The sequence below is a fragment of the Crossiella sp. SN42 genome, from assembly GCF_023897065.1.
Classification (GTDB): domain Bacteria; phylum Actinomycetota; class Actinomycetes; order Mycobacteriales; family Pseudonocardiaceae; genus Crossiella.
The window spans coordinates 110,178-165,571 of sequence record NZ_JAMHIV010000023.1 but is presented as its reverse complement, the minus strand read 5'-3'; the positions used below and the strand labels follow the sequence as shown (position 1 = coordinate 165,571).

The 55,394-nt window shown below is 71.3% G+C and carries 53 protein-coding genes, 1 tRNA gene and 1 pseudogene (2 of these 55 cut by a window edge); 29 read left to right on the top strand and 26 right to left on the bottom strand.

Annotated features, from left to right (window positions below):
- Positions 1-869, top strand: partial view of a hypothetical protein gene (locus M8C13_RS27100; RefSeq protein WP_252483520.1) — the 3' portion only. 244 nt of this gene lie to the left of the window's left edge; only the last 869 of its 1,113 coding nucleotides appear in the window; its start codon lies beyond the left edge, outside the window; its stop codon occupies positions 867-869.
- Here M8C13_RS27100 and M8C13_RS27095 read toward each other — a convergent pair.
- Positions 866-1,456 carry a superoxide dismutase gene (locus M8C13_RS27095; RefSeq protein ID WP_252483519.1) on the bottom strand — a complete coding sequence of 197 codons (591 nt, stop codon included), beginning with the start codon at positions 1,454-1,456 and terminating at the stop codon, positions 866-868. The genes M8C13_RS27100 and M8C13_RS27095 overlap by 4 nt on opposite strands.
- Positions 1,457-1,534: 78 nt before the next feature.
- Here M8C13_RS27095 and M8C13_RS27090 point away from each other — a divergent pair, with 78 nt between their 5' ends.
- On the top strand, positions 1,535-2,470 hold the full coding sequence (locus M8C13_RS27090; RefSeq protein ID WP_252483518.1) for a DMT family transporter: 936 nt from the start codon (positions 1,535-1,537) through the stop codon (positions 2,468-2,470).
- Here the strand turns inward: M8C13_RS27090 and lysA are convergent.
- Positions 2,421-3,761 carry a diaminopimelate decarboxylase gene (gene lysA / locus M8C13_RS27085; RefSeq protein WP_252483517.1) on the bottom strand — a complete coding sequence of 447 codons (1,341 nt, stop codon included), beginning with the start codon at positions 3,759-3,761 and terminating at the stop codon, positions 2,421-2,423. The genes M8C13_RS27090 and lysA overlap by 50 nt on opposite strands.
- 231 nt (positions 3,762-3,992) lie before the next feature.
- Here lysA and M8C13_RS27080 point away from each other — a divergent pair, with 231 nt between their 5' ends.
- The 3 genes from M8C13_RS27080 to M8C13_RS45140 all read left to right on the top strand — a co-directional run bounded on the left by M8C13_RS27080 (position 3,993) and on the right by M8C13_RS45140 (position 7,169).
- Entirely contained in the window at positions 3,993-4,466 is a 474-nt protein-coding gene (locus M8C13_RS27080; protein WP_252483516.1) for a GbsR/MarR family transcriptional regulator, read from the top strand.
- A 48-nt stretch (positions 4,467-4,514) separates the two neighbouring features.
- Positions 4,515-4,590 (top strand) — tRNA-Lys (locus tag M8C13_RS27075).
- 251 nt (positions 4,591-4,841) lie between these two features.
- A complete protein-coding gene (locus tag M8C13_RS45140) occupies positions 4,842-7,169 on the top strand; it encodes an NB-ARC domain-containing protein (protein ID WP_305884005.1) in 2,328 nt (775 codons plus the stop codon).
- 45 nt (positions 7,170-7,214) lie between these two features.
- Here M8C13_RS45140 and M8C13_RS27065 read toward each other — a convergent pair whose 3' ends face one another.
- The 7 genes from M8C13_RS27065 to M8C13_RS27035 form a co-directional block, all read right to left on the bottom strand.
- A complete protein-coding gene (locus M8C13_RS27065) occupies positions 7,215-7,661 on the bottom strand; it encodes a hypothetical protein (protein WP_252483515.1) in 447 nt (148 codons plus the stop codon).
- A 78-nt stretch (positions 7,662-7,739) separates the two neighbouring features.
- A complete protein-coding gene (locus tag M8C13_RS27060; RefSeq protein WP_252483514.1) occupies positions 7,740-8,588 on the bottom strand; it encodes a DUF4097 family beta strand repeat-containing protein in 849 nt (282 codons plus the stop codon).
- Between the two features lie 73 nt (positions 8,589-8,661).
- Positions 8,662-9,174, bottom strand: a complete 513-nt coding sequence (locus M8C13_RS27055) for a toxin-antitoxin system HicB family antitoxin (RefSeq protein WP_252483513.1) — start codon at positions 9,172-9,174, stop codon at positions 8,662-8,664.
- Between the two features lie 48 nt (positions 9,175-9,222).
- Positions 9,223-9,810, bottom strand: coding sequence for a DinB family protein (locus M8C13_RS27050; RefSeq protein ID WP_252483512.1), 588 nt, complete (start codon positions 9,808-9,810; stop codon positions 9,223-9,225).
- 66 nt (positions 9,811-9,876) lie between these two features.
- On the bottom strand, positions 9,877-10,800 hold the full coding sequence (locus M8C13_RS27045; RefSeq protein WP_252483511.1) for a phosphotransferase: 924 nt from the start codon (positions 10,798-10,800) through the stop codon (positions 9,877-9,879).
- Positions 10,801-11,517, bottom strand: a complete 717-nt coding sequence (locus tag M8C13_RS27040) for a GAP family protein (RefSeq protein WP_252483510.1) — start codon at positions 11,515-11,517, stop codon at positions 10,801-10,803.
- 24 nt (positions 11,518-11,541) lie between these two features.
- A complete protein-coding gene (locus tag M8C13_RS27035) occupies positions 11,542-12,147 on the bottom strand; it encodes a TetR/AcrR family transcriptional regulator (RefSeq protein ID WP_252483509.1) in 606 nt (201 codons plus the stop codon).
- A gap of 40 nt (positions 12,148-12,187) precedes the next feature.
- On the opposite strand from M8C13_RS27035, the gene M8C13_RS27030 reads away from it, so the two are divergent.
- The gene (locus M8C13_RS27030; protein WP_252483508.1) at positions 12,188-13,726 is read left to right on the top strand and encodes a HEAT repeat domain-containing protein; all 1,539 of its coding nucleotides are present in this window, start codon (positions 12,188-12,190) and stop codon (positions 13,724-13,726) included.
- On the opposite strand, the gene M8C13_RS27025 is transcribed toward M8C13_RS27030, so the two are convergent.
- The 5 genes from M8C13_RS27025 to M8C13_RS27005 are packed head-to-tail and all read right to left on the bottom strand — an operon-like array spanning position 13,711 to position 20,392.
- Entirely contained in the window at positions 13,711-14,754 is a 1,044-nt protein-coding gene (locus M8C13_RS27025) for a GTP-binding protein (RefSeq protein WP_252483507.1), read from the bottom strand. The two genes, M8C13_RS27030 and M8C13_RS27025, sit on opposite strands and share 16 nt — an antisense overlap.
- Positions 14,739-15,746 (bottom strand): prenyltransferase/squalene oxidase repeat-containing protein, encoded by a 1,008-nt coding sequence (locus tag M8C13_RS27020; protein ID WP_252483506.1) that lies wholly within the window; start codon positions 15,744-15,746, stop codon positions 14,739-14,741. Before M8C13_RS27020 ends, M8C13_RS27025 begins: the two co-directional genes overlap by 16 nt.
- On the bottom strand, positions 15,743-16,453 hold the full coding sequence (locus M8C13_RS27015; protein WP_252483505.1) for a class I SAM-dependent methyltransferase: 711 nt from the start codon (positions 16,451-16,453) through the stop codon (positions 15,743-15,745). Before M8C13_RS27015 ends, M8C13_RS27020 begins: the two co-directional genes overlap by 4 nt.
- Positions 16,440-17,705, bottom strand: a complete 1,266-nt coding sequence (locus tag M8C13_RS27010) for a glycosyltransferase (protein WP_252483504.1) — start codon at positions 17,703-17,705, stop codon at positions 16,440-16,442. The genes M8C13_RS27015 and M8C13_RS27010 overlap by 14 nt, the downstream gene beginning before the upstream one ends.
- Complete coding sequence (locus M8C13_RS27005) at positions 17,702-20,392, bottom strand: tetratricopeptide repeat protein (RefSeq protein ID WP_252483503.1); 2,691 nt, start codon at positions 20,390-20,392, stop codon at positions 17,702-17,704. The genes M8C13_RS27010 and M8C13_RS27005 overlap by 4 nt, the downstream gene beginning before the upstream one ends.
- 85 nt (positions 20,393-20,477) lie before the next feature.
- Here M8C13_RS27005 and M8C13_RS27000 point away from each other — a divergent pair, with 85 nt between their 5' ends.
- Positions 20,478-21,368, top strand: coding sequence for a hypothetical protein (locus tag M8C13_RS27000; RefSeq protein WP_252483502.1), 891 nt, complete (start codon positions 20,478-20,480; stop codon positions 21,366-21,368).
- 46 nt (positions 21,369-21,414) lie between these two features.
- Positions 21,415-23,355: a hypothetical protein gene (locus M8C13_RS26995; protein WP_252483501.1), complete on the top strand. Its 1,941-nt coding sequence runs from the start codon at positions 21,415-21,417 to the stop codon at positions 23,353-23,355.
- Here M8C13_RS26995 and M8C13_RS26990 read toward each other — a convergent pair.
- Positions 23,327-24,919: a hypothetical protein gene (locus M8C13_RS26990; RefSeq protein ID WP_252483500.1), complete on the bottom strand. Its 1,593-nt coding sequence runs from the start codon at positions 24,917-24,919 to the stop codon at positions 23,327-23,329. The two genes, M8C13_RS26995 and M8C13_RS26990, sit on opposite strands and share 29 nt — an antisense overlap.
- 80 nt (positions 24,920-24,999) lie before the next feature.
- Here M8C13_RS26990 and M8C13_RS26985 point away from each other — a divergent pair, with 80 nt between their 5' ends.
- The 3 genes from M8C13_RS26985 to M8C13_RS26975 all read left to right on the top strand — a co-directional run bounded on the left by M8C13_RS26985 (position 25,000) and on the right by M8C13_RS26975 (position 28,931).
- The gene (locus M8C13_RS26985) at positions 25,000-25,713 is read left to right on the top strand and encodes a dioxygenase (protein WP_252483499.1); all 714 of its coding nucleotides are present in this window, start codon (positions 25,000-25,002) and stop codon (positions 25,711-25,713) included.
- Positions 25,710-26,771: a hypothetical protein gene (locus tag M8C13_RS26980; protein WP_252483498.1), complete on the top strand. Its 1,062-nt coding sequence runs from the start codon at positions 25,710-25,712 to the stop codon at positions 26,769-26,771. The genes M8C13_RS26985 and M8C13_RS26980 overlap by 4 nt, the downstream gene beginning before the upstream one ends.
- A gap of 63 nt (positions 26,772-26,834) precedes the next feature.
- Positions 26,835-28,931 carry a tetratricopeptide repeat protein gene (locus M8C13_RS26975; protein ID WP_305884004.1) on the top strand — a complete coding sequence of 699 codons (2,097 nt, stop codon included), beginning with the start codon at positions 26,835-26,837 and terminating at the stop codon, positions 28,929-28,931.
- Here the strand turns inward: M8C13_RS26975 and M8C13_RS26970 are convergent.
- Both M8C13_RS26970 and M8C13_RS26965 read right to left on the bottom strand, forming a co-directional pair.
- Complete coding sequence (locus M8C13_RS26970; RefSeq protein ID WP_252483497.1) at positions 28,913-30,550, bottom strand: hypothetical protein; 1,638 nt, start codon at positions 30,548-30,550, stop codon at positions 28,913-28,915. The two genes, M8C13_RS26975 and M8C13_RS26970, sit on opposite strands and share 19 nt — an antisense overlap.
- An 11-nt stretch (positions 30,551-30,561) precedes the next feature.
- On the bottom strand, positions 30,562-30,909 hold the full coding sequence (locus M8C13_RS26965) for a hypothetical protein (protein ID WP_252483496.1): 348 nt from the start codon (positions 30,907-30,909) through the stop codon (positions 30,562-30,564).
- 124 nt (positions 30,910-31,033) lie between these two features.
- On the opposite strand from M8C13_RS26965, the gene M8C13_RS26960 reads away from it, so the two are divergent.
- Together M8C13_RS26960 and M8C13_RS26955 are read left to right on the top strand one after the other, a co-directional pair.
- Positions 31,034-32,569, top strand: a complete 1,536-nt coding sequence (locus tag M8C13_RS26960) for a sensor histidine kinase (protein ID WP_252483495.1) — start codon at positions 31,034-31,036, stop codon at positions 32,567-32,569.
- Positions 32,566-33,225, top strand: a complete 660-nt coding sequence (locus M8C13_RS26955; RefSeq protein WP_252483494.1) for a response regulator transcription factor — start codon at positions 32,566-32,568, stop codon at positions 33,223-33,225. Before M8C13_RS26960 ends, M8C13_RS26955 begins: the two co-directional genes overlap by 4 nt.
- Here M8C13_RS26955 and M8C13_RS26950 read toward each other — a convergent pair.
- The 3 genes from M8C13_RS26950 to M8C13_RS26940 form a co-directional block, all read right to left on the bottom strand.
- Positions 33,192-33,788, bottom strand: coding sequence for a phosphatase PAP2 family protein (locus M8C13_RS26950; protein ID WP_252483493.1), 597 nt, complete (start codon positions 33,786-33,788; stop codon positions 33,192-33,194). The two genes, M8C13_RS26955 and M8C13_RS26950, sit on opposite strands and share 34 nt — an antisense overlap.
- A 54-nt stretch (positions 33,789-33,842) precedes the next feature.
- Positions 33,843-34,229, bottom strand: a complete 387-nt coding sequence (locus M8C13_RS26945; protein WP_252483492.1) for a hypothetical protein — start codon at positions 34,227-34,229, stop codon at positions 33,843-33,845.
- A gap of 339 nt (positions 34,230-34,568) precedes the next feature.
- Positions 34,569-34,793, bottom strand: a complete 225-nt coding sequence (locus M8C13_RS26940; protein ID WP_252483491.1) for a hypothetical protein — start codon at positions 34,791-34,793, stop codon at positions 34,569-34,571.
- Here M8C13_RS26940 and M8C13_RS26935 point away from each other — a divergent pair.
- The 3 genes from M8C13_RS26935 to M8C13_RS26925 all read left to right on the top strand — a co-directional run bounded on the left by M8C13_RS26935 (position 34,783) and on the right by M8C13_RS26925 (position 36,997).
- Entirely contained in the window at positions 34,783-35,247 is a 465-nt protein-coding gene (locus tag M8C13_RS26935) for a hypothetical protein (RefSeq protein ID WP_252483490.1), read from the top strand. The genes M8C13_RS26940 and M8C13_RS26935 overlap by 11 nt on opposite strands.
- A gap of 2 nt (positions 35,248-35,249) precedes the next feature.
- Positions 35,250-35,852, top strand: a complete 603-nt coding sequence (locus tag M8C13_RS26930) for a class F sortase (RefSeq protein ID WP_252483489.1) — start codon at positions 35,250-35,252, stop codon at positions 35,850-35,852.
- A 158-nt stretch (positions 35,853-36,010) separates the two neighbouring features.
- Positions 36,011-36,997 (top strand): RNA polymerase sigma factor, encoded by a 987-nt coding sequence (locus M8C13_RS26925; RefSeq protein WP_252483488.1) that lies wholly within the window; start codon positions 36,011-36,013, stop codon positions 36,995-36,997.
- 155 nt (positions 36,998-37,152) lie between these two features.
- On the opposite strand, the gene M8C13_RS26920 is transcribed toward M8C13_RS26925, so the two are convergent.
- Positions 37,153-37,608 carry a hypothetical protein gene (locus M8C13_RS26920; protein ID WP_252483487.1) on the bottom strand — a complete coding sequence of 152 codons (456 nt, stop codon included), beginning with the start codon at positions 37,606-37,608 and terminating at the stop codon, positions 37,153-37,155.
- A gap of 92 nt (positions 37,609-37,700) precedes the next feature.
- Here M8C13_RS26920 and M8C13_RS26915 point away from each other — a divergent pair, with 92 nt between their 5' ends.
- On the top strand, positions 37,701-40,406 hold the full coding sequence (locus M8C13_RS26915) for an NACHT domain-containing NTPase (protein WP_252483486.1): 2,706 nt from the start codon (positions 37,701-37,703) through the stop codon (positions 40,404-40,406).
- A gap of 13 nt (positions 40,407-40,419) precedes the next feature.
- Here the strand turns inward: M8C13_RS26915 and M8C13_RS26910 are convergent, their stop codons facing one another.
- Complete coding sequence (locus tag M8C13_RS26910; RefSeq protein ID WP_252483485.1) at positions 40,420-42,156, bottom strand: S8 family serine peptidase; 1,737 nt, start codon at positions 42,154-42,156, stop codon at positions 40,420-40,422.
- 149 nt (positions 42,157-42,305) lie between these two features.
- On the opposite strand from M8C13_RS26910, the gene M8C13_RS26905 reads away from it, so the two are divergent.
- The 3 genes from M8C13_RS26905 to M8C13_RS26895 all read left to right on the top strand — a co-directional run bounded on the left by M8C13_RS26905 (position 42,306) and on the right by M8C13_RS26895 (position 44,454).
- Positions 42,306-43,268 (top strand): LysR family transcriptional regulator, encoded by a 963-nt coding sequence (locus tag M8C13_RS26905; protein ID WP_252483484.1) that lies wholly within the window; start codon positions 42,306-42,308, stop codon positions 43,266-43,268.
- A 36-nt stretch (positions 43,269-43,304) separates the two neighbouring features.
- Positions 43,305-43,982 carry a CPBP family intramembrane glutamic endopeptidase gene (locus M8C13_RS26900; RefSeq protein WP_252483483.1) on the top strand — a complete coding sequence of 226 codons (678 nt, stop codon included), beginning with the start codon at positions 43,305-43,307 and terminating at the stop codon, positions 43,980-43,982.
- A gap of 130 nt (positions 43,983-44,112) precedes the next feature.
- Positions 44,113-44,454, top strand: a complete 342-nt coding sequence (locus tag M8C13_RS26895; protein WP_252483542.1) for an Lsr2 family protein — start codon at positions 44,113-44,115, stop codon at positions 44,452-44,454.
- Positions 44,455-44,619: 165 nt separating this feature from the next.
- On the opposite strand, the pseudogene M8C13_RS26890 reads toward M8C13_RS26895, so the two are convergent.
- From M8C13_RS26890 to M8C13_RS26880, 3 genes and pseudogenes are all read right to left on the bottom strand, one after another.
- Positions 44,620-45,255: pseudogene (locus tag M8C13_RS26890) on the bottom strand (MBL fold metallo-hydrolase); the annotation flags it as partial.
- 88 nt (positions 45,256-45,343) lie between these two features.
- On the bottom strand, positions 45,344-45,835 hold the full coding sequence (locus M8C13_RS26885; RefSeq protein ID WP_252483482.1) for a sigma-70 family RNA polymerase sigma factor: 492 nt from the start codon (positions 45,833-45,835) through the stop codon (positions 45,344-45,346).
- 44 nt (positions 45,836-45,879) lie between these two features.
- Entirely contained in the window at positions 45,880-46,653 is a 774-nt protein-coding gene (locus tag M8C13_RS26880) for a ScbR family autoregulator-binding transcription factor (RefSeq protein ID WP_252483481.1), read from the bottom strand.
- Here M8C13_RS26880 and M8C13_RS26875 point away from each other — a divergent pair.
- The 4 genes from M8C13_RS26875 (at position 46,604) to M8C13_RS26860 (ending at position 49,724) form a co-directional block, all read left to right on the top strand.
- Positions 46,604-47,569: a ScbA/BarX family gamma-butyrolactone biosynthesis protein gene (locus M8C13_RS26875; RefSeq protein WP_308202868.1), complete on the top strand. Its 966-nt coding sequence runs from the start codon at positions 46,604-46,606 to the stop codon at positions 47,567-47,569. The genes M8C13_RS26880 and M8C13_RS26875 overlap by 50 nt on opposite strands.
- Positions 47,570-47,598: 29 nt before the next feature.
- On the top strand, positions 47,599-47,988 hold the full coding sequence (locus M8C13_RS26870; RefSeq protein ID WP_252483479.1) for a nuclear transport factor 2 family protein: 390 nt from the start codon (positions 47,599-47,601) through the stop codon (positions 47,986-47,988).
- A 64-nt stretch (positions 47,989-48,052) separates the two neighbouring features.
- Positions 48,053-48,511 (top strand): SRPBCC family protein, encoded by a 459-nt coding sequence (locus M8C13_RS26865; RefSeq protein ID WP_252483478.1) that lies wholly within the window; start codon positions 48,053-48,055, stop codon positions 48,509-48,511.
- A 61-nt stretch (positions 48,512-48,572) separates the two neighbouring features.
- Entirely contained in the window at positions 48,573-49,724 is a 1,152-nt protein-coding gene (locus M8C13_RS26860) for an MFS transporter (protein WP_252483477.1), read from the top strand.
- On the opposite strand, the gene M8C13_RS26855 is transcribed toward M8C13_RS26860, so the two are convergent.
- Positions 49,620-50,297 carry a TetR/AcrR family transcriptional regulator gene (locus M8C13_RS26855; protein ID WP_252483476.1) on the bottom strand — a complete coding sequence of 226 codons (678 nt, stop codon included), beginning with the start codon at positions 50,295-50,297 and terminating at the stop codon, positions 49,620-49,622. The two genes, M8C13_RS26860 and M8C13_RS26855, sit on opposite strands and share 105 nt — an antisense overlap.
- Before the next feature lie 139 nt (positions 50,298-50,436).
- On the opposite strand from M8C13_RS26855, the gene M8C13_RS26850 reads away from it, so the two are divergent.
- The 5 genes in view from M8C13_RS26850 to M8C13_RS26830 are tightly spaced (at most 23 nt apart) and all read left to right on the top strand, a layout consistent with a single transcriptional unit that may run on beyond the window.
- Complete coding sequence (locus M8C13_RS26850; RefSeq protein ID WP_252483475.1) at positions 50,437-51,972, top strand: long-chain fatty acid--CoA ligase; 1,536 nt, start codon at positions 50,437-50,439, stop codon at positions 51,970-51,972.
- Between the two features lie 23 nt (positions 51,973-51,995).
- Positions 51,996-52,742, top strand: a complete 747-nt coding sequence (locus tag M8C13_RS26845) for a 3-oxoacyl-ACP reductase FabG (protein WP_256509755.1) — start codon at positions 51,996-51,998, stop codon at positions 52,740-52,742.
- 16 nt (positions 52,743-52,758) lie between these two features.
- A complete protein-coding gene (locus M8C13_RS26840; protein ID WP_252483473.1) occupies positions 52,759-53,928 on the top strand; it encodes an acyl-CoA dehydrogenase family protein in 1,170 nt (389 codons plus the stop codon).
- A gap of 13 nt (positions 53,929-53,941) precedes the next feature.
- Positions 53,942-54,790 carry a MaoC/PaaZ C-terminal domain-containing protein gene (locus M8C13_RS26835; RefSeq protein WP_252483472.1) on the top strand — a complete coding sequence of 283 codons (849 nt, stop codon included), beginning with the start codon at positions 53,942-53,944 and terminating at the stop codon, positions 54,788-54,790.
- A gap of 18 nt (positions 54,791-54,808) precedes the next feature.
- Positions 54,809-55,394 carry the 5' portion of a DUF371 domain-containing protein gene (locus M8C13_RS26830; RefSeq protein ID WP_252483471.1) on the top strand. It continues 494 nt past the right edge of the window, so only the first 586 of its 1,080 coding nucleotides appear in the window; the start codon lies at positions 54,809-54,811; its stop codon lies beyond the right edge, outside the window.

The window sequence follows — 55,394 nt, the reverse complement described above, 5'->3', positions numbered from 1 at the left end:
CGGAGCTGCTCGGCGGGCCGGTGCAGAGCCGGTGGGCGCAGCGCGGTGGCTGCCTGGTCGAGGGCGGGCGCCAGACCGTGTACCTGAGCCTGAGCTGGCAGCAGCCCTGCAAGACGCTGGCCAACCCGCAGCAGGTGGACGTGGGCGGCAGGCCGGCCACCTCGGTCGCGGCCGGCGGCGGCGGTGAGGTGCTGTGCGTGCCGTTCAACCAGTTCGGCGAGCAGGAGCTGGAGAAGCGGAAGTACGGCGACAGCGAGGACGCGGTGCCCAAGGGCACCCTGCACATGACCGCGACCCCGGGCAGCAACCCGCCGAAGTCGTCGAAGCAGGTGCTGCACGAGCTGGCCCAGAAGCTGCTCGCCGAGCTGACCAAGCCCGGCCCGGCCGCGCCCGCGCCGGGGGAGAAGGGCGCGCTGCCGTACACCCCGTTCCCGCCGCCACCGGCCGCCGGCGTGGTCGACCTGCCGCACCCGCAGCGGGCTGCCGCGCTGTGCACCGCGGCCACCGACGAGATGTTCCAGAGCATCCTGGGCGTGCCGGTGCGGGAGCGGCAGCTGACCTATGGCGGCGACTGCACGATCTCCGGCGGCGAGCCGTTCAAGGGCGGCGCGCACACGGTGTGGATCCAGGTGCTCTCCACCAAGCTGGAGGGCTCGCTGTACAACGGCGCGGAGATCTCGGTGGCCGGCCGCCCGGCCAAGGTGGGCAGCGTGCTCAGCGGCACCGGGGTGCTGTTGCGGGACAACATGGACAACCTGCTCGCGGTGCGGCTGATGGCACTGGGCGACAACCGCACCGACGAGGCCCGTCGCGGCCTGGAGAAGGCCCTGGCCGAACAGATCGTGCCGAAGCTCTTGGGCGCGGACTAGAAGTCCACGTTCACGCAGCCCAGCCGCGCGCCCGCGGTCCCGGCGTGCCCGTGGTGGGTCTTGGTCCGTTCGAAGTGGATCACTACCGACTTGGCCCTGCGCTCGCCGAAGTGCCAGGGCACCACGGTCTTGCTGACGCCGACGCCGTGCCGGTTGGTGGTGAAGTCCAGCCAGATCTCGTTGGACGCGTTGGCGTACTTGGGATCGACCGAGGGCTGCACCGGGTCGAGGACGTCCTGGTAGTGCGGCCCGGAGTCGGCGGGCGCTGGCCCGCACGGCTTGGTGTGCGCGTGCGCGCCGTAGGTGCGCTGGGGCACCAGCCCGCGCACCGAGAGCAGCACCAGGGTGCCGCCGTGCCGGACGTGCGTCGCGGCGACCACCACACCGGAGCCCTCGGGCACCAGCTTCGGGTCGTGCGTGACGGCCTTGGCCTCCGGGCTGTACGGCGCGAAGCGGCCGACGGTGAGCACGGGAATGGAATCCGGGGAGATGGAGTTGACCGGATCGGCGCCTGCGGGCGCTGTGCTGCCGGTGATCAGCAGCAACGCGGCCGCGACACCGGCCGCGGCGAGGGGATGACGTCGCATGGTGACCACCTTGGCACGCTGCGTGCGTTCCGGCAGCGGCGGCGACTGAAGTTATGACCGGCTGATATGGGGGCAGGCATGCGGGATCGGACCTGGCTGGTGGCGCTGGCCGCCGCGCTGTGGGGCACGGACGCGCTGCTGCGCGTCCCGCTCGCCCAGGCCCTGCCCTCGGCCACCGTGGTCTTCTGGGAACACCTGATCGTGGTGGCCCTGCTGCTGCCCTGGGTGCCGCGCGCGCTGCGCGCCTTCGCCGGGCTCAACTGGCCGCGCCGGTTTGCGGTGCTGGTCATCGGGGTCGGCTCCTCGGCGGTGGCGACCGCGCTGTTCACCGCCGCCTTCCGCTACGGCGACCCGGTGACCCCGCTGGTGCTGCAGAAGTTCCAGCCGGTGTTCGTGCTGCTGGCCGCCTTCGTGCTGCTCGGCGAGCGGCCGCGCGCGCACTACGTCTACTTCGCCGCGCCCGCCCTGCTCGGCGCCTGGCTGCTGAGCTTCGCCAACCCGCTGGAGGTTCGGGTCAGCGCCGCGGTCCCGGCGCTGCTGGCGCTGGGCGCGGCCGCGCTGTGGGCGGGCGGCACCGTGCTTGGCAGGCTGGTCAGCACCGAGCTGCGCCCGTGGGACGTCACGGTGCTGCGTTTTGTCATCGGCCTGCCCGCGACCGCGGTGGTGGTGGCGGGCCAGGGCGCCCCGTTCCTGGTGGACTGGGCGAACGCGCCCGCCCTGCTGCTGCTCGCGATCGTGCCCGGCCTGCTCGCGCTGACCCTGTACTACCAGGGCCTGCGCAACACCCCGGCGGCCCGCGCCACCCTGGCCGAGCTCGCCTTCCCGGCCACCGCCGCGCTGATCGGCGTCGGCCTGCTGGGCGCGCGCCTGTCCGGCACCCAGTGGCTGGGCTTCGCGCTGCTGGTGGTCGCGGTGACCGCCCTCGGCTGGCGCGAGCGCACCGGCAAGGGCGGCACCGTCCGGCTCAGCCCAGATCGCGAGCCAGCACGTCCTCATCCGTCTCCCGCCGGATGATCGGCCGGTAGCGCCCCTCGGCCACCGCGATCACCGGCGGGCGGCCGACCAGGTTGTAGTTGGACGCCAGCGAGTGGTGGTAGGCGCCGGAGCAGGGCACGGCCAGCAGGTCGCCCGCGCGGATGTCCGCGGGCAACGACACATCGCGCGCGATCACGTCCCCGGCCTCGCAGTGCCGCCCGACCACGGTCACCGTGCGCGCGGCCGCGTGGCTGGTGCGGCCGAACATCCGCACCGCGTAACGGGATCCGTAGAGCGCGGGCCGCAGGTTGTCGCTCATCCCGCCGTCCACCGCGACGAAGGTCCGCACGCCCGGCACGTCCTTGACCACGACCACCCGGTACAGCGTGACCCCGGCCCGCGCGACCAGCGACCGCCCCGGCTCCACCACCAGCCGCGGCACCGGCAGCCCGCGCGCCGAGCACTCGTAGTTCACCGCGCACCGCACCCGCGCCGCGAACCCCTGGAGGTCGAACTCGTCCTCGCCGGGCAGGTAGGCCACCGCGTGCCCACCGCCGATGTTCAACTGCGGCAACACGATCTTGTGCTCATCCCGCACCGCCGCCAGCAACCCCACCATCCGCCGCGCCGCCAGCTCGAACCCGGCCACCCGCCCGAGCTGCGACCCGATGTGGCAGTGCAGCCCCACCAGGTGCAGGTTCGGCTGTCCGAGCACCCGCCGCACCGCCTCCGCCGCGGCCCCACTGGCCAGCGAGAACCCGAACTTCTGATCTTCGACGCCGGTCGCGATCGCCTTGTGCGTCTGCCCGTCCACCCCCGGCGTCACCCGCACCAGCACCTGCTGCGGATACCGCGCCAACGCGCCAAGCTGCTCGATCTCGTCGAACGAGTCCACCACCACCCGCCCAACGCCATACCCGATGGCGGCCTTCAGGTCCTCCGGCGTCTTGGCATTCCCGTGCAGGATGACCCGCTCCGCCGGGAAGTCCACCGCCCGCGCGACCGCGAGCTCCCCAGCCGAGCACACGTCGAGCGAAAGCCCCTCCTCCCGCACCCACCGCGCCACCGCCTTGGTCAGCAACGCCTTGCTCGCATAGGCGATCTCGACGTCCGGCAGCGCGGCCCGGTACTCCCGGCACCGCCGCCGGACCGCCGCCTCGTCCAGCACGTAGGAGGGAGTGCCGAAGTCAGCCGCGACCCGCCGCAGCGAAACCCCGCCGACCAGCAGATCGTTCTCCGGCCCCAGCTCGGTCCCGGCCGGCCAGATCCCCGGCTCCAGGTGGCCGCGCAGCGAGCGTTGCAGCGAAGGAATGAGGTACTCCAGGGTCACGACGGCCTCCGCAGGCACTTGTCACGGGCACGTTGCCCGCCCATGACGAGAAAACGCCGCACCGGTGCGCCCGTCACCGCTCCCTACGCGCTCCTGACGCTCGCAGCGGCCACGTTTCCGCGACCCTGACACCGCAGGTGGCGCCCACCACACGGACCTACCTTCACATCTTCCTGAAACAGCTAAACTAAACCGGCTGGTCACGGGGGTGACGGAGAGGAGGGCCTACACATGACCGGACCCGCCCGCGACGAGGCAGCGGTAGCCCGCTTCGTCGAACGCTTCGCCCTGGTCCTCACCGACGCCGGCTGGAGCCGCATGCCGGCCAGGATCTTCGCCAGCCTCCTCGCCAGCGACGACGGCACCCGCACCGCCGCTGACCTGGCCGCTCACCTGCAAATCAGCCCCGCCGCCGTCAGCGGAGGCGTCCGCTACCTCACCCAGATCGGCCTGATCACCAAGGAACGCTCCCCAGGCGCCCGCCGCGACCACTACCGCGTCCGCGACGACCTGTGGTTCGAGTCCCTGCTTCGCCGCGAAGAGCAGATCGCCCGCTGGATCCAGAGCATCAAGGAAGGCATCCAGGCCGTCGGCCCCACCACCCCCACCGCCCACCGCCTGGAACAAACCCGAGACTTCTTCGAGTTCCTCCAAGCCGAACTCCCCCGCCTGCTCGCCAACTGGCAGCCCCCACCCCGCCCGTGATCGCCAACCACAGCACACCACCCGGCCCGGTGTCGGTAGAGTGTCCCCGGGCCGCTAGCTCAACTGGCAGAGCAGCGGACTTTTAATCCGCGGGTTGTGGGTTCGAGTCCCACGCGGCCCACCAAACCCCCAGGTCACCGGCCTGGGGGTTTTGCGTGTCAAGATCAGGTCCGTCCCTGGGGCGATCGTCACCAGGTGGTGCCGTTGGGGCTGACGGTCTGGGATGGCATCGAGCTACCGAAGACCGATGTCGACGACCCCACCGGCATGCGGAACGACGCTGACCCTGTTCGGCGGTCCGCCCGGTGTTCTTGGTGATACCACCAATCGGGTGGTGATTGATGGGTCGGCGGTGTCGAGTGCCCTGGTGGCGACATGATCGCGAAATATGCGTTGATCGGCGGAGGTGGCATGTCGAGATCCGGACTGCTTCGGAAATTTCTGATCTCGCTTGTCGCAGCGACTCTCGCGGCAGTCAGTGGAATTTTGATCAACAAGTGGACCGACCTGGGTGGTTGGCCTCTGGGGATAGGAATCGCTGTCGTCACGGTGCTTTCCGCGATCTGGATGTCCCGGTCGGACAATGTGGAACCGTCATCCACGCCGGGAGTGAGCTCGGCGGTCAAGCCAAGGATTCGTGTCCAAGGCGACCGCAACCAGGTGACCGTGGTGACGCAGTTGTTCGGCGGTCGGGCCACCCGCACAGCTGCACCAGATCTGTTGCCGACATCAACCAAGCACTACACCAACCACGAGAGCGTTCGGCGGGAGGCGGACGCGGCCCTGACGGAACAGTTGGAGCGCGTCCCGCTGCCAGTTTTCCTGATCGACGGACCTCCGGGGATTGGCAAGTCTCAGTTCGCGTTGTACTGGGCGAACCAGATCAAGTCGAAGTTTCCGGACGGGGTCTTCTATGTCGATCTGACCGGGGCTGCGGAGCGTGCCGGCCTGGTGGAGAAAGCGTTGCGTCGCTTCCTGCGAGCGCTGGGCGTACCGGAAGCGGAACTGCCGGAAAGCCTGGAAGACCTGGTGGTGTGGTTCCGCGCGCTGACCGCGGACCGTCGAGTTTTGGTGGTGGCCGACGGCGCAGTCGATGCGGAGCAGGTCCATCTGCTGTTCCCAGGGCAGGGCAAGGCAGTGGCGATCGTCACCGCGAACAGGTCGCTCAGCGATCTCAGCGTCGAGCACGCCGTGACACCGCTGCATCTGCGGCGATTGGTGAAGTCGGCGGCATGGCAACTGCTCACCCGCCTGGTCGGCGACAGCCGGTTGACCGCCGAGCCCGGTGCTGTCGACGAACTCATCGCGTTCTGCGACGGTGTCCCCATCGCCTTGTGCGTAATGGCTTCAATGCTGAACAAGTTCCCCCATCGGCCGGTTTCCTGGCTACTCGCAGAGCTGCGCGACGAGCACCGGAGGTTGCCCACCCTTTCCCCTCGACGTGGTTTGTCGGTCGAGGAGGTCCTCAACGCCGCCTGCCATCTGCTGACCGAGTTGGAGCAGACCTGCTACACCGCCTTCAGCGCTGAGATCGGTACCGGAGAATTCGGGTTCGACACACTGACCGCGATGCTCGGTCAGCCTGAGTACGAGGTGCGCAAAGCCGTCGACGAGCTTGTCGCGGCCTGGCTCATCGAGGAGATCGGCCCGAACCGCTACCTGATGCGTGACCTGGTCCGCCTGCATGCCCGTCAGAGCCTCGCGCCAAGTGACGGGGATGAGATGTCCGCCAGGGGACTGGCCCGCTACGTGCAACGCACAGTGGTGGCCGGAGTGAGGTTCGCGCCCGGGCGCGGGTGGCTGCCGATTCTGTTCCCGCACATCGAACCGGACCTGCACGACCCGGTGGCCAGACAGCCCGCGCGGTGGTTCATCGATGAGCGCGTGAACCTGCGCTCCGCCGTCAAGTACGCGGATCAGCACGGGCACAGCGAGGAAGTGCTGATCCTCTGCGTCATGTCCTGGCCGTTCTACGAACAAAACAAACACCTCGACGACCTGTTCGTCACCCACCACATCGGGCTCCGCCATGCGACTGGCCCGGACCTGATCGCCGTACGCAGCCTGCTGTTGACCCAACTCGCCTACGCCCATCTGCATCGCGGCGAGCACAACACCGCACATGAACGGGCCGTGGAGGCTCACCGGCTTGCCCGGGAGGTGGGCCACCTTCGATTGGCGGCGACCGCGACCGAGACCCTGGGGTTAGTCCTGCTGGCGATGGAGGCACCCGAGGCACGGGCAACTCTGCGCGCCAACCTCCGCCTGGCCAAAGACATCGGGCGTGCCCGACGGATCGCGCTGGCGTGTCTGCACCTGGCCAAGATCGAGGAGCCGGAGGCAGCCCTCACCCTGCTGACCCACGCCTTGGCCTACTTCGTCGAACACCTCGAACAAGACCGCCACAATGAGGGCAAGACGTTGACCTGGCTGGGCATCACACGTACTGCCCTTAGCCAGTTCGACGAGGCCGAGAACGCTCTGGGCGCCGCTGAGTCGATCATGACGAAGCTGCGGCGGCCGTTCGACCGCGCATTCGTGGTGGAGGCGCGAGGCGACCTTGCCGTCGCCCGGGGAGATCGTGACGAGGCCGAGCGACGTTATCGAGAAGCCCTGGCGATCCACGTCGCCTGGTCCTTCACCGCGCCGGCGCGGCGGACCAGGGCCAAACTCGAGAGGCTCGCAGGTGGCAAGACCAGTTGACCTGAGGAACGCTCGGTAGCGAGGAGTTCGGGAGGGGCGGCCTCTTCACCCGGCCGGCCGACGGCCGCGCCGAGGTCGGGACCTGGGGTCAAGTCCCAGGATCCTGCGTTCTGGATCCCACTGCTCGACCGTTCCCACTGAGCTCACGACGTCCTGGATCACTCGGTCAAGCAGAGCTCCGAAGAGCGCCGGACTGGTGATGCCGCGTCCGTCGACCGAGTGGGCCTCCCCGGACTGGAAGTTGGTCACATCGACGTCGGCCCAGCCACCCCGGAACAACACGAACACCGCGGCAGGCCAGTCTCCGAAGTCGAGTGTCACGCTCACGGAGTCCGGATCAGAGACGGTGGCCCGGTCGGCGGTCAGTCGCCGCGTGGACGGGCTGCAGTCCCGCCACGTCAACGGGCCGACGGTGAGCCCAGCGACTTCCCACGTCGCCCGGCGGCTCTCGATTTGCTGGGCTGCCGCGTCCAGGTCCACGATCCGCTCCACGTCTCGACGGTAGCGGTCGCGGCTCCGCGTGTACTGCCGCGGACGGGGGCACGGAGGGCGTTGTTCGTGCCTAGGTGGTCAGGCGGCGGGCTCGCTGCGGCGGATGATGATGTCGCCGGTGACGGTGCGGGCGTGGATTTTGAGGGTTTCGGTGTTGGTCTCGGGGCCGCCGATGGTGGCGAGGTCGTTGATGAAGCGGCCGGTGAGGGTGTTGATGTCGAGGTAGGCGGCGGTGCCCTGGCGGATGCCCAGTTCGACGTCGCCGGCGTTGGTTTCCAGGACGGCGGTGCCTCGGGTGAGTTCGCCGATGCGGATGCTGCCGGCGGCGGCCTTCACCGCGACGGTGCTGTGTGCGCGTTCGACGCTGGTGTTGCCGTTGGCGACGTTGACCCGGAGGTCGCCGGTGATGTCGCCGATGGTGGTGGGGCCGTTGGAGTTCTTGACCACCGCGGTGCCGTTGACGGTGTGCAGCCAGACCTCGCCGGAGCCGCTGGTGACGTCGGTGTGGCCGTCCGCGTGCTCCACCCGGATGCGGCCGCTGGTGGTCTCCAGGCGCAGGGGGCCGGTGTGGTCGAACTGGAGGTCGCCGGAGGCGGTGGTGAAGTGGCAGTCGCCGAGCAGGCCGGAGGCGCGCAGGTCCGCGATGGCGGAGTCGCCCTTGAGTTGGGAGCCGGTGGGCAGGTCGATCACCAGGTTGATGGTTCCCTTGCCGCCCAGCAGCTTCGGCTTGGCCATCCGGACGGCCAGGGTGCCGTTGTGGAAGCTGACCTCGGTCTGGTCGGCGGCGGTGACGTCGTGCTTGTTGGACTCCTTGGCCGGGCGCACCTCGACCACGGTGTCGATGCGGTCGGTGGCGTTGATCCGGACGTTCGCCGAGACCAGGGACAGCTCGACGGTGATCGGGGCGGGGGTGGGGAAAATTGGCATGGCTGTGCCCTTCTGGGGTGGTTGGTGAGCGTTCCCGCTGGTGGGGAACGTGTGGGGTGGAGCGGCGTGGGGGTTAGCGCACCCAGCCGGTGAACTTCTGGCCGAACGCCCGGTCTCGGCGAGCCGGCGGTTCTGGCTGGAGTGCCGCGGCGGCGGCCCGGACCAGCCAGGCGTTGACCGAGAGCCGTTCGCGGCCCGCGGCCTCCTCGACCCTGGCCTTGAGCTGTTCGGGCAGGCGCAGGTTGATCCTGGTCATCGGACCGTCGTCGCCCTCGGCGGTCAGCTGTGGCGCATCGGTGGTGCCATCGTGCTGCCGCGCGGTGTCCTCGAACGCGGCGGCCCCGGGTGCCGGGGTGACCACGAATGTGGGCGAACCGGCGCGCAGCCGCAGGTCGACCGAGCCGGGAGCCAGCTCCCGGGTGATCTCGTCCGCGGCCGTCGACAGGGCTTCCAGCAAGGTCAGCCGCACTGCTGACTCCAGTGGTGCGCTGAGCCGGTCCGCCAGCGCCCGAGCTTCCTCGCCACCGGCTCCGGCGGCTACCGCGAGCTCGTTGCGGAGGTTCTCGACGTAGGGCGTCAGGTCCATGGCACAACTATGGCATCACTTTGGTGCCATGGCAAGTCGGGGGTGGCGTCAGGCGGGTCGGCTCGCTTCCTTGGCCACCTCTTCCAGGTTGGCATGGTAGGCCGCCCACCAGGACTTATCGGCTTCCGGCAGGTTGTCATTGTCCGGGCGCAGGCCGGTGGTGCCATCGATCAGTTCGCGGACGATGTCGGCGTGGCCAGCGTGCCGGTGGGTCTCGGCGATCATGTGGGTCAGCGCCTTGTGCAGGGTCACCTCGGCGCGCTCGGCCGGCCAGTGCGGCACCCGGCCGACCGCGTCCAGGGGCAGGCTGGTGATCGTCTGGTCCGAATGCGTCCACACCCTGCGGTACAGGTCGATGATGTCCGCGCGGGACTCGTCCGCGGTCGCCCACAGGTCGGAGTTGGGCTCGGCGTCATCGGACAGCCAGGGCAATTCCTGCTCGAACGGGCGGCCGAAGACCAGGCCGAAGTAGCCGATCTCGCAGCCTGCCACGTGCTTGACCAGGCCCAACAGGTTCGTGCCCGTGGGGGTGAGCGGTCGGCGGATGTCGTACTCGCCGAGGCCCTCCAGCTTCCACAGCAGGGCTTCGCGGGCGGTCTGGAGGTAATGGCGCAGGTCGGCCTTGGGGTCGGTCATGTGTACAACTCTCCGAGTTATCCCCCGTTGTGGACAACTCTGTGGACAACTCGAACACCTGTTCGATCAGCTGGGGATGCCGTGCTCCGACCAGTGCCGGATCCGTTCGGCCGCCTGGTCCGCGATCGGGTGCGGCGCCGGGCGGGTGACCAGCTCGGTGAGGGCGAACATGTCCAGCACCCGGCCCAGGTACGCCCAGTCCGCGAGGGGCGGCAGGTCGGCGGGCTGGTGCTCGGCGAAGGCGGCGAGGAAACCGGCCAGGAAGTCGGTGTTGTCGTCGAAGCGGGCCATGTTCGCCGCGTCGCCGTACGGGCAGCCCGAGTAGCTGAACTCCCAGTCCAGCAGCGCGTCCACCCGCCAGCCGCGACCGGCCCTGCTGATGAGGATGTTCTTCGGGTTGAGGTCGGAGTGCACCAGCCGGGCGTGCCCGTCGACCGCGGCCAGCGCCGGGGCGTGCGCCGTGCACAGCGCCAGCCAGGCGGACTTGGCGGCGGCGGGCAGCCGGGACGCCGGGGCGGCCGCCAGCCACTCCGCCACCACCTCCGGCAGCTGCTGGGACCAGGGGCGCTCCGGGCGGACGGTGAGCTGCTCGTCGGCGAAGAACCCCGGCCGGTCGAACGCCCGCGCGCTCACCGCCGCCGCGACCCGGCCGACCTCGGCGCCGAGCGCGCGCAGGTCCGCCGGACTGAGCGAGTCGTCGGCGAGCACGTGGCTGAGCAGCGTGCCGGTGACGTGCTCGATGACCATGACCGGTCGGACCAGCAGCACCTCCGGCACCGGCGCCAGCGGGCGGGCCGCGGCCATCACCGCCGCCTCGATCGCCGGATCGGGGCCGCCGCGGCGGGCCACCACCTGGCCGTCGGTCAGCGTGAGCAGGCTGGTCTGGTGCGAGAAGCCGCCGGCCAGGGTGCGGCTGGCCAGCACCCTGCTGCCCAGCGCGGCTTCCACGGCGGCGATCTCCTCGGCGAGCACCGGCCCAGTCTCGCCCACTCAGGACTTCGGCGTGTACCACCCGAGGGCGATCGCGAAGTAGCCGACGGCGTTGCGGATCAGCAGGAAGCCGACGATCGCGGCGATCCACTGCACGGTCTTGCGGGTGTTGGCCGACATCTTGTCCCGCAGGCGTTCCAGCCGCGCCCGTCGGCTCTCGCTGAGCAGGCGGAACACCGCGAGCAGGACCAGCTCGGGCAGCACCATGATCAGCACGTACACCGCGAGCAGCGGCAGCCAGACCGCGGCGGAGAGGCCGTTGGTGGTCATCAGGGCCACCGCGGCCAGGAACGGCAGCGCGGTGGAGAACTCCAGGATCGAGACCAGCAGACCGAGGGCGAACAGCGCGGGCAGGCGGTCGGAGATCGGCAGCCGGGGCTTGCGGTCGCGGTGGCGTTCCGGGTTCTTCTTGTCCCGCCGGTGATCCACCCAGCTCCAGGTGAACAGCGCCACCCCGAGCACGCCGGTGATCGCGTAGGTGACCGGGCTCTGCAGCAGGTTGCCGAGCTGCCCGGACAAGGCGCTCAGGCCGAGCATGAGCAGCACGCCGAGGGTGAAGTACGTGGCGGCCACCGCGGCCAGGTAGGTCAGCACCTGGATGGTGGCCGAGCGGCCGGTCTGGCGCTTGAGCAGCAGGAACAGCGTGACGCCGAGGACTGACGGGTTGATGCTGTCCACCACGGCCAGGCCGAGCACGGACAGTGTGAGCACGAGCATTCTGTTTCCCCCCAAGGCGAATCTCTAGTGCGGTGCGGCCACCTCGAAGACGCGGTCGAGGTAGCGGAGCAGCATGCGGTCAGCCTCCCCAGGGCTGATCGCGGCCGGGTCGGCGACGATGGTCGAGGTCAGGCCGTCGGTGAAGGCGACCAGCATGGTGGCCTCGAAGTCGGCGTCCAGGTGCGCGGGCGCCTCGCCCAGCTCCTGGGCCCGGCGCAGGGTGGCCGCGCACTGCTTGCGCACCATCTGCGCCGAGGCGTCGATGACCCTGCGTAGCCGAGGGCTGTGCAACGCGCGGGTGGCGAAGGCCTGGGTGACCCTGGCCTCGGTGATCCGCTCCTCATCCAGCGGCAGCATGGTGCGCAGCCCCCGGAACAGCCGGATCCGGATCGAGCCGACGTGCTCGGCCGCCACCAGCCGGGCCAGGGTCTGTTCCACGAGGTGGTCGAAGGCGAAAAGCAGCAGCTCGTCCTTGCTGCGGAAGTACCGTTGCACCAGGCCGGTGGACGCGCCTGCCGCTTCGGCCACCCTGGCGATGCTGGCCGCCTCCAGGCCGTGGTTCGCGATCACCGACAGCAGGGCGGTGGCCACCTGGCGGCGGCGGGCCTCGTGGTCGGCGGTCGGTGGCACAGCGTTAGATTATGGTCGTATTCGAACGGGGTCAACGGGCATGGCGATGGGCGGGACCAGGGCGGCGCTGGACGCGGCGCTGGTGGCGGCGGATCCGTGGCGCGCGCTGAGCGAGCTGCGCACGGCCGGGCCGCCGGATCTCCTCGAGGTGGCCGAGGCCCGGTATGCCACGGCGAGACCGGCCCAGCGGCGGCGGCTGAGCTGGCTGCTGCGCTGCCTGGGCGAACCGGCCGGACCCGCGCTGCTGCGGTTGCTGGCCGGGCATTCCGGCGACGACGCGCACGATCTGCTCGGCACCGCGGTGCAGCTGGGGTTGCGGGTGCCCGCCGAGCTGCTGTGGCGGCTGGAACGCGATCTTGGCCCGGCCGATCCGGTGCTGCACGCGATGGGGCTCTCCGGGGACGCCGGGTTCGGCGAGTACCTCGGGCGGCAGCTGGACACGCCGGGCAAACAGGGACCGGCGGCGATCGCGTTGGGGCGGCTGGGTGATCGGCGCTGGACCCTGCCGATCGCGGAGCGGCTGCACCGGGTGACCGGGCTCGTGCACACGGCGTTTGTGGTCGCGCTGGAGCTGCTGGGCGATCCGGCCGCGGTGCCGTACCTGGTGCGGCTGCTCAAGGAGGTGGACGCGCCGGGCGACGTGCAGCACGCGCTCGTCCAGTTGACCGGGCGGGATCCACTGACCCCGCTGTGGACCGGGCCGTCCCGGGTGCACCGGAAGGCGTTGTGGCGCAGCTGGTCCCAGGTCGACCCGGCCGCGCCGGCTGAGCCGGAGATCCGCGGGCTGACCGTGGAGTCGGCGCGCCGGGCGCGGTTCGAGCTGCACGAGGGCCGGGGGCGGATCCGGGTCGACTACGACCCGCCCACGCCGGGATCGTCCTGGCCGCGCTGGAACAAGTCGCTGCTGGTGGACGGGAGTCCGCTGTACCGGGTCAGCTCGGACTGCGGGACCTGCGAGACCACCATGCGGCTGCTCGGCTGGCCGGAGCGGGTGGTCGCCCCGGTGGCGGATCGGTTACGTACTGCACTGTCCACAGTGGACTCATTGGCGGACGGCGTGTTGACCGCGCTCGCGCCGCTGGTGCGGGAGCTGCCGACCGGGCACTACCGCGCCTATCTGGTCGATCTGCCGGTGGAGCGGGTGCGCGAGCCCGCGAGGTCGTGGTGGTCGCGGCGCTGGGCGTTCCGGGAGGGCGCCGAGATGATCGAGGACTGGCCGGCGGTGGAGCACTTCCAGCTGCCGCAACGCATCCCGGGGCCGGTGCCGACCTTCGGCGCGCTGCTGCCCACGCAGCCGTTGGCAGCGCTGGACCCGGACACCGTTGCCCGGTACCGGAAAGCCGTCGAGGCTGCTACGCGGCCCGCCGCGGTGGTGCTCGGCTGGGTCGAGGACGTCTACGTGGCAGCCGAGCACGAGGAGCGGTTCCTGGTCGGCGTGGCCTTGGACGGGCACCACAAGCTGGCCGCCTACGCCGAGGCAGGCGTGCCCGCGCGGGTGGTGTTGCTGGCCCGCGGCGAGGACAACCTGGGCACCTGGCGGGACGGGTTCGAGGCGGTGCTCGGTCAGTTCTCCGGCTGAGGTTCGTCCAGCGCGGCCAGCAGCCGCAGCATGGTGCGCTCCTCGGTGCTCGCCGGGTCCGGGTCCACGCACCCGGCGAGCCGTCCGAGCACCTCGCCGGGGTCCACGTCGGTGCCGATCAGCACCAGTTGGTTGAGCCGGGACTCCCCGCGTGACCAGGGCGAACGGGTCACCCGCAGGTGGCTGCCGACGGTGTGCAGGGTGAACCGCTGGTCGTGGCCGGGGAGTCCGAAGTGGACGAAGCCCTTGATCCGGTAGACGCCGGTGGGGCGGTCCTGGAGGAAGTCCATCAACCGTCCAGGGTGCAGCGGCGCGGGTTCGGTGAAGGTCACGCTGTCGTAGCCGGTGTGCAGGTGTTCGTGGTGGTCGTCGTGCTCGCGGAGCAGCTCGTCCAGGGTCAGCTGGCGGGGCTGGGACAGGTCCTCGGCGCGCGGCTCGTGGTCGAAGAGCAGGCCGGTGTCCACCCTGCCGTGCTCGGCGGCCACCACCGGCGTGCCGGGCGCCAGCTGCTCCAGCTCGTTGAGCAGCAGCAACCGCTCGGTGTCGTCGATCCGGTCGGTCTTGTTGAGCACCACCAGATCCGCCAGCCGCAGGTGCTTGTCCAGCTCGGGGTGCCGCTGCCGGGTGGACTCGAACTCCACCGCGTCCACCACCTCGACCAGCCCGCCGTAACCGAGCCGGGGGTTCTCGCTGGTGGCCACCATGCGCACCAGGGTCTGCGGTTCGGCCAGTCCGCTGGCCTCGATCACGATCACGTCGATCCGGGCCTGCGGCCGGGCCAGCCGGTCCAGCAGCTCGTCCAGCTCGGAGGTGTCGGCCACGCAGCACAGGCAGCCGTTGGACAGCGACACCATCGAGTCAGCCTGCCCCGCCACCAGCATCGCGTCGATGTTGACCTGCCCGAAGTCGTTGACCACCACCCCGATCCGGGCACCCCTGCTGTTGTGCAGCAGGTGGTTGAGCAGGGTTGTCTTGCCGGAGCCGAGGAATCCGGCGACCACGATGACCGGGATCAGCTGCTTGCGCACAACGCTTCCTTGTCGGCGGGGACCGGGGTGAACGTGCCGAGTGTGGCACGGTCGCCGGCGAGCGCCGCGGCGGCGAGCAGCACCGCGCCCGCGGTCCAGGTCGTGCGCTCGTCCGGCCACAACACACGGTTGGCGAACTGGTAGCCGGTCCAGTATCCGCCGTCCGGGCAGCGCAGCCGGGCCAGGTCCCGCAACAGCGCGCCTGCCAGCGCGGACTCGCCCTGCACCGCGAGAGTCAGGGCCAGCTCCGCGGTCTCCCCGCCGGTCGTCCACGGCTGGTCGTGCACGCAGCGGACGCCGAGGCCGGGCACCACGAACCGGTGCCAGTCGGTGATCAGCCAGGCCCGGGCCGCCGCGCCGGTGACCGCGCCGCCGAGCACCGGGTAGTACCAGTCCATCGAGTGCGGTTTGGGCAGGAAGAGCGTGGCGTCCAGCAGCGCGGCGCGCAGCCGGTCCGCGGCGGCGGAGAGGTCCGCGGTGGGTTCGCCGAGCCGCTGGCCGAGCAGCGCCGCCGAGCGCAGCGCGTGGTGGATGCTCGCGCACCCGGCGCGTAGCGCGAGCTCGCAGGCGCTGCCGTCCGGCCTGCGGTGCCAGCCGATCGCGCCGTCCGGGCGTTGCAGGTCCAGCACGAACGCCATCGCCGCCCGCACCACCGGCCACAACTCCCTGGCCAGCGCGAGGTTTCCGGTGTGCCGCAGGTGGTGGCGCAGGCCCACAGCCAGGTATGCGGTGAAGTTGCTGTCGCCGTGCGGATCGGTGACCAGGCCGTCCTGGTAGGCGGTGGCGAAGGAGCCGTCCGGGCGCTGGCGTTCGGCCAGCCAGCGCAACGCGGCTGCCGCTTCAGCGTGGTGGCCTGCCGCGTCCAGGCCCATCGCGGCTTCCACGTGGTTCCACGGGTCGAGCTTGCCGCCGTCGTCCCAGGGGATCGCGCCGTCCGCGCGCTGGACGGCCAGGATCCAGCGCGCGGTGGCGCTGACCTCCGCCGGGGTCATGCCGGTTTGACCGCGTAGAGCACCAGGCTCTTGCCGAGCACCGGGTTCAGCAGGCGTTCCGCGGTGCGCGAGGCCCAGTTGCCGTGTTCGATGTCCCAGCACAGGAACTCGTGGTAGCGGCGGACCAGCCGGGTCTCGTTGCTCGGCCCGACCGCGCACTTGAGCCACCAGTACGGCGTGTGCAGCGCGTGCGCGTGGTGGCCGCCCAGCGGGATCAAACCGTGCCGCCGCAACAGTTTCCGCAGCGCCCGCCGCCGGTAGACGCGCACGTGCCCGCCCTCGACCTCGTGGTACTCCCTGGACAGCGCCCAGCAGATCCGCTCCGGCAGCCAGCGCGGCACGGTCACCGCGAGCAGCCCACCGGGTGCGAGCACCCTGGTCAGCTCGGCCAGCACCGCGTCGTCCTCGGGCAGGTGCTCCAGCACCTCGGCGGCCATCACCCTGGTGAAGGCGTGGTCGGGGAAGGGCAGCGCCGCCCCGTCGCCCTGGATCGCGTGCGCGGTGGCGCCCGGCGGCGGCTCGCCGACGTGGGCCATCGCGCCGAACATGTCCCTGACCTCCTTGAGCACCGCGCCGTCCAGGTCCAGCGCCAGCACCCGTCCGCCGCGCCGGTAGGCCGCGTAGGCGTGCCGTCCCTGCCCGCAGCCGAAGTCGAGCACCCGGTCCCCGGACGTGATCGGGAACCGGTCGAAGTCAATGGTCAGCAAGTTCGCTCCGGTGGCAGGAATCAGCGAGAACGCGGTGGTACTGCTCGACGGTGGCCAGTGCGGTGCGCCGCCAGGACAACTCGGCGGCCCGGCGCAGACCGCCCTTGCCCAGTCGCTCCCGCAGCGCGGTGTCGGTGAGCACCCTGGTCAACGCGGCGGCCAGCGCCACCGGATCCGCCGGCGGCACCAGCACCGCGGCCTGTTCGTCCCGGCCGACGACCTCCGGCAGCGCGCCGGCCCAGGTGGTCACCAGCGCCGTGCCGCAGGCCATCGCCTCGGCCGCGGGCAGCGAGAAGCCCTCGAACAGCGAGGGCACGCAGACCACCTCCGCCGACCGCAGCAGTCCGGCGAGGTCCACAGTGGACAGATCAGGGGCGAACCGCACCGCGCCGGCCAGCTCCGGCCGGGCCAGCAGTTCCGCGGCCGGGCTGTCCGGCTTGGGCCGCCCGATGACCACCAGCTCGGCAGGCACCTCCGCGCGCACCAGCGCCAGCGCCGCGAGCAGCGTGCGCAACCCCTTGATCGGCACGTCCGCACTGGCCGTGGTCACGATCCGGCCCGGCGCCTTCGCGGTGGACCCGGCGGTGAACACCGAGTGGTCCACGCCGAGCGGCACCACCGAGACCCGGTCCGCGGGCACCCGCATCCGGCGCACGATCGCGGCCCTGGAAGCCGCGGACACGGTCAGCACCGTGTCGGCCCACCGCGCCACCCGGCCCTGCATGTCGGCGAAGCGGTGCCAGCGCAGCGCGCCGCGGCGGTGCGCGCCGGTGGTCGTGGCCAGCTTGAAGTCGCGGTCGATGGCCACCGGGTGGTGCACGGTCGCCACCAGCGGCAGGCCGAGCCAGCGCAGGCCGAGCAGCCCGTAGCCCAGGCCCTGGTTGTCGTGCACCAGGTCGAACTCCGCCCGGCGGGCCCACAGCTCCGGCAGCACCCGCAGCGAGAAGGACAGCGGCTCCGGGTAGTTGCCGCGGAACCGGAAGTCCAGGTACTCCACCCAGTCCGCCGCACTGCGCACCTGCCGCAGCGGCGGCGGCCGGAACGGGAACGGCTCGCCGAATATGTCCAAAGTGGACAGTCGGGTGAGCGGGATGCCCGGATCCAGCTCGGGATGGGGCGGTCCGGCGAAGACCTCGACCGAGTGGCCGAGCGCGCGCAGTTCCCGGCTGAGGTGCCGCACGTACACGCCCTGGCCACCGGAGTGCGGGGCGCCGCGATAGGTCAGCAGCGCGATCCGCAGCGGTCGCGTCATGCCGCCACCGCGCTACCTGCCGGCTGGCTCCTCATACCCGGCCAGCTTCGCGTCGAGCTTGCGCAGGTCGCCGTGCCAGGGGCCGAGCACCCGCTCCATGGCGGGCCGGAGCTCGCGCAGCAGCGCGATCGCCTGCGCCCGCTGGGTTTCCGGCAGGAACACCGCCTGGTGGTAACGCGCGGTGAGCGTTTCCGGGTGGTCCGACCCGACCGAGGCGATGAGGTCGTCGACCAGAACCGCGAAGGAAAAACGGACGGGGGGGGGTATGCCAGGTACGACTCCCAGAAAGCGATGTTGTGCCGGGTACGGAGAGTGTCCAGGTGGGCCGGGCCGAGCACCCGTTCGCGCAGCGGCAGCAGTTCGTGGAACAGCGCCAGACCGCGTTCCTCCTGCTTGCACTTCGTCGCGCTGAGCGCCACGTGCTGGCGGGCCATCAACGTCTGCGGGTGCTCCGGTCCGAGCAGCCGGGCGCAGTCGGCGACGAGCGCGTCGAGGAGGTCTCGCGCCAGCGGCCAGTTCCCGCTCTCGCCGAGCCAGAACGCCCGGTTCTCCCGCAGGTTCAGCACCTCGAGATGGTCCTCGCCGAGCAGCGGGATGGCCCGTTCGAGCAGCTGCGCAAAGGTGTTTAGCGCGGTTGCCGGGTCACCGGCCTTGGCGGTCCAGGTCCCGATCCTGGCCTGCGCGCGCAGGGTGAGCGGGTGCTCCGGGCCGAACTGCTCGTCGACGAGCCGGGCCAGCGCGATCCAGCGTTCCCGCTGCTCCACCGGGATCTGCGCCTCGCGCTCGTCCAGGCTGTCCAGCGCCGCGGCGAACCGGCCGGCCCGCCAGCGGTGCCGGGCTTCAGCTGCCGCCGCGTAGTCCGCGACCGGGCCGGAGCCGCCCGGCGGGGCCAGTTCGGTGATGGCGTCGGCGAGGCGGGCGTGCCACTCGGCGGGGTCCACGCCCAGCACCGTGCCGTCGGCCAGGTGCTCGGTCAGCTCCGGTTCGGCCAGGCCGACCCGCTCGGCCGCGGTGCCGGGCTGGCCGCGCACGATCAGTGAACCGAGCCTGGGCAGCACCGCGTGCGCCTGCGTCTCGGTGAGCCCACATGCCTTGGCCAGCAACGGGAACGGCAGCACCGGCCCGGCTCCCGCGGCGGCCAGCGCGGCGAGCACGCTCCTGGTGTGCGCGCGCAGCGGGTCCGACTCGTCGTGCAGCCTGGCTCGCCGCAGCCGCTCCCGGTAGGCATCGGCCAGTCCGCGCGGCACCTGGCCACCGTCGGCGGATCCGCGCCGCTGCACAAAACCCTCGGCGAACAGGTGCGCGGCCGCCCAGCTCCCGTCCGCCTGCTCGACCACCTGCTGGACCTGGTGCTCCTCCAGCTCGCGCAGCCGGGCGAACTCGGTCAGCTCGGCCATGGTCGCCCTCGGCACCGCGACCACCTCGGCCCCGGCCAGCCCGTCCGGCACGGTTCGGGTGGCGACCAGCAGCCGCACCGGCACCGCCGGATCGGTGGCCAGCGCGATCAGCCCCGCCCACAACCGGTCCCGCTGGTCGGACAGCGCATCCACGCCGTCGACCACGATCCGCACCTCGGCCGGGTCCGGGAGCAACCGCAACGGGCCGAGCAGGTTCAGCTCGAACGGGTCGGCTCCCGGCGACACCAGGTCCCCGCGCCCGCAGTAGGCCGCGAACGCCTCGGCGAACCCCTCGACCTGCGCGGTCAGCTGCCTGCGCAGCTCCGCGGCCACCTGGGACAACAGCTCGCCGCCGCGCAGCAGGATCGCCGCGTGCACCGGCGTGCCTCCCTCCAGCAGGCCGGCCACCACCACCGACTTGCCGCTGCCCCTCGGCCCCTGCAGCACCACGCACCGGGCCGGTCCGGCCAGCGCGCGCCCGGCCTCGGCGAACACCGGCCGGTGCACCCGGTTGGCCAGCAGTCTTTCCACCTCGCCGAGCAGCGCGGTGCCGGCCAGCGGCGAGCGCAGCCAGCGGCTACCGGGGTTGTGCAGCAGCCACAGCGCTGGATCGCCGTCGCTGAGCTGGCTGGTGCCGTCGAAGGAGAACTGTTGCGGCACTTGCAGACGGCAGGTGTCCCTGGCCAGCTCGCGCACATCCGCCACCCGCAGCCGCTCGCCGTAGCCGGCGTGCCCGATCGCGGCCTGGGTGACCACGGCGCGGGCTAGGCAGGCGCCGAAGGCCGGATCGTCGTCGGAGGCGGTCAGCACCTCCACCCGGCGGCGCGCCCGGCTGATCTGGTCCAGGAAGTGCCGGCCCGCGGCCTGGATCGCCCGGCCGGAGTGACAGGCGTCCACCACCAGGACCAGCCCGTCCAGGCCGGAGTAGCGGCGCAGCAGCTCCTTGAACCGCTGACCGAGCAGCAGCGAGTCCCGCGAGTCGGGCAGGTCGGTGCTGTCGGTGGCCATCAGGTAGTAGTCGTCCTCGGTCAGCACGCCGTGGCCGACGAAGAACACCAGTAGCACCGCGCGGTCCCGGTGCGCGCGCTCGAAGGCCAGCCGCAGCGCCTCGTCCAGCTCCGCCGCGGTCGGGTCCAGCAGCAGCGGGCGGCCGGGCAGCGCCGGGGTCCAGTCGCCGATCACCGGATCGGTGAGCACCCTGGCGACCGCGTCGGCGTGCTTGCCCAGCACGGGCACCAGCCGCCCCGAGGCATGCCACTCCGAGCTGATCACCAGCGCCAGTCGCTCCACCCGAGAAAGATCTCCCACCGCCCCGGCCGCGGGCAAGCCGCCGGGCTACGGTGCACCCACGGGTGTCGAAAGATCGGGGGAACCGGTGGCCGAGGTCGTCCTGGTGCACGGGATCGGGCAGGAACGGCATGATCCGGCCGACCTGGGCGCGAGCATGACCGCCGATCTCGCGGTCGGCCTGCGCGCGGCCGGGTTCACCGCCGAAGCCGACGCGCTGCCCGGCCGGACCACCCTGGCCTACTTCGCGGACCTGTTCGGCCGCCCTGACCAGCAGGGCGTGGCCATGCCCGCCCAGGAGGACCTGGTCGCCGGACTGCTCGCGGACATCCTGCGCAACGCCGCCACCCGCGGCCCACAGGAGGCAGACCGCCAGGAAGCCGCCCGCGCCCTCGCGGTGGCCACCGGCGAGCACCCCGACGCCCAGGGCCCGCGCGCCGCGCTGCGCCCGCTGCTGCGCGCCGCCACCCGGATGAGCACCTTCGGCAGGCTCGGGTTCGCGCTGGCCGAGCAGTACTTCTGGCAGGCCCTCGGCCAGGTCGCCCAGTACTTCACCGAACCGGACACCAGGAACCAGATCGTCGAACGCCTGACCGCCCAGCTCGGACCGGAGACCAAGGTCGTGGTCGCGCACTCCCTGGGCACCGTGGTCGCCTACGAGGCCCTGCACCGCCTGGCGCATCCCCTTCCGCTGCTGGTCACCCTGGGTTCCCCGCTCGGGCTGCGCACGGTGATCTACGAGCGCTTGGCACCCCAGCCACCGCACGTCCCGCCGCTGCTGCGCCGCTGGGTGAACATCCTGGACCGGGACGACCTGATCGCCGCCGAAGCCGAGCTGGGCCGGCTGTTCCCCGGAGCGGCGGAGGTGGTCGAGCCGCATCGGCTGGTGGACAACGGGCGCGAGCCGCATGCCGCGCGGGCCTACCTCGGGCAGGCGGAGACGGGTCGCCCGGTCGGGGAGATCCTGCGCGGGGCGTGACCGTTCGCCCACCGCAGGTCACCGGGTCTGTGTAGGGTCGGGTGGCGTGGCGGAACAGCAGGGGGACAGGGGCGCGCCGGGCTTCGCGCCGCCGAGGGAGCTGCCCGCGAGTGCGGCCTGGTTCGTCAACCGGGACCGGCACCGGCAGACCATGAGCACGCTGCACGAGCAGGCCTTCGCCGCCGGGCTGCCGACCTTCCTGGCGGTGTGCGGGCCGGATGGCGCCGGCCGGTTCAGCGCGATCGTGAAGTGGTACCGGGACACCCCTGACCGGTTCCCGGACGGGCAGATCCACGTCCGGCTCGGCGGGCCGGAACGGGACGAAGCGGCGGCGGTCGGCGAGAAGCTGGGCGAGGTGCTGACCGCGCTCGGCCTGCCCCGGCGGGACCAGCCGGCCGCCGCGGAGGAGCGGCGCAAGGCCCTGCTGAACCTGACCGCGGGCCGGAAGTTGTTGCTGGTGCTGGAGAACGTCACCTCGGCCGGACAGGTCGAGTGGTTCCGGCTGGCCACCCCGGGGGCCGCGGTCGCGGTGACCACCACCCGGCTGCTCGCGCCGGGGCTGATCGGGCACGGCTACCGGTTGGTCGAGATCGACGGCCTGGAGATGCCGCACCGGCTGGACCTGTTCCGCCAGATCCTCGGGCCCGGCACGGCCGCGCTCGCCCCGGAGCAGCTGACCGCGGTGGCGCGCTCGGTCGGCGGACTGCCGTTGCCGCTGCGGGTGATCGCCGCCCAGCTGGCCGCGTCCAGCCGGGCGCCGAAGCTGCTGGACCGGATCGCGAAGCAGGGGCTCGCCGCGGTGAGCAGCGCGGGCCGGGACGAGGTGCGCGAGTCCTTCGACCTCACCTACGCGGGCCTGGGAGACCTCCAGGTGGCCTACCGGCGACTTGGCCTGCATCCGGGCCTTGAGCTGGATCTCGCGGCGGCCACCGCGCTGCTCGGTGCGGACGCCGAGGAGCTGCTGGCCGAGCTGGCCGACCTGGCGTTGCTGACCGAGCAGGACGGGCGGTACCGGCTGGACGAGCTGGTCTGGCGGGATGCGGCCGCCCGGGCGCTGGCCGAGGAGGGCTTCCGCGAGCTGGAGCAGGTGCTCGGGCGGATCATCGAGCACTACCTGCACGGCGCGGTGACCAGGGACAAGGTGCTTTCCGACCGGCCCAGGTCCGGGCCGCTGTTCGCCGAGCTGGCTCCCGCGCGAGTCAGCAGGGCCGAGGCGCTGGCCTGGCTGTCCGGGCATCGGGACGCCTTGCGCGGCACGGTGCGGCTGGCCGAGCAGCACGGGTTCGACGCGGCGGCCTGGCAGCTGTGCGAAGCGCTGTGGGGCCTCTACCACCTGCACGGGCACTACGACGACTGGATCGAGACGCACCAGCTCGGGCTGGCCGCGGCCCGGCGGCTGGGCGTGGACGCGGCGATCATGCGGATGGCCGGGCAGCTCGGGTCGGCGCACTTCGCGGTGGGCGAGCTCGCGGCGGCGGATGAGTGCTTCGCCCAGCAGCACGAGGCCGCGGCGCGTTGTGCGGACGGGTCGGGGCAGCAGAGCGCGCTGGAGTGGCGGGGCAAGATCGCGGCGAAGCGCGGGGACGCCGAGGACGCGGCGGAGTGGTTCGAGAAGTCTTGGCTGGCAACGGAAACCCTGGTGCCGGAACCCGCCCGGCCGCGCACCTTCGCCATCCTGCGGTTGCAGCGGGCCAGGTTGCTGCGTTCGATCGGACGGCCGGCGGAGGCGGTGGAGCTGCTGCTGGCGGCGGCGGAGCACTTCGCGGGGACGGCGGAGACCGACAACCAGGCCAAGGTGGCCCTGGAGCTGGGGCTGGCCCGGCGGGCACTCGGCGAACCGGCCACGGCGGAGTTGCGGCGGGCCGCGGAGCTGTTCCGGGCGGACGGTTCGCTGCGCAGCCTGCTCGTGGTGCTGCGCGAGCTGGCGCCGGACAGCCAGGAGATCGTGCGGCTGGAGATCAGCCTGGGGCTGCGGCCGGCGGGGTGAGCCGGAACCGGTGCTCGATCGCGCCGGTGACCACGCGCAGCTCGCGGGGTGGGTCGGGCAGCAGCAGGACGGCCGAGGCGGCCAGCGCCGGATCACTGTCCATTGTGGACTCGACTCGGTAGCGGCGGCCGTCGCGCAGGCGCAGCTGGTCGCCGAGCAGGAAGATCCGGCAGCTGGGCAGGGCCGCGAAGGACAGCTCGTTTTCTTGACAGAGCAGAACTTCCGCGGTCTGCCGCAGGGTGCGGTCCGGGTGGTGCAGGTGCGCGACCAGGTGCGGGTCGGCGAGCTCGGGAGCGTCCAGCGGACGGCCGCGCAGCACGTCGGCGGCGTGCCGGGTCAGGTGCACCGCGTCGCCGTCGAGGCGGCCGGTGATCCGCACGGCGGCGGCGCGCGCGGGCCGCGGCAGGCGGTCCGGGGCGAGCAGCGGGACCAGGGCCGGCGTAGTGGGTTCGGGCAGGCCGAGCAGGTGGTAGGCCAGGGCGCGGTGGCGGGCGGCGGCCTGGTCGGGATGGCTGGACACCAGGTCGGCGACCGCGCGGTGCTGCCCGGGGAGGAACTCCTCGAGCACCCGGTCCAGCTGCGGGCGCAGCGGGCGGGTGGGATCGAGCCGGGGTGCGGTGCGGCCCAACAGGTCCACGCTGGTGCCGGGCACCACCTCCGGTTCCGGGAAGGCGGCCAGCAGCACCGGGCGGTCCAGGGCCGCGCCGTAGGCGGTGACCGCGCCGTGGTCGCCGACCACCGCGTCCGCCGCGATCAGCGCCGGGCCCCAGCCCTCCAGCGGCGGGATCAGCAGCAGGCCCGCGCGCACGCAGTCGGCCAGCCAGCGGCGCAGCTCGAACGGGCCGGAACCGTGCCACACATGGGGATGCACGATCCCGGCCACCCGGTACTCGTCCACCGGCAGCTCCGCCATCAGCTGGGCGTAGAGCCGCGGCCAAGTGCCGAAGACCGAGCCCTGGTTCCAGGTGGAGGAGATGACGATCAGGCGCTGGCCGGGCCGGAGGCCGAGCTGGTCGCGGTAGCGCCGGCGGAGCAGGGTGCTGGCCCGCAGGCGGTCCAGGCAGGGGTCGCCTGCGACGGTGGCCACGCCGAGGGCCTGCGGCACGTCCCGGGCCAGGCGGTCGAGCTGTTCGGAATGGGAGAGGACCAGCGAACTGGCGATGACCTCGCCGTCGCGCAGCACGTACTCCGGCGAAAGGCCGTAGGCCGATTTCCGATTTCCGATTTCCGATTTCCGATTTCCGGGCGAATTCTTAGTATATCCGACGCCATGCGAAACGATCATCACCGGCGCGCTGAGCTCGTGCAGGTCACCCCGGTGGTTCGCGGTGATCGCCAGGTCGAACTTGGCGGCCAGCGCCGCCTGCCAGGACAGCGGCTGAATGCCCAGCGCGGCAAAGCACTCCGCCACCCCATCCGGCGCGGTGGAATCCTCGGGGCAGGTGAAATGCAGCGCCACCCGCAGATCGGCGTCGAACAACGGCACCAGGTCGAGCAGCCGGTTGGCCGAGGCCACGGTGTGCACGACGAACAGCACGCTGCGGCTGTCCTGGCGCGTCGACATGTCCAGACCTTACGAAAGTCTGGTCGCGGCCCTCCCTCCGGCGGAGCCCTGCCCCCGATGATCTAGTTTAAGTTTGAATTATGCGGCGCGATGACGCACCACCACCACAGGCGAGTTCCCGACGACGATTCATCCGCTCCGGCGCGCTCGGCGTGACCGCGGCGGCGCTCGCGGCGGGCGGGGTGACCGCGAGCGGCGGGCAGGCCGTGGCGGCCCTCGGCCAGCCGGTCCGCCCACCCGCGGACGGCTCACCGGTGCCGGTGACCCCGGCCTGCTCCGGCCGGGAGACCCCGGCGGCGATGGAGGGCCCGCTGTTCCGGCCCGAGTCGCCGGAGCGCACCGACTTCCGCACCCCGGCGATCACCGGGGTTTTCCTGTCCCTGCGCGGGATTGTCTACGACACCGCGTGCCGGCCGATTCCCCGCGCGCTGCTGGAGTTCTGGCAGTGCGACCAGCACGGCGACTACGACGTCAGCGGTTTCTCGCTGCGCGGCCACCAGTACACCGGGGCCGACGGCGGCTACCGGCTGGAGACGATCATCCCCAGGGACTACTACGGCCGCTGGGGCCGCCGGGCCCCGCACATCCACACCCACGTGCAGGCGCCCGGCGGGCCACTGCTGGTGACCCAGCTGTACTTCCCGGACAACACGGTCGCCTACGGGCGGGACTTCGCCGCGCTCAACGCCCAGGACGCGCTGATCAACCGGGCCTGCACGATCCTGTTGAACGCCAACGGCTCCAACGCCTACGGTGGCCGGTTCGACTTCGTGATCAAGCGGACCGTGTCATGAGCAGGCGCTGGCTGGCCTCGACGCTGGCGGTGCTGGGCGTGCTGCTCGCGCCGGCCGCAGGCGCGGACCCGCTGAACTGGCAGGCGGTGCCGGTCCCGGTGGCCAAGGGCGACCTGACCGCGGTGGCCGCGCTCAGTGACACCCAGGCCTACGCGGTCGGTTACCGGCTGCGCAGCGACACCGCGGCGGACATGCTCGCGCTGCGCTGGGACGGCCGGAGGTGGACCCAGCACTCGACGCTGCCCGCGGAGGCCTTCCCGCAGGCGCTGGCGGTGCGCTCGGCCACCGACATGTGGGCCGCCGGCGCGGGCACCGCGCAGTGGAACGGAACCACCTGGGTCCGCCGCGCGCTGGCCACCGATCCGGGCGGCACGATGACCCCGGAAGCCCTTGCCCTGGCGGAGCACAACGCGGTCTGGGTGGCCGGCAAGGCGGTGCCGGGCGCGATCAAGAACGGCACCCCGGCGGTCCAGCGCTGGGACGGCACGGCCTGGCAGCGGCAGACCCTGCCCGCCCTCGGCAAGGGCGAGCTGAACGGCATCGTCTCCCTCGGCCCGGGCAAGGCCCTCGCGGTGGGCGCCCAGTTCGCCACCGCGAGCCAGCCGCAGCGTCCCTTGGTGCTACGCCTGAGCAACGGCCAGTGGCGCGCCGAACCCGCGCCCCAACTGACCGGGCACAGTTGGCTGAGCGCGGTGACCAGCGTCAGCCCCACCGAGGCCTGGGCGGTCGGCGCCACCTCGGTCAACGGTGTCGAACAGCCCCTCGCCCTGCGCTGGAACGGCTCGGCCTGGGCTGCCACCCAGGTCCCGCCGGTGCCGGACGGCCGCCTGCGCGCGGTCGGCCGCACCGCCGCGGGTGAGCTGCTGGCCGCCGGTGGCAAGGGCGCGGTCGCGGTGCTGCTCCGCTGGGACCCGGCCGCGAACGCCTGGCAGCGCCTGGCCGATCCGGGCATCGTGGCCAGGGCGTTCAGCACGGTGCCGGGGTCGAACGCGGTGTGGGCGGTCGGCATCAGCCGTCAGGGTGACCTGGTGCCGCAGACCAGGCACACCGTCCGCTGATCGCACTCGTCCCGCATCGCCAGGCCAGTAGCCTGACCCACGTCGACGACGGGGGAGCTGGCGATGCGGGACGAGCGGGCGGACAACCACAACCAGGTCGACCGGGTGATGGGGGACCTGGTCCAGGTCGGGGTGGTGCACGGCGGGGTGCACCTGCACCACAGCGGGGCGGTGTCCCCGGCGCGGCGGCCCAGCCTGCCGAGCGGGCCGCGCGCCTTCGTCAACCAGGTCGGCCCGCTGGCCGCGCTGGACCGGCTGCTGGACCGGCCCGAGGAGCACGAGCCGATCGTGGCCACGATCTCGGCTGGCCGGGGCTTCGGCAAGACCGCGCTGTGCCTGCACTGGGGGAACCAGCACGAGCCGGAGTTCCCGGACGGCCGGATCCACGTCGGCTTCGGCGCCTGGACCGACCGCCCGCGCGGCACCGCGGAGGTGCTGGCCGAGGTGCTGGAGCAGCTGGGCTGCGCCAGGGCCGGTCAGCCGACCGAGCTGGGCGCGCTGTCCAGCCTGTTCCGCGAGCTGACCAGGGGCAAGGCCTACCTGCTGGTGCTCGACGACGTGGTGGCGGCCAACCAGGTCACCGCGCTGCTGCCCAGCCGGGGCCGGTCGGTGGTGCTGGCCACCGGCTCGGACAACCTCCGCGCGCTGGTCGCGCAGGGTGCGCACTCGATCGAGCTGGCGCCGCTGGAAGACGACATGGCCGAGCTGTTCCTCTCCCTTGCCGAACCGCTGGTACCGCTGATGGCGGAGCAGGCCGAGGCGGTGCGGGCCGTGCTCGACCGCTGCCACGGGGTGCCGGTGCTGCTGGACGCGGTGCGCGCGATGTTGCTGGTGACGCCCGGTATGGACTTCCGGGAACTGCTCGCCGAGCTGGACGCGGCCGGGCACGGCGTGACCTCGATGCGCACCTCCGGCGGCGAGCCGGTGGAGGTGATCTTCGACGTGGTGGTCGGCAAGCTCGGCCCGGAAGCCGCGGCCTGTCACCGAATTTACGGTCTGCATTCCGGGTTCGCCGCGCTGTCCGTCGGTGTGCTCGCCGCGGCCACCGGGTTGACCCAGGCCGAGGTGCGCAAGGGGATGCGTGAGCTCCTGGGGCTGCGTCTGGTGGAGCCGCCGACGGCGGACCGGTACGCGATGCACCCGTGGATCAGGTCGCACGCCGCCGGGGTGGTCCGGCGGTTCCCGGCCGGGTCGGACGACGAGATCCTGACCAGGGCGGTCGACAGTTACCTGGCCGTCGCCGCGTCCGTTGACCAGGCGCTGTGCCCCAACCGCCCGTGGCGCGCGCGGATGTTCCCCGAACTGTCCACAGTGGACAGTGTTGGCCGGGAGAACGCGGAGAAGTGGCTGCTGGCCGAGGTGGAGAACCTGCGGGCGGTGGTGGAGCTGGCCGAGGCGGCCGGTGAGCACGAGAAGGTGGTCCGGTTCGGCGTCCTGCTGTGGTCGCTGTTCCTGGTGCTGAAGCGGCACTCCGAGGCGCTGGCGGTGTTCCAGGCGGCCGCGCGGTCCGCGCAGGCGCGGCGGTCACCGCTGGTGGAGAGCGTGCTGCGGACGCAGATCGGCTTTGTGCACCGGCACTGCGAGGAGTTCGACGAAGGGCAGAGAGCCTTCGACGCCGCGATCGCGCTGGCCAGGACGGCCGGGGATCTGGAGGCCCGGTTGACCGCGACTGAGGGCCTTGGCCTGATGCTGCTGGACCAGGGCCGGATCCCGGAGGCGCTGGAGTTGTTGCGGGAGAACCTGGCCGGTGCCCGGTTGATCGAGGATCCGCGCCGGATCGCGTTGGCCGAGCTGCACGACGCCAAGGCGGAACAGCCGGGTGTCGCGCAGGTGTTGCTCACGGCCGCCGAGGCGACGTTCCACGGGCTGGGCGAGGAGTACAACGCGGCGAAGGTCCAGCTGTGGCAGGGAAAGAAGCTGATCGAGGCGGGGCAGCTCGGTGACGCGGGCGCTCCGCTGGCCGCGGCGCTGGACACCATGACCAGGCTGGGCCGGGACTTCGACCGCGGCGAGGTGCACGAGGCCCTGGCCGAGCTGGCCACCGCGCGGGGCGAGCACGACTCGGCCCAGCGGCACTACCGGGCCGCCGCCGACATCTACGCCGAGCTGGGCCTGGTGCGGCAGGTGCGGCGGGCGGTGGCCTACTTCCGGGTGGCCTGAACGGTCCGCCCGCCGACCTCGATGGTCAGCTCCGGCGGCAGGTCACCGGCCACTCGCAGCACCGAGGCGGCCAGCCTGCCGGTCAGCCCGTCGGCCAGGTACCGGAAGAGGCGGCCGTCCCTGGTGCCCGCGAGCCAGCTGCTCGCATCCAGCGGACCCGCCGCGACCTGGCAGGACGGCAGCGCGGCCAGGGTCGCGGCCACCCACGCCGCGGTGACCGGGGTGTGCGTGTGCAGCACCACCTCGGCCAGGTCCAGCCAGGCGCGGTAGGGCTCGGTGGTGTCGGCGGCCAGGTGCGCGCCGGGCGGCATGACGGACTGCTGGCGCAGCAGCTCGGCCGGGTGGCGGGTGACGGTGGCCTTGGGCAGGTCGAGCCGCACCTGGACCAGTTGGGCGGCAACGGGTTCCGGGGCTGCCGGGGGCAGTGGCGGGGCGGCCAGGCGGGCCGGGGCACTGGGTTCGGGCAGGGCGAGCAACTGGTAGAAAGCCTTGCGCAGCAATGGGGCTGACTCGCCGGGCGCCGAGGTGGCGAGGCTGGTGACCTCGGCCGCGGTGGCCGGGTCGTGGGTGGCGATGGCCTGGTCGACGGCGGCGCGGAGGTCGGCGGCCAGTGGTGGCGCGGTGGCCAGGAACCGGCCGACGGCGGAGTCCGGATCGACCGCGTGCGCCGGGGCGGTGGCCAGCAGCACCGGGCGGCCCAGGGCGGCGGCGTAGAAGCTGAGGCTGGAATGGTCGCCGATGACCAGGTCGGCGGCGATGGTGGCCGCGCGCCAGCCCTCCTCCGGCGGCAGCACAACCGCGCCCGCGCGGGTGCACTCGGCCAGCCAGCGGTGCAACTGCCAGCGGGAATGCGCGTCCCAGACCGCGGGGTGCAGGGCGACCACGATCCGGTAGTCGTCCAGCGGAAGGGCTTCCAGCAGGCGGCGGATGAGCTGCGGATCGTTGCCGTACAAGGAGTCCGGGCCCCAGGTGGAACAGACCAGGACGAGCCGCTGGGTGTCCGTGACGCCCAGGGTGGCGCGGTAGCTGGGGCGCAGCGGCAGCCCGGCGAGCAGGCGGTCGAAACACGGGTCACCGGCGACCAGGGCGCGTTCGGCGGCCTCGGGCACGGCGGCGGCCAGGCGGGTCAGCTGTTCCTCGTGCGAGAGCACGATCAACGAAGGGATGAGCTCACCGTCGGAGAGTAGCCAGCGGGACGAAAGACCGAAAACCGATTTCCGATTTCCGATTTCCGATTTCCGATTTCCGGGCGAGTATTTATTGTAGCCCATTCCGTGTGGCACCACGACCAGGGGCGCCAGCAGATCCCGCAGGTCACCGCCGTAGCTGGCGGAGATCGCCAGGTCGAACTCCACCTGGATCGCCTGGCTCCACGGAATGACCGCCATCTCGCGTTCGTGCAGCCATTCCTCGGTCCGCCCGGAAAACGGCGAGGAACCGGGACAGGTGAACACCACCTGCACCCTGGGGTCGTCGGCGACCAAGGGCAGCAGGTCCAGCAGGCGGGTGGCCGCGGTCAGGTTGTGCACCACCGCGAGCACCGTGCGCTCGGTCCGCACCGTCGTCCACTGTGGACTGTGCGGCCCGATCGGCACCTTCACCCACCGCTGTCCAGGCACGAGCGGTGATCTTACGAGGTGAACCGCACTCCGCCGTGGATGTCCCTGGCCTGCACCACGTTGCCGGTCACGGTGCCGGAGATGTGGTTGGTCACGCCGTCGGTCTCGGCGTGCTGGGCGGCGTTCGCCCACTCCGCGCGCAGCCGTTCACCGAACTCCGGGTCGGCCGCCTCGGCGCTGGCCAGCACCGCGGTGAGCTTGCGCACCTGCCGGGAGTCCGCCGCCTCGCCCTCGGCCGCGACCAGCGCCTTGGTCGCCGTCCGGTCCTCGGTGAACCGGGCTTGGACCAGCTCGTACAGGCCGGTGTGGCGGCGACTGGCCAGTGCGGCGGCGATGGTGGCGAGGACTGGTTCCGGCATGGTTCCCCCTGCCCAGGCGACTTCGGTCGGTGTTGATGCTGACACAGCGCGTGTTCGTGGTGCCAGTGCCACCGTTGACTTTCGGCAGTACCCGGGGCCTGCCCTGCTGCGTAGCCTCGCGCAGGTGCGCTCCCGCTGGACCCCGACCACGCTCGCCCTCGACCTGGCGCTGTGGCTGACCTTCGGCATGGTCGCGGTGGGCGGCAGCCAGGTGCCCAAGGCGAGTCCGTGGTTCTGGCCGACCGTGGCCGGAGTGGTGCTGCTCACCCTGCTGGCGGTGTTCGTCAGCCGGATCAGCCCCGCGCTCGGCCTGGCGCTGGCCATGTTCGGCACCGCCTGGCTGCTCACCTTCGTCTTCCTGCTCACCCTGCTCAGCTTCCTGGCCGGTCGCCGCCCGGACCGCGGCCCGCCCGCGCTGCTCTGGCTGGCCGGCGCGGTCGTGGCCGGCGCGCTGTGGCTGACCCTGGCCAGCCAGCCGGTCGGCGAGCTGGTCACCGGCGTGTTCGTGCTGCTGCTCGCGGTGATCTTCCCGGTGCTGGCCGGGCGCTGCTGGCGGCTCTACCAGGACCTGGTCTCCGCAGGCTGGCGGCGGGCCGAGCAGCTGGAGAGCCAGCAGCTGATCCTGGCCGACCGGGCCAGGCTGCGGGAGCGGGCGCGGATCGCCCAGGACATGCACGATTCGCTCGGCCACGAGCTGAGCCTGATCGCGCTGCGGGCAGGCGCCCTGGAGATCGCGCCCGACCTCAGCGAACGGCACCGCGGCTCGGCGGGGGAGCTGCGCGCCACCGCCACCGCGGCCACCGAGTCGCTGCGGGACATCATCGGCGTGCTGCGCGATGAGACCGACCCGGTGCCGCTGGAACCGGTCGGCGAGCAGGCCGCCGAGCTGATCGAGCGCGCCCGCGCCTCCGGCATGGCCATCGACCTGGTGGTCAGCGGCGCGGCGACGCTGCCGCCGATGGTGGACCGCGCGCTGTACCGGGTGGTGCAGGAGGCGCTGACCAACGCCACCAAGCACGCGCCGGGCGCGCTGGTCACGGTGCGGATCGAGCACGGCGACGGCGAGACCGCGGTGACCGTGACCAACGAGCAGCCGCGGCAGCCCGGCAACGGCCTGGCCTCCGGGCAGCGCGGCCTGCTCGGGCTGCGGGAACGGGTCCGGCTGCTCGGCGGCAGCCTGACCGCCGGTCCGCACCAGGGCGGGTTCCGGGTCGCCGCCCGGCTGCCGCACCAGAGCAGATCCGTTGCGCCGCAACCGGAAGCGGCCGAGCGCTCGGAGTCGGCGAGTCAGCTGGCCAGGGCGCAGCGGCGGGTGTGGCGGGGCCTGCTGGCCGCGGTGTTCATCCCGGTCGGCTCGGGCATCGTGCTCTGCCTCGGCGTGCTCGGCGTCTACCTTTTCGTCACGGTCAACTCGGTGCTCAAGCCGGAGCCGTTCGACCAGTTGCGGCTCGGCCAGACCAGGGCGGAGCTGGCGGAGGTGCTGCCGCGCTACGAGATGGCCGACCCGCCGTCGGAGCGCGGCCTGCAACCGGAGGCCGGGGTGCGCTGCGCGTACTACCGTTCCTCGACCGGGGTGTTCAACCAGGTCGACGTGCACCAGCTGTGCTTCGCGGGCGAGGCGCTGATCTACAAACACGTGATTCCACGGGGGCTGCGGTGATCCGAGTGGTGCTGGCCGACGACGAGGCGGTGATCCGGGCCGGCGTCCGGGCGATCCTGGCCGTGGACACCGGGATCGAGGTGGTCGGCGAGGCCGAGGACGGTCACCAGGCCATCGAGCGGGTCCGCGAGCTGCGGCCGGACGTGGTGCTGCTGGACATCCGGATGCCCAAGCTGGACGGGCTGGCCGCGGCCGCGGAGATCCGCCGCCTGGCGCCGCGGACCGCGGTGGTCATGCTCACCACCTTCTCCGAGGACGCCTACATCGCCCGCGCGCTCGGCGACGGCGCCAGCGGCTTCCTGCTCAAGGCCGGCGATCCACGGGAGCTGATCGCCGGGGTGCGCGCGGTGGCCGAGGGCGCCGCCTACCTCTCGCCGAAGGTCGCGCACCGGGTGCTCACCGAGCTCAGCGGCGGCCTGATGGCCCGCGGCGCGGCCGCGCGGGAGCAGACCGGCAGGCTCACCGAGCGGGAGCGGGAGGTGCTCGCCTTCGTCGGCGGCGGCCTGTCCAACGCGGAGATCGCCCGCCGCCTGCACCTGGTCGAGGGCACCGTGAAGGCCTACGTCAGCACCATCCTGAGCAGGCTCGGCGTGCGCAACCGGGTGCAGGCGGCGATCCTGGCCTACGAGGCCGGGCTGGTCCGCGGCCTGGACTGAAGCCACCGCGCCAGCACCGGCGCCAGCACCCGCACGACCAGCGCGACCAGCGCGGGCGCCAGCAGCGCGCCGAGCAGGAACCCGGCCAGCACGTCGTGCGGGTAGTGCACGCCGAGGAACACCCGGGAACCGGCCATCAGCACGGCCAGCGGCAGCAACCACCACGCGGTGCGCCGCCAGACGAAGGCCAGCGCGAAGGCCGAACCGGCCGCGAGGGTGGCGTGGTTGCTGGGGAAGGACCAGTCGCCGACCTCGGGGCAGTGCGTGATGGCCGCCGCCCCGGCCACCGCCCGGCAGGGCCGTTCCTCTTGCAGGACAAGCTTGAGCGCCTCGGAGACCGCGTAACCGCCGACCACCGCCAGCGGCACGGCCAGTGCGGTGGCCAGGGTCAGCGGCGCGCGGTCGCGGGCCCGCCAGAACAGGGCCAGGAAGAAGGCGCCGAAGACGAACAGTCCGGCGTCGGTGCCGAACTCCACCAGCGAGCGCACCCATTCCGGCGTGCTCGCGGCGAATCCGGTGACCGCGCGGTAGAGATCGATGCTCACATCAGGGATCAGGGACACTCAACGAAAGCTAGGCAGGGCGCCCCACCGTCCACAGTGCTCGATCGGCAGCGGCTACCCCTGACTTTCGTCAGGTCGGCGGGCCCGCGCCGGGCGCACCCAGGGGGTCGGTTCCGGCCAGTTGGGCACCAGCGCCACGGTGAGCCCGGCCAGCGTGGCCAGCGCGATCAGCCAGGCCGTGTGCCCCTCGCCGAGCGCCAGCATCCGGGCCCCGGTGAAGAACACCACCACTCCGGCCACCTTCGCCACGTTGGGCTCGTGCCGCAGCACGTAGAGGAACAGGCTGAAGGCGAGCAGGGCCAGGTACTGCAACGCGCTGTCGCCGTGTTCGCCGAGCGCGAGGGTGAAGACCTGGAGCCCCAGCAGGAAGTAGGCGAAGGCCCAAGCCCGGCTGATCCGGCCGCGGGTTCGTCTGGCCCGGCGGGTCACCCGCTCGCTCACCGTACGATCTTGTTGCGCCGCACCGGACCTCATGGTCTCGGCTACCCGTCACGCCGGGGTTCTACGCGCATCTTCAGCCCGCGCTCAGCAGCCGCGCCTAAGCTGATCTTCGCCGGTCGCGGTGAGTGAGGACGCCGCGGCCGCACCATCCTCGTCGGGCGACGTCTGCGACAACGTGTATCGGTTGTCCGGGCGCGTCCGTTACGCCGTTTTCCGGTGCTGTTTCTCACGCCCTACCGGCTCTCTTCGCGCCCGCCTTTTGGGGCAGGATCTGCGCATCCCAACCGGACTCACCGGGGGGACTGGGATCGCGCCCGAGCGCGAACACATTTTGGGGAATCACGTGCAGAAGTCCTTGGGTCTGCTGACCCGTGCCGTCGCGACCGCCGCCGCACTCGCGGTGATCGCCGCGCCGATGGCCCTGGCGCAGACCACCTCCAGCACCACCGCGACCACGACGACGAACCCGGTCAGCAGCACCACCGCGCCGACCACCACGCCGTCCACCTCCAGCGCGGTCCCGACGACCACGCCGTCGGCCACCACGAGCCCGGTGACCAGCACCACCAGCCCGCGCCCGACCACCTCGATCCGGCCGACCACCTCGACCAGCGAGCAGCCGGACCCGGGCGGCAAGCCGTGGCAGGACCAGATCTTCGGTCTGGCCTCCAACCCGAACGACCCGACCCAGGCCGCGATCATCATCGGTTGCGCCGCCGGTAAGCCGACCGACATCAGCTCGGTCGCGCTCACCATCGACGAGGCCATCCAGAGCGAGGTCGACCCGCGCGTCTACGTCGCGCTGGCCCGCCTCAAGGACGGTGTCGAGCTGGGCGAGTACCAGGTCACCGCCAAGTGCGGTGGCAAGACCCTCAGCTTCACCTTCCGGGTGATCGGCGACGAGCAGTCCGGTGGCAAGACCCCGGTGCTGGGCAAGCCGGGCAAGGGCAAGAAGAACTCGCAGATCGGCTTCACCCCGCGGGGCGGCGTGGAGACCGGCGTCGGCGGCACCGCCTGAGCATGTCGACGACCAAGCGCAGTGGTGGCCGCGGTTTCGCGGCCACCGTCCTGCTCGCCACCGCACTGCTGGTGAGCGCGTGCGGCGGTGGCGGCGAGCCCGCCACGCCGCAGACTTCCGCGCCGCAGACCAGCGCAGCGGCCTCGGCCGAGACCAAGCTCAAGCCGACGGACGTGCGCATCCCGAAGATCGGTGCGCAGTCCTCGCTGATCAGCACCGCGATCAACCCGGACGGGTCGCTCGAGGTGCCCAAGGCGGACAAGCCCATGCAGGCCGCCTGGTACCGGATGAGCCCGGTGCCGGGGGACAAGGGCCCGGCGATCATCCTCGGCCACGTGGACGGCAACAAGCAGCCCGGCATCTTCTTCAAGCTGCACGAGCTGGCCGTCGGCGACGAGGTGTTCGTCAAGCGCAGCGACGGCAAGGAGGTGAAGTTCGTGGTCACCGCCAGGGAGCAGAAGCCCAAGAACGAGTTCCCGACCGAGGCGGTGTACGGCGACAGCCCCGACCCGATCCTGCGGTTGATCACCTGTGGCGGCGCCTTCGACAAGGCCGCGCACAGCTACCAGGACAACGTGATCGTCTCGGCCAAGCTGGCCGCCTGAGCCGATCGCGCGACCCGGGCCCGGTGCGGAAGTCCGCACCGGGCCCGAACTGCGTACTGGAAGAACTCAGGACTAAGGCCGTATAACGACGCTGGCTGGTCCGCACGGCCATGTGTCACGATCGTGCTCCGAATCCGCGCCGACCTGGGGGCTTGTGCATGGACCAGGAGCGACTTGCCGCTGCCGCCCAGCGGGCGCTGGTGCGCGTCCGCGCGGCAGGTGCCAGCAAGGAACAGGCCGAGGACTGCGTGCAGGACGCGGTGGCCGACCTGCTGGCCAGCGCGCACACCGCGCCGGTGGACCGGCCGGAGGCCTGGCTGACCACGGTCTCCCGGCGCCGGTTCGTCGACCAGCTGCGCCGCCGCAGGCGGGAGCAGACCGCGCTGGCCCGCAGTGACGCCCAGCGCGCGGTGTTCGGCGCCGACCCGTCCGAGGCGGTGGCCGACCGCGACCAGGCCCGCTGGATGGCCGCCGCGCTGGACGAGCTGCCCGAGACCACCCGCGAGGTGGTGGCCATGGCGGGCGCGGGCGTGCCGCCCACGCAAATCGCCACCGAGCTGGGCCTGAGCAGCCGCTCGGTCGAGTCGCACCTGACCAGGGCGCGCAGGCTGCTGCGCCGCCTGGCCGCGGCCGCGGTGCTGCCGCTGGGCGCCGGCCTGGCCGGGATCTGGCGCTGGCTGGGCGCGGGCAACCTGGCCGGGGCCAAGGTCGCGCTGGCCGCGGTGTCGGTCCCGCTGGCCCTGGGCTCGCTGGCGGTGCTGCCCCCGCTGCCGGGCCCGGAGTTCAGCCCCGAACCGCCACCGCTGGCCCTGGTCGAGGTGCCGCAGGAGACCCCGCAGCCGGTGCCACCGCCGGCACAGGGCAACACCCAGGTGGACCCGCCAGCCTCGGGCACCCGCCAGCCCGGCTCGCCCGGCCGGTCCGGCGCCGAGGGCAACGGCAAATCCGGCCCGCCCGCGCACGGCAAGGGCAAGGACGGCAACGGCAAGGACCGGGGTCGCAAGCCAGCTGACCCAGGACAAAATTTCCAAAGTTCTGGCTGGTCAGGGCATAGATTCGGCCGGACCGAAAAAAATCGACAAGATCTTTTTGCGGGTCCGGGCGGTCCCGTGCGACAACAGAGTGGTGGACGCAGCAGGCATTGACCGCGCCGCGCAGCACACGCGGTGGTGTCCACCAGCACCGGAGGAAGTTCTGGTTGAGGTTCACGCGCTGCCCTGGCCAGTGGGAATCCGGTGTCGAGGTCACGGTGGGGTCGGTGTCAGGGCCCCGATCCCGACTCCACCGTGACCTTCCCCTGCTAACCGACCCTGATCGAGATCGCCGAGGACACCGCGGTGCTGACGTCGATGTCCGGGCCGTCGGCCTGTACCCGCAGCGTCAGCGAGGTCTGCACCAGCAGTGACAGGCTGAACGTGCCGTTGGGGCGGCACCGGCTCCAGTCACCGAGGTTCACCCACAGCCCGGTGCTGGTCTGCGACTGGAGGATCACCGAGCCGAGCAGCGCCGCGGAGCGGGCGCCCGCCAGCTCCTCCAGCGAGCCGTCGATCTTGACCTCCTCGCCCTTCTTGACCTTCTTCTTGTTCGCCTTCGCGTTGACCTTGACCTTCTTCTTGCCCTGCTCGACCACCGTCGAGCCGGAGTCGGCGGCCGAGGCGGCCGCCACCGGGGCAACCGCCAGCGCCCCGAGGGCCACCAGCAGCGCCATCACAACTCGGAGGAACCGGGTCCGCAACACCGGCAGGTTGTTGTTCATAACCTGAACCAGAACCAACTACTGGCCAGAACGCCAGATGAAAGTCCACAATGGACCTTGTCGGATGACTAGCGTGCCTGCTCAGGTGTTGAATGAGCCAGGTGTTGCTCGAAGCCGCCCTGCTCAAGCTCGGCACCGCCGCCGTGCGCACCGCCACCAAGCTGTGGCTGGCCGATGACAAGGTCGCCGCCGAGGTGGGCGCCAGCGCGGTGGACCTGGTGTCCGAAAGGTTCGGCAACCAGCGCGACAAACGCCGCTTCGCCCGGATGCTGGACACCTTCGCCGAGGCCGTGGTGGACCGGCTGGAACCCGTCATCGAGGCCGAGTTCGCCGCCCTGCCCGAGCACGAGCGCGCCGCCGCCGTGCACGCGGTCCAGGACACCTTCGAGCAAGCCGCCCTGGTGGACAAGGACCTCTTCGCCGCCGACCTGGACGCCCGCCACCTGGACCGCGCCCTGCGCCGCCAGGCCCCCGGCCACGCCGCCCTGCTCTCCGCCGACGCCGAAGCCCTCTACGACCTGCTGCTGCGCGAGTCCTGCGGCTACGTCATCGAGATCGCCCGCGGCCTGCCCACCTTCAGCACCGCCGCCCTGACCGAGCTGCTGCGCAGGGACACCGAGATCATCAACGGCATCCGCGAGGTGCTGGCCCGGCTGCCGCAACGGGACCGCAGCGCCGGTTTTGACTACGACTACCGCCAGCAGGCCGCCCGCAAGCTGGACCACATCGAGCTCTTCGGCGTCACCCTGGACGACGCGAGCAGGCGCTACCCGCTCAGCGTGGCCTACATCAGCCTCACCGCGGACACTGGGCACGGCCGCCCGGAACGCATCGAGGACCTGCTGGCCAGGAGCAGCAAGCTGTTCATCCGCGGCGAGGCCGGCCTCGGCAAGACCACCCTGCTGCACTGGATCGCGGTGCGCAGCGCCCGCCGCGACTTCCCGCCCGCGCTGGCCGCCTGGAACGACACCATCCCGTTCTTCGTCCCGCTGCGCCGCTACGCCGACCGCGACCTGCCCCGCCCCGAGCAGTTCCTGGACGAGGTCGGCCGCCACATCGCCGACGAGATGCCCAAGGGCTGGGTGCAGCAGCACCTGCGCGGCGGCCACGCGGTGGTCCTCATCGACGGCGTGGACGAGCTGGCCCCGGCCCGCCGCGAGGAGGCCCGCGACTGGCTGCGCTACCTCACCCTGAGCTTCCCCAAGGCCCGCTGGGTGATCACCTCCCGCCCCGGCGCCGCCCAGCCGGACTGGCTGGCCACCGACGGCTTCCTCAGCCTCGACCTGCAACCCATGACGCCACCGGACGTGCGCACCTTCATCCAGCGCTGGCACACCGCCATGCAGTCGCTGTGCGCCGACGAGGAGGCCAAGGCGCAGCTCGAGTCCTACCACCAGAACCTGCGCACCCAGCTGGACACCCGCAACCACCTCCGCCGCCTGGCGGGCTATCCCCTGCTGTGCGCCCTGTTGTGCGCGTTGCACAAGGACCGCCGCGCCGCGCTGCCGGACAACCGGATGGAGCTGTACGAGGTCGCCCTGCACATGCTGCTGGAACGCCGAGACGCCGAACGCCGCATTCCCGCGCCGGCTGGTCTGAACCGCACCGAGAAAACGTTGCTGTTAGGCGATTTGGCCTACTGGCTGATCCGCAACGAGCGCAGCGACATCGAAACCGAACGCGCCATCGAGCAGTTGGGCCGCCGGTTGCGGTCAATGGCGCAGGTCCAGGCCGAACCGGAAGAGGTCTACCGGCATCTGCTGATCCGCTCGGGGTTGTTGCGGGAACCGGTGGAAGGCCGGGTCGATTTCGTGCACCGGACCTTCCAGGAATACCTGGCCGCGCGTTCGGCGATGCAGGACTTCGACGACGTGGACCTGTTGCTGAAGAACGCGGCCAGCTGGCAGGAGGTCTTCGTGCTGGCCGTCGGCCACGCCTCCAGCCGCCAACGCGAGGCGCTGCTCTCCGGCCTGACCAAAGCCCAGGGCAAACGCAACCTCCAGCTACTCGCCCTGGCCTGCCTGGAAACCGCACCGGACCTGAATGCCGCGCTCCGCGCACAAATCCAGCGCCAGGCCGCCGATCTGGTGCCGCCCAAGTCCCGAACCCAGGCGCGGGTGTTCGCCTCCGCCGGCGCCTTCGCCCTCGATCTGCTCGCGAGCGCCAATCCGCGTACGGAACGGGAAGTGGTGACCACTATCAGGGCGATGGCGGAGACCGGGCTGGCCGAGGCGATCCCGCTCCTGGCCAGGTTCGCTGCGGACAAGCGGGAGGAGGTCCAGGAAGAACTTCTACTGATGTGGGACCGGTTCGACCGGGACGAGTACGCCCGCAGTGTGCTCACCGAATACGCGGGTGAGCTAGTGATCAGTGGAGTCAATCCGCCAGTGCGCCACCTGCGCGGGCTCCGGCACCTGAATGTCGACGGTGGTTTTGACCTGCGTGATGTGCCGCCTGGAGTGCGTGAGCTCAACGTCTTCAGCGCCTCGGATCTGGGCGGGCTCCCGCCGCTACCCAAGCTGAAAAAGCTGGGGCTGCACGGCATTCAGGATGCCAGCGACCTGTCCGTGCTCAAGTCCGCGCCCCGGCTTGAGAATCTCGAAATCGTGCCACGCGACCTCCTGGTGGACCTCGATGTCGCCTCGCTGCTGGAGCTGAAAGCCCTGCGGCGGCTGCACATCGTCTGCACCGATCTGGCCATCCTCCGCCCGCTGCGGCAACGCCATGAACTACAGGTCATCTGGCGCCCCCGAGAAAGCAGTCGCCCCGCGGTCCTGGAAAGCCCGCGGGGCGACTGAGCAAAACCACTGACTACCGGGCGAACTCCGCGCCGCGGGTCACCGCGTTCCACGCGTCCACGATGCCGTGCCCGTAGAACCCGTTGAACTTGGTGTCACCCTCACAGGTGGCCGTGAACTCCGCGCTCCGGCCCTCCTTCAGGTAGTCCACCGTGCGCGGGGTCGGGCAGGCGCGCTTCTGCGCGGTGCCGTAGAGCACCTTCTCCACCTTGTCCGGGGACATGGTCAGGCCCGGGTTCTTCCGGTCCTTCTTGCCGTACTGGCTGACGATCAGCGCCGCCACACCGGCCGCGTGCGGGGAGGCCATCGAGGTGCCCTGCAGGTAGTGGTAGTAACCCACCTTGTCGCCCTGCACGTACTTGGTCACGCCCGCCTTGACACCGTCCGGGGTGATGTTGCCCTCGGCGTCGACCAGCTTCTCGGCCTGCAGCACGTTCTTCGGGTACGAGGACAGGATGCGGTTCTCGTTGGCGTTGAACCACGGGGTGCCGAAGTAGTCGCGGGTGTAACCGCCGGGGGCGGCCACCGAGATCTGCTCCAGGCCGTAGTTGGAGAAGTCCGACTTCTTGCCCGACGGGCCGAGGCTGGACACGCCGATGGTGTGCGCGCCCTCGACCGGCAGGTCGAAGCAGGACGCGTTGTCGATCGGACGCTCGTGGGTGTTGCCCGCCGGGAAGTTCGGGCTGGACTTGTCGGTCCGCGGCTTGCCGAGGTCCTCGTGGTTGTTGCCCAGCGCGCCGACCAGGGTGACGCCCTTGTTGTGCGCGTAGTTCAGCGCGCGGTTGATCGCCTTGATGGTGGCGCGCTGCTCCTGCTGCTGCTCAGGGGTGTCGGCCGGGTTGGCCACGCAGTTGAACGCCCACGGGTCGACGTAGAAGGACATGTTGATCACGTCCAGGCCCGCGTCCGCGCCGTAGGTCAGCGCGTCGATGACCGGCTGCAGGAAGAAGTAGCCGCTGTCCTGGCCGCCGCGGATGTTCACCAGCGTGACGCCGGGCGCGACGCCGGAGACGCCGAAGCCGTTGACCGCCGCGCCGATGGTGCCCGCGACGTGCGTGCCGTGGCCGCTGTCGTCATGGTCGTTGGGGTCCACACAGCCGCGGAACTCGCACTCGCCGTCGACCTCGGCGCCGTTCTCGTCGTAGGGGAGGTCCGTGGTGAAGTTGCGGGACAGCTCCTTGGAGAAGTTCGGCGCGATGTCCGGGTGGTTGCCGTCCACGCCGGTGTCCAGGATGCCGACGGTGACCCGCTTGTCACCCGGCTGCTTCGAGCGGGCCAGGTCGGAGCGGAGCATCTTCAGGCCCCACAGCTTGTCGTCCAGCGGGTCCATGCCGGACTGCTGGACCTTGGCCTCGGCCGGACCCTGCTTGCCAGCGGACTCCTTCTCGACCGCGTCCCGCTTGGCCTTCTCCAGCTTCTGCTTGGGCGCCTGGCCAACCGGCCGCGCCCTGGTCGCGCCGCCCAAGTCCGTGGACCCGGCGACCTGGGTGATGAAGCCCTGCTGCGGGGCCCGCACGACCAGGGCGCCGATCGCGGCGTTCTCCTTGGTCACGGTGCCGCCGGCAGCCTGCACCGCGCGGATCGCGGCCTCCCGGCTGGCGCCGTCGGCGACCAGCACGGTGTAGTCGGACTGAGCCTGCTGGGATGCCGTGCCCGCGGCACCCGCCGGGCCACCGGCCAGCAGCAGGGAACCTGCCACGACCGGCACAGCCAGCCCGGCTGTCAGGATTTTCTTGACCTTCACGTTCATTGCCTCCTCGACGTGACCCGGCTGGACACGTCCGTGTCCAAGCGGCACGCTCACGGAACGAACTGCGGTTATGCGCCGCGCGCATTGCAGCAGTGGCCGACGGACAAGCGGAAATACCAACGGGTGACCAAGATTGATGCAGGATGAGCATGGATATCGAGTTCCGGCATCTTAAGGCGTTCCGGGTGCTCGCGGAGGAGCTGAACTTCACCCGCGCCGCGGCACGTCTGGGTGTTCCGCAGTCCGGTCTGTCCCGCCAGGTGCAGCGGCTGGAACGCAGCCTTGGCGTGAGCCTGCTGCGGCGCAGCACCCGCGCGGTCTCGCTCACCCCGGCCGGGCACGCCCTCTACACCCACGCCAGGCGCGCCGAGGAGCTTGCCGAGCAGCTCAGGGCCGATGTCACCGCCGCTGGCCATGGTCAGGTGCAGCTCCGGCTGGCCACCTACCCGATCGGCGTCTCCGAGCTGACCGCCCGGCTCACCCAGGCCCTGCCCGAGGTCCAGGTGGCCACCCTGACCACCACCCCCGACCTGGCCGTGCAGGCGCTGGAACGCGGGGAAGTCGATCTTGTCCTCGGCTACGGCCCGCCGGGGACGCAACCCTCGTTACCGCCGGGTGCCCAAGCCGAAATTCTGTTGCATGAACCGATTTACGTGGCCCTTTCGGCCGCCCACCGGTGCGCTTCCGCCGAGTCCGTGCACCTGGCCGAGCTGGCCGCCGACCGCTGGGTGGCGCCGCCGCCGGACACCGTGCTGGCCCAGGTGTGCGCCGCGGTGTTCACCTCGGCCGGAATTCGCCCGCACGTGTTGCACGTGGCCGACTCCTCGAACACGGTGCGCAACCTGGTCTCCTCGGGCCAGGCGGTCAGCCTGGCCGCCCCGCTGGCCGCGGCCTGGCCGGATGACAACGTGGTGGTGCTGCCGGTCGACCCGCCGATCCACCGCCCGGTGTGGGCGGCCTGGCTGGGCAGGCTGCCTGCTGACGTGGTGGACAGCGCGCTCGGCGCGGCCTGCGCGCATTACGCCGAGCTGGCCGCGCGGGCCGGAGACTACTGGGCGCGGGCGATTCGGGAAGGGCGGCTGCGCGGCGGGCACTGGCCGCCCAGAAGCTGAAGAGATCCTCAGTTTCCCTCGGTAAAGTCGGCAGGCATGACGACCACCGCCGACGCGGTCGCTCCCGGTGTCGGCCGGAGTCGCCGCAACTACCTGGCCGCCGAGTTCCTCCTGTTGTTCTTCGGGGCGGTCTCGGTCTACACCGTCTTCCGCATTCCCGGCGGGCCCATTCCGCTGCTGGTGGTGCTCGGCATCACCGCGGTGGTCTACCTGCGCCGGCAGCCGGACTTCGACCGGTCGAACTTCTGGCGGGCCTCCGCGCTGTGGCCGGTGCTGCCGAGGATGCTGCTGCTGTGGGGGGCCACCGCCGCGCTCGGCCTGGTCTCGCTGTGGCTGTTCAGCCCGGAACGCCTGTTCGAGCTGCCCAGGAACAACCCGACGGTGTGGCTGTTCATCATGGTGTTGTACCCGCTGCTGTCGGTCTACCCGCAGGAACTCATCTTCCGGGCGTTCCTGTTCCACCGGTACGCGCCGGTGTTCGGCAACGGCCTGGGAATGGTCGCGGCGAGTGCCGCTGCCTTCGGTTTCGTGCACATCATCTTCGGCAACGTGCTCAGCGTGGTACTCACCGTCATCGGCGGCTGGATCTTCAGCAACCGATACCGGCGCACCCGCTCGCTGTTCGCCGCCTGGGTGGAGCACGGGCTCTATGGCCTGCTGGTCTTCACCATCGGCTTCGGAGATTTCTTCTACCACGGCGCGGCCGCTCGGTGAAGGGTTTATGATTCCGTTGCCCCATCACGCGATCCGGTCACATCCTGGTTGCTGACCCACCTGGAAATTTGACTTCACGCCCGTTCGGATATTTACTGCCACGAGCCACCTATCCAAACGGGGAGTGCAAATGGCGGAGAAAGTCACGGTCGAGCTGGTGGACGACCTCGACGGGTCGAAGGCTGAGGAGAGCGTCTCCTTCGGGCTCGACGGCGTCGACTATGTCATCGACCTGTCCGCGGACAATGCGGCGGCTCTTCGCGACGCCGTTGCGGCGTATGTCGCCGCGGCCCGGCGCACCGGTGGCCGCAAGCAGCGGGCCACCCGCGGCGGCGGTGCCAAGGCCGCCGGCGAGCGCGACCGCAACCAGGAGATTCGGCAGTGGGCCCGCACCCAGGGCCACCAGGTCTCCGAGCGCGGCCGCATTCCGCAGGAGCTGGTCGTGAAGTTCCAGGAAGCCCACGCTTCCTGAGTTCGCGGAACCACAGCGTTCGAACTCCAGCGGATCGTGCGCGGAAAAGACCTGAATCCGCTGGGGTTGCGCCGCCGCCAGCGCGTGCAGCCTGCGCAGGTTGTCCAGACGTTTTGTCCGGTTGACCGCCACCACGGATTGGAATAGGTCCAGCCCCGGGGTGCCGCGAGACGGCCGCCCATTGACCTCGCCGTGGAAGAAGTAGGCGTCCCCGGCATGCAACAGCCAGCGGTCGCCGTCGGCCGCCACCGCGACTCCACTATGGCCGTGGCTGTGTCCAGCCAGTGGAATCAGCAGGATCTCCGGCGGAAGTCCGTCGAGTTGCCGCACCGCCTCGAAGCCGAACCAGCCCTCGCCTCCGGTCCGGTCGTATGTGGCCCAGTCCGGGCCGTGCGCCCATTGCGCCGGCACATAGCGCGAACGTTCCCCCAAGGTTCGCCTGGCCATTGCCGCGGCGTATTCCTCGGCATGCACGTGCACCTTGGCCTGCGGGAAATCCGCGATCCCGCCCGCGTGGTCCAGGTCCAGGTGGGTCAGCACGATGTGCCGGACGTCCGCCGGTGAATAACCCAGTCGGGCGATCTGCCGGACCGCGGTCTCACTCTCGGCCAGCTTCGGCCGGCAGGAAAGCCGGAACAGCGCGCCCAGCCTGCCCGGCGAGCGCAGGTCGTCGAGCCCGAGCCCGGTGTCCACCAGCACCAGGCCCTGCTCGGTCTCGATCAGCAGGCAGTGCGCGACCAGCCGGGCCGCCCGGTGCGGCGGGGCGTCGCCGTTGATCAGCCGCCCGCCGAGCGGAGCCATGCTCGCGCAGTTGAGGTGGTGAACCCGCATGTCCGTACATCTAGCAGCCGAGTTCACCCACCCGTTGCTCCCACCACTGACTTGTGACCTAACGCAACCTCTCCCGGATGCGATGCAGCGCCGACTGCGTCGCGCCCACCGTGGTGCGCAGCTCCCTGGCGATCTCGGTGTGCGGCAGGCCGTCGGCGAAGAGCAGCAGCAGGTTGCGGTCGCGGGTGGAGAAGTCCCGCAGCCGCTGCCGGAACCAGCGTCCCTCCAACCGGTCGTTGACCCGTTCGGTCGGATCCTCCGGGGTGCTCGGCCGGAGCCGGGGGTGGTCGAACAGGGCCGCGTCCTCGTGCTGCCGCCGGTGTTCCTCCGCGCACAGCCTGCCGACCACCAGGGCCAGGAACGCGGCCAGCCGGTCCGGTGGCACCCGGCCGAGCTCGGCGGCCTGGGTGAGTGCCTCGTGCACCAGGTCCTCGGGTTCGGCGCCGGCTGGGCAGCGTTGTCTGGCCAGCCGCAGCAGCGCGGGCCGCAGGCGCAGGCACTCCTGCCAGTCGACGGCGGTGCTTGCCGGGCGGGACCTCTTGTCGCGCATGGTCCTCACCCTGCCGCGCCCGCCGCCGCCGTGGCCGGATCAGATCAGGTGATACCGGCGGTTTGTTGGACCGGCACGAAGACTTCCGGCTCGCTCACCGGTGGGCCGATGCGCAGCGTGACCAAGGCCGAGGGCACCACCAGGGCGGGCAGCCACAGCCGCCACAGCGCGGTGAACTTGGCCGTCAGGTCGTCATGTCCACTGGTCGCCCTGGACAGCAGCTGGGTGCCGGTGAAGGCGGCCACCAGGGACTCCGCGGCCTCCCTCGGATGCACCTCGGGCCGTAGCTGCCCAGCCGCGCCCGCCAAGATCAACAGATCGCGGACCATGGTGACCCAGCCGTGGAACTGACCGCCCGCCTCGCGGTCGAACAGGTCGGCCTCGAAGAGCAGCCGGACGCCCACCCTGGCCCGCACATCGGTGCGCAACCGGTTGCCGAACTCGTGTGAGAGATCGATGAGCGACTGCATCGGGCTCAATGGCTGCTGGGCCAAATGGTGGTGGACTTCGTGCCAGAGACGTAACTGGGTCTCGATCAAAGCGACCGCGAGTGCTTCCTTCGAGGGAAAATGGCAGTACAGAGCCCCTTTTGTGACGCCCGCACTTGCGCAAACGTCGGTGAGATTGGTACCGAGAAAGCCCTTCCGGTCGAAAGTGTTCGCTGCCGCCAGCAGCAGGCTTTGCTTCGTGTTGCTCGATTGTTCACGCTTGAACATCGACTGCTCCGCCATCCAGGTGTTCTTGCCGTCGAAACTAATCTGTACCGGTATGTTGGCCGACATGTTGCGGTTGGGCAACGACCAGGTGCCGAAGAGCAAAGACTCACTATTCGTTGCACTCGAAATGAGTGGAGAGGAGGGATTCGACACGACCGTACCGCGCAGGCTGGTGCATCGCGAGTCCGTGGCCGAGGTGCTGCTGACCAGATGGGTGCGCCGCCGCACCGGCGACTTCCGGATCTGTGCCCAGCTACCCCGGGCGCACGCCTTCTACCAGCCAGAACAGGGCCGGGCCGACCCGCTGCTGATACTGGAGACCATTCGCCAAACCGGGCTGTTGATTGCCCATACGGGTTGGGACATACCGCTGGACCACAAGTTCGTCATGCGCGGAATGAGTTACGCCGTCGATCCTGCGGCGCTGCGGGCCGGCGACCGGCCGGTCGACATCCAGCTGGTGGTGCGCACCAGGGATCCGAGGGTTCGGCCGGGGCACGCCTCCACGCTCGCGGTGGAGGCCGAGCTGTACCGGGAGGGCCGCCGGTTCGGTCAGGGCGGCGGCACGCTGGGCGCGCTGCCGCCCGCGGTGTACGCCAGGCTGCGCCCGCCAAGGGTGCCCAGCCAGGCGGCCGGTGAGCGGCCGGCGCCGGTGCCGCCGGAACTGGTGGGCAGGCGCGATGTCAGGGACGTGTTGTTGACCAGCGTGAACAAGGCGAACCGCTGGGGCCTGCTGGTGGATGCCAGCCATCCGGCGTTGTTCGACCACGCGGTCGACCACGTGCCGGGCATGGTGGTCTTCGCGGCCATGCGCCAGGCGGTCCGGGCCGTCGTGGGTCCCGGATACCTGGTCTCCTGCCAGGCCCGCACCGGCCGGTTCGTCGAGCTGGACCGGCCGGCCGAGGTGAGCGTGCTGCGCACCGCGAACGGCATGTGCTGGGTCGCGGTGGAGCAGGACGGCCAGCGGGCGGCGACCGCGGCCTGGCGGCTGGCGCCCGGCGCCGGGCCGGTGTCATGACGAATCGGACGTCCTCCACGCTGGAAATGGTGCAACGACTGCTCACCCGATTCGGTGCGCAGGATGCCGCGGGCATCGCACAGTTGTTCCACGTGGACGCGCAGTGCCATTCCTCGGAAATTCCGGGAGATCCCTGGCCGGTGCGGTCCCATGGCCGCCGGGAAATCGAGGCGTTCTTCCTGGCACTGTTCCACCGGTTGGAGTTCCACGCGGTGACCGTGCGAAAGGTCCTGGTCGACGGTGATGATGCGGTGGTCTTCGGCGGCGGCCGATACCGGGCCACCGGAACCGGTCGCGTGTTCGCCCAGGATTTCGCGGTGAGTCTTTCCGTGCGGGCCGGGCTGATTCATGAGTACCGGGTCGTCGAGGACACCCTGGCCATCGCCATGGCACTCGGCAGGGCTTATCCGATTTACTGACGGCGCACTGGCCGGGTCCGCCGCGCGCGCGGTCCCGGCCACCCCCGTCCAGCGGAGGCACCACATGACCAAGCAGATCGCCGGCACCACCGACATCGCGGCCACCCCGGCCGCGGTCTACGCCCTGGTCTCCGACGTGCCGAACCAGCACCGGTTCACCACGGAGTGCCGCGCCGCCGACTGGTTGCCCCCGGCCACCGGTCCCGCGGTCGGCGCCCGCTTCCGCGGCCACAACGAGGTCGGCAAGGCCAAGTGGTCCACCACCTGCCGGGTCACCAAGGCCGACCCCGGCCGCGCGTTCGCCTACCGCGTCACCGCCGGGCCGATCCGGGTCGCCGACTGGGCCTGGACCCTCGAACCCACCGGCACCGGCTGCCGGGTCACCGAGTCCTTCGTCGACCTGCGCAACCCGGTGATCAAGTGGCTGTTCAACCGCATCGTCGGCGTCAAGGACCGCGCGGCCCGCAACAAGCGCAACATCGACCAGACGTTGGCCGGCCTCAAGGAACTGGCTGAGGGCTGAGCCCACTGCCTGGTCGCGTTCTCGCGAGACCGGGACCGCCCCTGGCTGCTGGGCTGGCCGCATGTCCGTTCACTCCCGCTGGCCGGCGGTCGTCTCCGTCATGCTGGGCATCTTCGCCATCGTCACCACCGAGATCCTGCCCATCGGCCTGCTCACCCCCATCGGCACGACCTTCGGCATCTCGCCCGGCACCGCGGGCCTGATGATGACCATGCCCGGTTTCCTGGCCGCGCTGGCCGCGCCGCTGGTCACGGTGGCCACCGCGCGGCTGGACCGGCGGCGGATGCTGGCCGCGCTGGCGCTGCTGCTGGCGGTGGCGAACTTCCTCGCCGCGGCGGCCCCCGGCTACTGGCTGATGCTGCTCTCCCGGGTGCTGCTGGGCGTGGTCATCGGCGGGTTCTGGTCCATCGGGGCCGGGCTGGCGCCTCGGCTGGTGCCCGCGCACCGGGTGGGCGCGGCCACCGCGGTGATCTTCGCGGCGGTGCCGCTGGGCTCGGTGCTCGGCGTGCCTGCCGGGACCTTCCTCGGCGAGCTGGCCGGGTGGCGGTCCGCGTTCGTGGTGCTGGGGGTGCTCACCGCGGCGGTGTGGCTGGCGCTGCTGGTGTTCCTGCCGTCGCTGCCCGCCGAACGGGCGACCAGTCCGCGGGTGCTGGCCGGGCTGCTGCGCCTGCCGAGTGCCCGGCTCGGGCTGGCGGTGACCTTCCTGGTGGTGCTCGCGCACTTCGGCACCTACACCTACGTGACCCCGTTCCTGCACCAGGCCACCCAGGCCAGCCCCACGCCGTACCTGCTGGCCTACGGCCTGGCCGGGGTGCTCGGCAACTTCCTCGCCGGGGCGTGGGCAGCCACCGCGGTGCGCCGGGTGTTCGCCGTGGCGGCCGGAATGATCGCGCTGGCCACGGTGCTGCTGCCGGTGCTCGGCGGCTGGGAGCTGCCGCTGCTGGTGCTCTGGGGACTGGCCTACGGCGCGGTGCCCGCCTGCGCGCAGACCTGGCTGGCCCAGTCCGCGCCCGAGGCGCCGGAGGCGGCCACCGTGCTGTTCACCTCGGCCTTCCAGGCCACCCTGTCCACCGGCGCGCTGCTCGGTGGCGTGCTGGTGGACGCGAGCTCAGTCTCGGTCACCATGGTCACCGGCGGGCTGGTCGCGCTGCTGGCCGTCGGGGTGCTCCAGGCTTTCCCACAGGTTCGTCAGCCCGTCCAGCATCACGCGTAGGGCCAGCTCGAAGGCCTCGGTGTCGATCTCGGCCCGGCCGCGCAGCAGGTGCGCCTGGGCCAGGTTCGGGTAGCGCTCGGCGTAGAGCTGCTCGTCGTCGATGAAGCCCTGGGAGAACGAGCCCATGGCCGCGCCGAAGACCAGGTACTTGGTGGCCGCGCCGATCATGGTGGCGTACTTGGGCGGCCAGCCCGCGGAGACCAGGCCGCCGTGCACCGCGTCGGCCAGCTTCAGGCCGGACTCGCGGCGGCCGGGCCCGGCCGAGAGCAGCGGCACGATGTTGGGGTGGCGGGCCAGCACGGACCGGTAGGAACGCAGGTAGATGGTCAGCGCCTGCCGCCAGTCGCAGCGGCCGAAGGCGGAGGTGTCCACCTCGGTGGCCAGCTCGTTGGCCACGTCGTGCAGCAGCTGTTCCTTGGTGCGCACGTGGTTGTACAGCGAGGCGGCCTGCACGCCGATGTGGTGGGCCAGCCTGCGCATGGTCAGCGCCTCCAGCCCGTGCTGGTCGATGATCTCCAGCGCGGCCGTCCGGATCCGGTCGACCGACAGCAGCGGGGCTGGGGGTCTGGGCACCGTTGCTCCTCGTGGATGAGTCTCGCTCGACTTCGCGCCGCGGTCTTGCCGTGCGCGCACCGCCGTCCTAGCCTCGATGAAAACTAACACGGTTAGTTTTCCGGGTCTGCACCCACGACGATGAAGTCACGGAGGCCGGATGACTCTCTCGCTGGCGATGGTCCTCGCGGAGTCGGCGCGGCTGCACCGCGAACGGGTCGCCCTCATCCAGGGCGACCAGCAGCTCACCTACCCGGAGCTCTGGGAGCGGGCCAGGCGGCACGCCGCGGCCCTGCGCGAGCTGGGCGTCCGGGAGGGCGACCGGGTCGCGATCGTGGCCCCCAACGTGATCGGCTTCGTCGAGTCCTACTTCGGCGTGCTGGCCGCCGGCGCGGTGGTGGTGCCGATCCCGCTGCTGCTGGTGCCGGCTGAGGCCACCTACCTGATCTCGCACGCCAAGGCCAAGCTGGTGCTCTGCCACGTCTCCCAGCTGGACCTCGGCGCGCCCGCCGCCAAGGCCGCCGGGGTCGAGCTGCGCACGCTCGGCCCGGCCACTCCCGAGCACCCCTCGCTGACCGAGCTGGCCGCGGCCACCGACCCGCTGCCCACCTTCCGCACCCGTGCCGCGGAGGACCCGGCGGTGGTCTTCTACACCTCCGGCACCACCGGCCGCCCCAAGGGCGCCGTGCTCACCCACCTCAACCTGGTCATGAACGCCACCGTGGCCGCCTTCGACGTGGACAAGCTGGCCGCGGGAGACGTGATCCTGGGCTGCCTGCCGCTGTTCCACATCTTCGGTCAGTCCAGCGCGATGAACTCCGGCTTCCGGGTCGGCGCCACCCTGCTGCTGCAACCCCGCTTCGACGCCGCCGAGGCGCTGGAGCTGATGCGCAGGCACCAGGTGTCGATCTTCCTTGGCGTGCCCACCATGTACCTGCGGCTGCTGGAGGTCAGCGAGGGCCAGGCCGAGGTGCCCCAGCTGCGCGGGTGCACCTCCGGCGGGGCGCCGCTGCCGGTGGCCGTGCTGGAGGCCTTCCAGGAACGCTTCGGCACCGAGATCCTGGAGGGCTACGGCCTGTCCGAGACCTCGCCGACGGCCACCGTCAACCAGCCGGTCTTCGGCGCGCGGCCGGGCACCGTCGGCCACCCGATCTGGGGCGTCGAGGTGGAGGTGGTGGACCCGGCGATCGACGAGCGGAACGAGTTCCTGCCGGCCGGGCAGAGCGGCGAGATCGTCATCAGGGGGCACAACGTCTTCGCCGGCTACCTCGAAGACCCGGCGGCCACCGAGGCGGCCGTGGTGGACGGCTGGTTCCGCACCGGCGACATCGGGGTCAAGGACGCCGAGGGCTACCTCTCGGTGGTGGACCGCAAGAAGGACCTGATCATCCGCAGCGGGTTCAACGTCTACCCGCGCGAGGTCGAGGAGATGCTCATCCGGCACCCCGCCATCGCCGAGGTCTCGGTGATCGGCCTGCCGGACGAGCGCAGCGGTGAGGAGGTCTGCGCCGTGGTGGTGCCCAAGCCGGGACAGCAGGTCACCCAGGACGAGGTGATCGCCTGGACCAGGGAGCGCCTTGGCCACCACAAGTATCCGCGACGGGTCGTCGTGGTCGAGGAACTGCCCGTTGGCCCCAGCCACAAGGTGCTCAAGCGCGAGCTCCGCCAGTGGGTGGCCACCGGCAAGGTCAAGTGAGGAAAGGGAAACTCGTGGGAACTCTGGACGGACGCGTCGCGGTGGTGACCGGCTCGGCACGCGGGATCGGCGCGGCCACCGCCCGCACGCTGGCCGAGCGCGGCGCCGCGGTCGCGGTGATCGACCTGGATGAGGCGGCCACCGCCGAGACCGTCAAGGCGATCACCGACGCCGGTGGCAGGGCGGTGGGCATCGGCTGCGACGTGACCAGCCGCGAGCAGGTCACCTCGGCCTTCGACCGGGTGGTCGCCGAGCTGGGCGGGCTGCACATCCTGGTCAACAACGCCGGGGTGACCAGGGACAACCTGCTGTTCAAGATGACCGACGAGGACTGGGACACGGTCATGTCGGTGCACCTGCGCGGCGCCTTCCTGTGCAGCCAGATCGCGCAGAAGCACATGGTGCAGCAGCAGTTCGGCAAGATCGTCAACCTGTCCAGCACCTCCGCGCTGGGCAACCGGGGCCAGGCCAACTACGCCGCGGCCAAGGCGGGCCTGCAGGGCTTCACCAAGACCCTGGCCATCGAGCTGGGCCCGTTCGGCGTCAACGTCAACGCCATCGCCCCCGGCTTCATCGAGACCGACATGACCGCGGCCACCGCGGCCCGGATCGGGATGGACTTCGAGCAGTTCAAGAAGGCCGCCGCCGAGCAGATCTCGGTGCGCCGCACCGGCAAGCCGGAGGACATCGCGAACACGGTGGCCTTCCTGGTCAGCGAGGACTCCTCGTTCATCAACGGTCAGATCCTCTACGTCGACGGTGGCCGCTAGAAAGGCAAGCAGCGCAATGGACTTCTCCCTCAACGACACCGAACGCGACATCCGGGACTGGGTGCGCAACTTCGTCCGCAAGGAGCTCATCCCGCTGGAGCCGGAGGTGCTCCGCCGGGAACGCCTCGGCCAGCCGGGCATCACCAGGGACGAGCTGCGCGAGTTGCAGCTCAAGGCCAAGGCGGCCGGGTTCTGGGGCATCCAGACCCCGGAGGCCTACGGCGGCATGGGCTTGGGCGCGGTGATGACCGCGCTGGTCGAGGGCGAGCTGGGCTACAGCTTCGTGCCCTTCCACTTCGGCGGCGAGGCCGACAACATCCTCTACGCCGGCAACGAGGCGCAGAAGGAGAAGTACCTGCTGCCGACCATCGCCGGTGACCGGATCTCCTGCTTCGCCATCACCGAGCCGGGCGCGGGCTCGGACGCCAAGGCCATCCGGACCAGCGCGGTCAGGGACGGCGACGACTGGGTGATCAACGGTGAGAAGACCTTCATCACCAAGGGCAACGACGCCGACTTCGTGATGGTCTTCGCGGTCACCGACAAGGACAAGGGCGCCAACGGCGGCGTCACCTGCTTCCTGGTGGACCGGGACATGGGCTGGAAGTCCGAGCCGATCGCCACCATGGGCGAGTGGGGGCCGGCCGCGCTGGTCTTCGACAACGTCCGGGTGCCGCAGGAGAACGTGCTCGGCGAGGTCGGGCAGGGCTTCGCGCTGGCCATGAGCTGGATCGGCCGCGGCCGCTACCTGCTGCCCGCCCGCGCGCTGGGCGCCTGCGTCCGGCTGGTCGAGTTCGGCCTGGACTACGCGCGCACCAGGGAGACCTTCGGCGAGCTGCTGGCCGAGCGGCAGGCCATCCAGTGGATGCTGGCCGACTCCGCGGTGGAGATCGAGGCGCTGCGCTGGCTGGTGCTCACCGCCGCCTGGCAGGTGGACGCGGGCCTGGATTCCCGGCAGGGTCAGTCCATGGCGAAGCTCTACGGCGGCATCAAGGCCAACGAGATCGTCGACCGCATGCTGCAGATCCACGGCGGCATGGGCTACACCAAGGAACTCCCGCTGGAGCGCTGGTACCGCGAGCTGCGCCTGCTGCGCATCTACGAGGGCACCGACGAGATCCAGCGCCGCACCATCGCCCGGAACCTGTTGAAGGGCCACGCGAACGTGCGTGGCGCACTCGGCTGAGGGGAGCGAGAAGTTGCCGATCGACCTGTCCGCGGTGGGCCGCGCAGTCGGCCCGTGGGAACGCAGCTGGACGGCGGAGGAGGCGTTGCTGTACGCGCTCGGCGTCGGCGCGGGCGCCGAGGACCCGTTGGCGGAACTGGCCTACACCACCGAGAACACCGCGGGGGTCGAGCAGCAGGTGCTGCCCACCTTCGGCGTGGTGCTGGCCCAGTTCGGCGGCCCCGCGCAGTCCTTCGGCGACTTCGACCCGGCCCTGCTGGTGCACGCCGAGCAGGAACTGGTGCTGCACCGGCCGCTGCCGGCCGAGGGCCGGATGAGCCTGCGCCGCACGGTCACCGACGTCTTCGACAAGGGCAAGGGCGCCCTGGTGGTGGCCAGGACCGAGGGCAGCACGATCAACGGCGAACCGCTGCTGTCCACCATGTCCTCGGTGTTCGTCCGCGGCCAGGGCGGGTTCGGCGGCGAACGCGGTCCGTCGGAGGAGTGGGCGCCGCCGGCGCGCGAGCCGGACGCGGTGCTCACCTTCCAGACCGCGCCCAGCCAGGCCCTGCTGTACCGGCTGGGCGGCTGCGACCACAACCCGCTGCACTCCGACCCGGCCTTCGCCGGGCGGGGCGGGTTCCCGCGGCCGATCCTGCACGGCCTGTGCACCTACGGCATCACCGCCCGGCTGCTCACCGGCCACTTCTGCGGCGGCGAGGTCAGCAGGGTGCGCCGGATCTTCGGCCGGTTCACCGCCCCGGTGCTGCCCGGCCAGGAGCTGATCGTGCACGCCTGGGCCGAGGGCACCGAGGTGGCCTTCCGCACCGAGACCAAGGAGGGCGGCGTCACCCTGGACCGGGGCGCGTTCAGCTTCGCCTGACCGGGCACACTGGGCGGGATGACCACCATCCGCGCCACCGGCCACCCGGAGATCAGGGCCACCCACGACAAGACGTGGGAGCTGACCCCGGACACCGAGCTGACCGCCCGCGCCACCTGCGTGCTCGGCGTCGGCGCGGTGACCGAGGGCGGCCCGCTGGCCGGTCCGGTGGAGCTGCGGATCAGCGCGGGCGGGCACAGCGCGACCGTCCGGGCCGTCGGCAACCCGAACTGGGTTCCCGGCGGCCCGGCCGTCATCCGCCGCAGCCCGCTGCGCCTGCCCGGCACCCTGGCCACCGACGCCGACCTGTCCGCGGCCGACCTGCCCCGCGACCTGGCCGCCCGGCTGACCGACCCGGCCACCGAGGTGCTGGTCGAGGTGTCCGCCGTGGACGATCCCGGCACCGTGGTCCTGTGCCACGCCACCGGCCCGAGCCCCCGCCTGAGCGCCGAACTGGCCGCCGCCGACACGGTGCTCGCCGAAGACTCCGGCGCACGGTCCCTGCTCACCCGGCTGACCGCCGCCCCCGCGCGCGCCGTGCCCGCCGACGTCACCGGCCGCATCCTCATCCTGGCCACCGAGGACCTCCCCGGCCGCACCGTCC

Excerpts from the sequence above, each read along its gene's own strand:
- M8C13_RS27095 (WP_252483519.1), bottom strand. The coding sequence starts at position 1,456 with ATGCGACGTCATCCCCTCGCCGCGGCCGGTGTCGCGGCCGCGTTGCTG.
- M8C13_RS27090 (WP_252483518.1), top strand. The coding sequence starts at position 1,535 with ATGCGGGATCGGACCTGGCTGGTGGCGCTGGCCGCCGCGCTGTGGGGC.
- M8C13_RS27080 (WP_252483516.1), top strand. The coding sequence starts at position 3,993 with ATGACCGGACCCGCCCGCGACGAGGCAGCGGTAGCCCGCTTCGTCGAA.
- M8C13_RS45140 (WP_305884005.1), top strand. The coding sequence starts at position 4,842 with ATGATCGCGAAATATGCGTTGATCGGCGGAGGTGGCATGTCGAGATCC.
- M8C13_RS27060 (WP_252483514.1), bottom strand. The coding sequence starts at position 8,588 with ATGCCAATTTTCCCCACCCCCGCCCCGATCACCGTCGAGCTGTCCCTG.
- M8C13_RS27055 (WP_252483513.1), bottom strand. The coding sequence starts at position 9,174 with ATGGACCTGACGCCCTACGTCGAGAACCTCCGCAACGAGCTCGCGGTA.
- M8C13_RS27050 (WP_252483512.1), bottom strand. The coding sequence starts at position 9,810 with ATGACCGACCCCAAGGCCGACCTGCGCCATTACCTCCAGACCGCCCGC.
- M8C13_RS27040 (WP_252483510.1), bottom strand. The coding sequence starts at position 11,517 with ATGCTCGTGCTCACACTGTCCGTGCTCGGCCTGGCCGTGGTGGACAGC.
- M8C13_RS27030 (WP_252483508.1), top strand. The coding sequence starts at position 12,188 with ATGGCGATGGGCGGGACCAGGGCGGCGCTGGACGCGGCGCTGGTGGCG.
- M8C13_RS27020 (WP_252483506.1), bottom strand. The coding sequence starts at position 15,746 with ATGACCCCGGCGGAGGTCAGCGCCACCGCGCGCTGGATCCTGGCCGTC.
- M8C13_RS27010 (WP_252483504.1), bottom strand. The coding sequence starts at position 17,705 with ATGACGCGACCGCTGCGGATCGCGCTGCTGACCTATCGCGGCGCCCCG.
- M8C13_RS26990 (WP_252483500.1), bottom strand. The coding sequence starts at position 24,919 with ATGTCGACGCGCCAGGACAGCCGCAGCGTGCTGTTCGTCGTGCACACC.
- M8C13_RS26985 (WP_252483499.1), top strand. The coding sequence starts at position 25,000 with ATGCGGCGCGATGACGCACCACCACCACAGGCGAGTTCCCGACGACGA.
- M8C13_RS26980 (WP_252483498.1), top strand. The coding sequence starts at position 25,710 with ATGAGCAGGCGCTGGCTGGCCTCGACGCTGGCGGTGCTGGGCGTGCTG.
- M8C13_RS26975 (WP_305884004.1), top strand. The coding sequence starts at position 26,835 with ATGCGGGACGAGCGGGCGGACAACCACAACCAGGTCGACCGGGTGATG.
- M8C13_RS26965 (WP_252483496.1), bottom strand. The coding sequence starts at position 30,909 with ATGCCGGAACCAGTCCTCGCCACCATCGCCGCCGCACTGGCCAGTCGC.
- M8C13_RS26930 (WP_252483489.1), top strand. The coding sequence starts at position 35,250 with ATGTCGACGACCAAGCGCAGTGGTGGCCGCGGTTTCGCGGCCACCGTC.
- M8C13_RS26925 (WP_252483488.1), top strand. The coding sequence starts at position 36,011 with ATGGACCAGGAGCGACTTGCCGCTGCCGCCCAGCGGGCGCTGGTGCGC.
- M8C13_RS26920 (WP_252483487.1), bottom strand. The coding sequence starts at position 37,608 with ATGAACAACAACCTGCCGGTGTTGCGGACCCGGTTCCTCCGAGTTGTG.
- M8C13_RS26915 (WP_252483486.1), top strand. The coding sequence starts at position 37,701 with ATGAGCCAGGTGTTGCTCGAAGCCGCCCTGCTCAAGCTCGGCACCGCC.
- M8C13_RS26910 (WP_252483485.1), bottom strand. The coding sequence starts at position 42,156 with ATGAACGTGAAGGTCAAGAAAATCCTGACAGCCGGGCTGGCTGTGCCG.
- M8C13_RS26905 (WP_252483484.1), top strand. The coding sequence starts at position 42,306 with ATGGATATCGAGTTCCGGCATCTTAAGGCGTTCCGGGTGCTCGCGGAG.
- M8C13_RS26900 (WP_252483483.1), top strand. The coding sequence starts at position 43,305 with ATGACGACCACCGCCGACGCGGTCGCTCCCGGTGTCGGCCGGAGTCGC.
- M8C13_RS26895 (WP_252483542.1), top strand. The coding sequence starts at position 44,113 with ATGGCGGAGAAAGTCACGGTCGAGCTGGTGGACGACCTCGACGGGTCG.
- M8C13_RS26885 (WP_252483482.1), bottom strand. The coding sequence starts at position 45,835 with ATGCGCGACAAGAGGTCCCGCCCGGCAAGCACCGCCGTCGACTGGCAG.
- M8C13_RS26875 (WP_308202868.1), top strand. The coding sequence starts at position 46,604 with ATGTTGGCCGACATGTTGCGGTTGGGCAACGACCAGGTGCCGAAGAGC.
- M8C13_RS26865 (WP_252483478.1), top strand. The coding sequence starts at position 48,053 with ATGACCAAGCAGATCGCCGGCACCACCGACATCGCGGCCACCCCGGCC.
- M8C13_RS26860 (WP_252483477.1), top strand. The coding sequence starts at position 48,573 with ATGTCCGTTCACTCCCGCTGGCCGGCGGTCGTCTCCGTCATGCTGGGC.
- M8C13_RS26850 (WP_252483475.1), top strand. The coding sequence starts at position 50,437 with ATGACTCTCTCGCTGGCGATGGTCCTCGCGGAGTCGGCGCGGCTGCAC.
- M8C13_RS26840 (WP_252483473.1), top strand. The coding sequence starts at position 52,759 with ATGGACTTCTCCCTCAACGACACCGAACGCGACATCCGGGACTGGGTG.